Source organism: Luteimonas wenzhouensis, from assembly GCF_007859305.1.
GTDB classification, from domain to species: domain Bacteria; phylum Pseudomonadota; class Gammaproteobacteria; order Xanthomonadales; family Xanthomonadaceae; genus Luteimonas; species Luteimonas wenzhouensis.
Map to the genome: position 1 here is coordinate 1 of NZ_VOHE01000004.1, position 55,386 is coordinate 55,386.

49 protein-coding genes and 3 pseudogenes (1 of these 52 only partly in view) are annotated in these 55,386 nt (G+C 73.4%); 31 read left to right on the forward strand and 21 right to left on the reverse strand.

Features of this window, described 5'->3' with window-relative positions; translation table 11 throughout:
- Nucleotides 1–205: 205 nt before the first annotated feature.
- The 4 genes from flgA to FQY79_RS08780 all read left to right on the forward strand — a co-directional run bounded on the left by flgA (nt 206) and on the right by FQY79_RS08780 (nt 2,920).
- The gene (flgA, locus tag FQY79_RS08765; protein WP_146312554.1) at nt 206–907 is read left to right on the forward strand and encodes a flagellar basal body P-ring formation chaperone FlgA; all 702 of its coding nucleotides are present in this window, start codon (nt 206–208) and stop codon (nt 905–907) included.
- Nucleotides 908–997: 90 nt separating this feature from the next.
- Complete coding sequence (gene flgM / locus FQY79_RS08770; RefSeq protein ID WP_146312555.1) at nt 998–1,303, forward strand: flagellar biosynthesis anti-sigma factor FlgM; 306 nt, start codon at nt 998–1,000, stop codon at nt 1,301–1,303.
- Nucleotide 1,304: 1 nt separating this feature from the next.
- Nucleotides 1,305–1,649, forward strand: coding sequence for a flagellar protein FlgN (locus FQY79_RS08775; RefSeq protein ID WP_146312556.1), 345 nt, complete (start codon nt 1,305–1,307; stop codon nt 1,647–1,649).
- Nucleotides 1,646–2,920: an ATP-binding protein gene (locus FQY79_RS08780; protein WP_146312557.1), complete on the forward strand. Its 1,275-nt coding sequence runs from the start codon at nt 1,646–1,648 to the stop codon at nt 2,918–2,920. Before FQY79_RS08775 ends, FQY79_RS08780 begins: the two co-directional genes overlap by 4 nt.
- Here the strand turns inward: FQY79_RS08780 and FQY79_RS08785 are convergent.
- Nucleotides 2,914–4,653, reverse strand: a complete 1,740-nt coding sequence (locus FQY79_RS08785) for an EAL domain-containing protein (RefSeq protein WP_146312558.1) — start codon at nt 4,651–4,653, stop codon at nt 2,914–2,916. The genes FQY79_RS08780 and FQY79_RS08785 overlap by 7 nt on opposite strands.
- 138 nt (nt 4,654–4,791) lie before the next feature.
- On the opposite strand from FQY79_RS08785, the gene FQY79_RS08790 reads away from it, so the two are divergent.
- The 4 genes from FQY79_RS08790 (at nt 4,792) to FQY79_RS08805 (ending at nt 8,635) form a co-directional block, all read left to right on the forward strand.
- A complete protein-coding gene (locus tag FQY79_RS08790) occupies nt 4,792–5,865 on the forward strand; it encodes a two-component system sensor histidine kinase NtrB (protein WP_146312559.1) in 1,074 nt (357 codons plus the stop codon).
- Nucleotides 5,866–5,874: 9 nt separating this feature from the next.
- The gene (gene ntrC, locus FQY79_RS08795; protein ID WP_146312560.1) at nt 5,875–7,281 is read left to right on the forward strand and encodes a nitrogen regulation protein NR(I); all 1,407 of its coding nucleotides are present in this window, start codon (nt 5,875–5,877) and stop codon (nt 7,279–7,281) included.
- A gap of 146 nt (nt 7,282–7,427) precedes the next feature.
- Entirely contained in the window at nt 7,428–7,994 is a 567-nt protein-coding gene (locus tag FQY79_RS08800; RefSeq protein WP_146312561.1) for a superoxide dismutase family protein, read from the forward strand.
- A gap of 47 nt (nt 7,995–8,041) precedes the next feature.
- Complete coding sequence (locus FQY79_RS08805) at nt 8,042–8,635, forward strand: superoxide dismutase family protein (protein ID WP_146312562.1); 594 nt, start codon at nt 8,042–8,044, stop codon at nt 8,633–8,635.
- A 95-nt stretch (nt 8,636–8,730) separates the two neighbouring features.
- Here the strand turns inward: FQY79_RS08805 and FQY79_RS08810 are convergent, their stop codons facing one another.
- Nucleotides 8,731–9,633, reverse strand: coding sequence for a hypothetical protein (locus FQY79_RS08810; protein ID WP_146312563.1), 903 nt, complete (start codon nt 9,631–9,633; stop codon nt 8,731–8,733).
- Between the two features lie 80 nt (nt 9,634–9,713).
- Between FQY79_RS08810 and FQY79_RS08815 the strand changes: the two genes are divergently transcribed.
- The 5 genes from FQY79_RS08815 to FQY79_RS08835 all read left to right on the forward strand — a co-directional run bounded on the left by FQY79_RS08815 (nt 9,714) and on the right by FQY79_RS08835 (nt 14,845).
- Nucleotides 9,714–10,991: an acetyl-CoA C-acetyltransferase gene (locus tag FQY79_RS08815; protein ID WP_146312564.1), complete on the forward strand. Its 1,278-nt coding sequence runs from the start codon at nt 9,714–9,716 to the stop codon at nt 10,989–10,991.
- 28 nt (nt 10,992–11,019) lie between these two features.
- Nucleotides 11,020–11,805 (forward strand): alpha/beta fold hydrolase, encoded by a 786-nt coding sequence (locus tag FQY79_RS08820; RefSeq protein WP_146312565.1) that lies wholly within the window; start codon nt 11,020–11,022, stop codon nt 11,803–11,805.
- An 89-nt stretch (nt 11,806–11,894) separates the two neighbouring features.
- Nucleotides 11,895–12,146, forward strand: coding sequence for a hypothetical protein (locus FQY79_RS08825; RefSeq protein ID WP_146312566.1), 252 nt, complete (start codon nt 11,895–11,897; stop codon nt 12,144–12,146).
- A gap of 118 nt (nt 12,147–12,264) precedes the next feature.
- A complete protein-coding gene (locus FQY79_RS08830) occupies nt 12,265–12,912 on the forward strand; it encodes a nucleoside triphosphate hydrolase (RefSeq protein WP_222434268.1) in 648 nt (215 codons plus the stop codon).
- Between the two features lie 55 nt (nt 12,913–12,967).
- Nucleotides 12,968–14,845: an ATP-binding cassette domain-containing protein gene (locus tag FQY79_RS08835; RefSeq protein ID WP_146312567.1), complete on the forward strand. Its 1,878-nt coding sequence runs from the start codon at nt 12,968–12,970 to the stop codon at nt 14,843–14,845.
- Nucleotides 14,846–14,854: 9 nt separating this feature from the next.
- Here FQY79_RS08835 and FQY79_RS08840 read toward each other — a convergent pair whose 3' ends face one another.
- The 4 genes from FQY79_RS08840 to FQY79_RS08855 all read right to left on the reverse strand — a co-directional run bounded on the left by FQY79_RS08840 (nt 14,855) and on the right by FQY79_RS08855 (nt 19,286).
- Nucleotides 14,855–16,108 carry an MgtC/SapB family protein gene (locus tag FQY79_RS08840; protein ID WP_027072057.1) on the reverse strand — a complete coding sequence of 418 codons (1,254 nt, stop codon included), beginning with the start codon at nt 16,106–16,108 and terminating at the stop codon, nt 14,855–14,857.
- A 59-nt stretch (nt 16,109–16,167) separates the two neighbouring features.
- Entirely contained in the window at nt 16,168–17,421 is a 1,254-nt protein-coding gene (locus tag FQY79_RS08845; RefSeq protein ID WP_146312568.1) for a heme biosynthesis HemY N-terminal domain-containing protein, read from the reverse strand.
- An 87-nt stretch (nt 17,422–17,508) separates the two neighbouring features.
- A complete protein-coding gene (locus tag FQY79_RS08850) occupies nt 17,509–18,480 on the reverse strand; it encodes a uroporphyrinogen-III C-methyltransferase (RefSeq protein WP_146312569.1) in 972 nt (323 codons plus the stop codon).
- Nucleotides 18,480–19,286: a uroporphyrinogen-III synthase gene (locus FQY79_RS08855; RefSeq protein WP_146312570.1), complete on the reverse strand. Its 807-nt coding sequence runs from the start codon at nt 19,284–19,286 to the stop codon at nt 18,480–18,482. The genes FQY79_RS08850 and FQY79_RS08855 overlap by 1 nt, the downstream gene beginning before the upstream one ends.
- A 61-nt stretch (nt 19,287–19,347) precedes the next feature.
- Here FQY79_RS08855 and FQY79_RS08860 point away from each other — a divergent pair, with 61 nt between their 5' ends.
- The 5 genes from FQY79_RS08860 (at nt 19,348) to FQY79_RS08880 (ending at nt 22,466) form a co-directional block, all read left to right on the forward strand.
- Nucleotides 19,348–19,824 (forward strand): YiiD C-terminal domain-containing protein, encoded by a 477-nt coding sequence (locus FQY79_RS08860; RefSeq protein WP_146312571.1) that lies wholly within the window; start codon nt 19,348–19,350, stop codon nt 19,822–19,824.
- Between the two features lie 77 nt (nt 19,825–19,901).
- Entirely contained in the window at nt 19,902–20,300 is a 399-nt protein-coding gene (locus FQY79_RS08865) for a hypothetical protein (protein WP_146312572.1), read from the forward strand.
- Between the two features lie 83 nt (nt 20,301–20,383).
- Nucleotides 20,384–20,821, forward strand: coding sequence for a rhodanese-like domain-containing protein (locus FQY79_RS08870; protein ID WP_146312573.1), 438 nt, complete (start codon nt 20,384–20,386; stop codon nt 20,819–20,821).
- Nucleotides 20,822–20,876: 55 nt separating this feature from the next.
- A complete protein-coding gene (gene secB / locus FQY79_RS08875) occupies nt 20,877–21,425 on the forward strand; it encodes a protein-export chaperone SecB (protein ID WP_146312574.1) in 549 nt (182 codons plus the stop codon).
- 3 nt (nt 21,426–21,428) lie between these two features.
- Complete coding sequence (locus tag FQY79_RS08880; RefSeq protein ID WP_146312575.1) at nt 21,429–22,466, forward strand: NAD(P)H-dependent glycerol-3-phosphate dehydrogenase; 1,038 nt, start codon at nt 21,429–21,431, stop codon at nt 22,464–22,466.
- A gap of 414 nt (nt 22,467–22,880) precedes the next feature.
- Here FQY79_RS08880 and FQY79_RS08885 read toward each other — a convergent pair whose 3' ends face one another.
- The 3 genes from FQY79_RS08885 to FQY79_RS08895 form a co-directional block, all read right to left on the reverse strand.
- Entirely contained in the window at nt 22,881–23,636 is a 756-nt protein-coding gene (locus FQY79_RS08885) for an AraC family transcriptional regulator (protein WP_146312576.1), read from the reverse strand.
- Nucleotides 23,637–23,804: 168 nt separating this feature from the next.
- Nucleotides 23,805–24,299 carry a tRNA (cytidine(34)-2'-O)-methyltransferase gene (locus tag FQY79_RS08890; protein WP_146312577.1) on the reverse strand — a complete coding sequence of 165 codons (495 nt, stop codon included), beginning with the start codon at nt 24,297–24,299 and terminating at the stop codon, nt 23,805–23,807.
- A 42-nt stretch (nt 24,300–24,341) separates the two neighbouring features.
- Nucleotides 24,342–25,049, reverse strand: coding sequence for an SDR family oxidoreductase (locus FQY79_RS08895; protein WP_146312578.1), 708 nt, complete (start codon nt 25,047–25,049; stop codon nt 24,342–24,344).
- A gap of 114 nt (nt 25,050–25,163) precedes the next feature.
- Between FQY79_RS08895 and FQY79_RS08900 the strand changes: the two genes are divergently transcribed.
- From FQY79_RS08900 to FQY79_RS08920, 6 genes and pseudogenes are all read left to right on the forward strand, one after another.
- On the forward strand, nt 25,164–28,004 hold the full coding sequence (locus tag FQY79_RS08900; protein WP_146312579.1) for a M16 family metallopeptidase: 2,841 nt from the start codon (nt 25,164–25,166) through the stop codon (nt 28,002–28,004).
- Between the two features lie 167 nt (nt 28,005–28,171).
- Entirely contained in the window at nt 28,172–28,480 is a 309-nt protein-coding gene (locus FQY79_RS08905) for a DUF4156 domain-containing protein (protein WP_146312580.1), read from the forward strand.
- 337 nt (nt 28,481–28,817) lie between these two features.
- Nucleotides 28,818–29,834, forward strand: a complete 1,017-nt coding sequence (locus FQY79_RS08910) for a 3-oxoacyl-ACP synthase III (protein ID WP_146312581.1) — start codon at nt 28,818–28,820, stop codon at nt 29,832–29,834.
- Between the two features lie 101 nt (nt 29,835–29,935).
- Nucleotides 29,936–30,226, forward strand: a pseudogene (locus FQY79_RS15885) (Fic/DOC family N-terminal domain-containing protein); the annotation flags it as partial.
- Nucleotides 30,227–30,229: 3 nt separating this feature from the next.
- A complete protein-coding gene (locus FQY79_RS08915; RefSeq protein WP_246123062.1) occupies nt 30,230–31,063 on the forward strand; it encodes a Fic family protein in 834 nt (277 codons plus the stop codon).
- Nucleotides 31,064–31,213: 150 nt separating this feature from the next.
- Nucleotides 31,214–34,564, forward strand: a complete 3,351-nt coding sequence (locus tag FQY79_RS08920; protein WP_222434270.1) for a class I SAM-dependent DNA methyltransferase — start codon at nt 31,214–31,216, stop codon at nt 34,562–34,564.
- Nucleotides 34,565–34,600: 36 nt separating this feature from the next.
- Here the strand turns inward: FQY79_RS08920 and FQY79_RS08925 are convergent, their stop codons facing one another.
- From FQY79_RS08925 to FQY79_RS08950, 6 genes and pseudogenes are all read right to left on the reverse strand, one after another.
- A complete protein-coding gene (locus tag FQY79_RS08925; protein ID WP_146312582.1) occupies nt 34,601–35,332 on the reverse strand; it encodes a UPF0149 family protein in 732 nt (243 codons plus the stop codon).
- A 96-nt stretch (nt 35,333–35,428) separates the two neighbouring features.
- Entirely contained in the window at nt 35,429–36,166 is a 738-nt protein-coding gene (locus FQY79_RS08930; protein WP_146312583.1) for an SDR family NAD(P)-dependent oxidoreductase, read from the reverse strand.
- Nucleotides 36,167–36,272: 106 nt separating this feature from the next.
- Nucleotides 36,273–37,065 (reverse strand): annotated as a pseudogene (gene cobA / locus FQY79_RS08935) (uroporphyrinogen-III C-methyltransferase).
- Nucleotides 37,066–37,090: 25 nt separating this feature from the next.
- Nucleotides 37,091–37,720, reverse strand: a pseudogene (locus FQY79_RS08940) ((2Fe-2S)-binding protein); the annotation flags it as partial.
- Nucleotides 37,721–37,855: 135 nt separating this feature from the next.
- Nucleotides 37,856–39,574, reverse strand: a complete 1,719-nt coding sequence (locus tag FQY79_RS08945) for a GAF domain-containing protein (protein WP_146312585.1) — start codon at nt 39,572–39,574, stop codon at nt 37,856–37,858.
- Nucleotides 39,571–40,047 carry a biliverdin-producing heme oxygenase gene (locus FQY79_RS08950; protein ID WP_146312586.1) on the reverse strand — a complete coding sequence of 159 codons (477 nt, stop codon included), beginning with the start codon at nt 40,045–40,047 and terminating at the stop codon, nt 39,571–39,573. Before FQY79_RS08950 ends, FQY79_RS08945 begins: the two co-directional genes overlap by 4 nt.
- A gap of 286 nt (nt 40,048–40,333) precedes the next feature.
- Here FQY79_RS08950 and FQY79_RS08955 point away from each other — a divergent pair, with 286 nt between their 5' ends.
- Nucleotides 40,334–41,176, forward strand: coding sequence for an alpha/beta fold hydrolase (locus tag FQY79_RS08955; protein WP_186759934.1), 843 nt, complete (start codon nt 40,334–40,336; stop codon nt 41,174–41,176).
- Between the two features lie 2 nt (nt 41,177–41,178).
- On the opposite strand, the gene FQY79_RS08960 is transcribed toward FQY79_RS08955, so the two are convergent.
- Nucleotides 41,179–41,610 carry a YkgJ family cysteine cluster protein gene (locus FQY79_RS08960; protein WP_246123063.1) on the reverse strand — a complete coding sequence of 144 codons (432 nt, stop codon included), beginning with the start codon at nt 41,608–41,610 and terminating at the stop codon, nt 41,179–41,181.
- A 116-nt stretch (nt 41,611–41,726) separates the two neighbouring features.
- Between FQY79_RS08960 and oleC the strand changes: the two genes are divergently transcribed.
- From oleC to ubiB, 5 genes are all read left to right on the forward strand, one after another.
- Nucleotides 41,727–43,403 (forward strand): olefin beta-lactone synthetase, encoded by a 1,677-nt coding sequence (gene oleC / locus FQY79_RS08965; RefSeq protein WP_146312589.1) that lies wholly within the window; start codon nt 41,727–41,729, stop codon nt 43,401–43,403.
- Nucleotides 43,400–44,410, forward strand: a complete 1,011-nt coding sequence (oleD, locus tag FQY79_RS08970; protein WP_146312590.1) for a 2-alkyl-3-oxoalkanoate reductase — start codon at nt 43,400–43,402, stop codon at nt 44,408–44,410. Before oleC ends, oleD begins: the two co-directional genes overlap by 4 nt.
- Before the next feature lie 189 nt (nt 44,411–44,599).
- Nucleotides 44,600–44,758 carry a DUF1328 domain-containing protein gene (locus FQY79_RS08975; protein ID WP_027072086.1) on the forward strand — a complete coding sequence of 53 codons (159 nt, stop codon included), beginning with the start codon at nt 44,600–44,602 and terminating at the stop codon, nt 44,756–44,758.
- Between the two features lie 140 nt (nt 44,759–44,898).
- Entirely contained in the window at nt 44,899–45,531 is a 633-nt protein-coding gene (locus FQY79_RS08980) for a ubiquinone biosynthesis accessory factor UbiJ (protein WP_146312591.1), read from the forward strand.
- Entirely contained in the window at nt 45,528–47,195 is a 1,668-nt protein-coding gene (gene ubiB, locus FQY79_RS08985) for a ubiquinone biosynthesis regulatory protein kinase UbiB (protein ID WP_146312592.1), read from the forward strand. Before FQY79_RS08980 ends, ubiB begins: the two co-directional genes overlap by 4 nt.
- Before the next feature lie 18 nt (nt 47,196–47,213).
- Here the strand turns inward: ubiB and FQY79_RS08990 are convergent, their stop codons facing one another.
- The gene (locus FQY79_RS08990) at nt 47,214–47,588 is read right to left on the reverse strand and encodes a hypothetical protein (RefSeq protein ID WP_146312593.1); all 375 of its coding nucleotides are present in this window, start codon (nt 47,586–47,588) and stop codon (nt 47,214–47,216) included.
- 180 nt (nt 47,589–47,768) lie between these two features.
- Here FQY79_RS08990 and FQY79_RS08995 point away from each other — a divergent pair, with 180 nt between their 5' ends.
- Nucleotides 47,769–48,338, forward strand: coding sequence for a type 1 glutamine amidotransferase domain-containing protein (locus FQY79_RS08995; protein WP_146312594.1), 570 nt, complete (start codon nt 47,769–47,771; stop codon nt 48,336–48,338).
- Nucleotides 48,339–48,551: 213 nt separating this feature from the next.
- Here the strand turns inward: FQY79_RS08995 and FQY79_RS09000 are convergent, their stop codons facing one another.
- From FQY79_RS09000 to FQY79_RS09015, 4 genes are all read right to left on the reverse strand, one after another.
- Nucleotides 48,552–49,427, reverse strand: a complete 876-nt coding sequence (locus FQY79_RS09000) for a cyclic di-GMP-binding domain-containing protein, MshE-related (protein ID WP_146312595.1) — start codon at nt 49,425–49,427, stop codon at nt 48,552–48,554.
- A 31-nt stretch (nt 49,428–49,458) separates the two neighbouring features.
- On the reverse strand, nt 49,459–49,827 hold the full coding sequence (locus tag FQY79_RS09005; RefSeq protein ID WP_146312596.1) for a response regulator: 369 nt from the start codon (nt 49,825–49,827) through the stop codon (nt 49,459–49,461).
- Nucleotides 49,828–49,980: 153 nt separating this feature from the next.
- On the reverse strand, nt 49,981–53,910 hold the full coding sequence (locus FQY79_RS09010) for a translocation/assembly module TamB domain-containing protein (RefSeq protein ID WP_146312597.1): 3,930 nt from the start codon (nt 53,908–53,910) through the stop codon (nt 49,981–49,983).
- Nucleotide 53,911: 1 nt separating this feature from the next.
- On the reverse strand, nt 53,912–55,386 hold the 3' portion of the coding sequence (locus FQY79_RS09015; protein ID WP_146312598.1) for an autotransporter assembly complex protein TamA. Its footprint extends 337 nt past the window's final position; the window shows 1,475 of its 1,812 coding nt (coding positions 338–1,812); its start codon lies beyond the right edge, outside the window; its stop codon occupies nt 53,912–53,914.

The window sequence follows — 55,386 nt, forward strand, 5'->3', positions numbered from 1 at the left end:
CCGTGGCAGCGGTGATGCGCAAGCTGCTCACAGCCGTGTGGGCCTTGGTGCGCAACCCCGCACGCTACGACGGCAGCAAGCTGTTCGCGGTTGTGCAGGGTTGACTGGGAACAGAGTGTCTACAAGGGGACGGTCCGGGTCGGGGCGCGGGCCCCGGCACGCGGATTGCACGGGCCGGGCAGGCCTTCGAACCACGGGAGGGACCATGACCGACGCCAGGCACCGACCATTGCGCCGCACGCGGCGCGGGAGCGTCGCGGCCGTGCTGGCGCTGTCGGCCGCCCTGGCCACGGCCCCGGCGCTGGCCGCCGGCCCGCAGCCGCTGGAGGAGATCGCCGCCGCTGCGGTGTCCGCGGTGGGCGCGGAGGACGCGCAGGCGGCCGAGGCCGTGCTGGCGCCGTCGCTGCGGCTGGCGCGCTGCCGCCAGCCGCTGCAGGCGGTGGCCACCGGCCCCCGCACCGCCCAGGTGCGCTGCGCCGACGACCCCGGCTGGCATCTCTACGTTCCGGTGCGGGTGCGGCGCGAGGCCGAGGTGGTGGTGCTGCGCAGCCCGGCGCCCGCCGGCAGGCCGATCACCGCCGACCAGCTGGTGGTCCAGACCCGCGACATCGGCGCCGCCGCCGGCCCCGCCTTCCGCGACCCCCAGGCCCTGGTCGGCCGCGTGCCGCTGCGCGCCCTCGCGCCGGGCGCGGTGCCCACCGAGCAGGATCTGTCGCTGGGCGCGCCGCTGCGCCGGGGCGACCCGGTGGTGCTGGTCTCGCGGGTCGGCGGGGTGGAGGTCCGGGTGCCCGGCCGCGCCATGGGCCCGGCCCAGGCCGGCGGCCGGATCGGGGTGCAGAACGTGTCCTCGGGGCGGGTCCTGCGCGGCCGTCTGGTCGGGGAAGGCGTGGTCGAGCTGCTGCCATGAACGCCCGCCAGGCCGGATTTGGTGACGGCGCTCAAGTTCCGGGGGGCAGGGCCGTTACAGTGCCCGACCAGCCACCCCCAGGAGCCACCCATGACCCACAAGATCGACGGCAGCGGGCCTGTCCTGCGTCCGCAGGAGGCCGCCGCGCGGACCGTGCCGACGTCCAGCGCCAGCGCCGCGCGCGGCGAACCCGTGGCGCCCGCGGAAAGCATCCGCCTCACCGGCGAGGCCGAGGGCCTGCAGGCGATGGCGCGCGAACTGGCCCAGGGCCCGGCCGGGATCGACATGGCCCGGGTGAACGCGCTGCGCGAGGCGATCGCCGACGGCAGCTACCAGGTCGACGCCCAGGCCGTGGCCTCGCGCATGCTCGAACTCGATCGGCTGCTCGGGGGCTGACATGAGCGCGGCCGTCGCCGAGCACCCGCTCGAAGCGCTCGATCGCGCGCTCGAGGCCGAGCGCCGGGCGCTGCTCGAGAACGACGTCGACGCCCTGCTCGCGTCCACCGCCGACAAGCTGGCGGCGCTGCGCCGGGCCGAGGCCGCGCGCCCCGGCACCATCGCCGCCGACCGGCTCCAGGCGCTGCGCGAGAAGAACCACGCCAACGGCGTGCTGCTGTCGCGCCGGCGGCGCGAGGTCGGCTGGGCCCTGCGCCATCTCGGGCGCGTGGAGTCCACCGGCGTGTACGATGCCCGCGGACAGTCCGGCGCCCGCCCCCAGGCGCGCTGTCTGGGAGTGGGATGAACAGCAGCCAGACGCAGCAACCGCCATCGCGACACGATCCGGACCCGTGCAGCCGCCGGATCCACTGGGCCTTCCGCACCACCGAGAACGCCGTGGTCCTGGTCGACCGCGCGCGCGGCCAGGCCCATGCCAACCCCTCGGCGGAGGCCCTGGCCACCCGGGCGCTGCCCGGCCAGGCGCCGTCGACCCTGCTCGACCTGCTGCCGGGCGAGGCCTGGGAGCAGGCCCGCGCCCAGGGCCGCTGGGCCGGCGAGGTCACCATGTCCTCGGGGGTGGTGCTGGAGATCGTGGTCCGCCACGGCCGGGACGAAGGCGAGGACGGCCTGTTCCTGCTCATCTTCGACGACGTCACCGCGCGCAAGGCGCGCCAGCGCGAACTGCAGCAGCGCCATGACGAGCTCGAGGCCGCGCACCGGCGCCTGGCCGGCGCCCAGGAGCAGCTGCTGCAGTCGGAGAAGATGGCCTCGATCGGCCTGCTCGCCGCCGGCGTGGCGCACGAGATCAACAACCCCATCGGCTACGTGCACTCCAACCTGGGCACGCTGCAGGAGTACGTCGCCGCGCTGTTCAGCCTGATCGAGCAGCAGGACGCCGCGCTCCAGGGCGCCGACCCGGGCGTGCGCGAGGCGATCCGGCTGCAGCGCGAGCGGCTCGACATCGACTTCATCCTCGGCGACCTGCCCAAGCTGCTGGACGAGTCGCGCGAGGGCATCGAGCGGGTCACCAAGATCGTGCAGGACCTCAAGGAGTTCTCCTACGTCGGCCGCGGCGACGCGATGCGGCCGTCGGACCTGCACAAGGGCCTGGAATCGACCCTCAACATCGTCTGGAACGACCTCAAGTACAAGTGCCGGGTGGAGAAGCACTACGGCGAACTGCCGCCGGTCGAGTGCCACCTGTCGGAGATCAACCAGGTGCTGGTGAACCTGCTGATCAACGCCGGCCAGGCGGTCGAGAACCGCGGCACCATCACCATCGCCACCGGCGCCGAGGACGGCGAGGCCTGGATCAGCATCGCCGACAACGGCTGCGGCATCGCTCCCGACGTGCTGCCGCGGATCTTCGACCCGTTCTACACCAGCAAGCCGATCGGCCGCGGCACCGGGCTGGGCCTGGCGATCGCCTACAGCATCGTGTCCAAGCACCACGGCCGGATCGAGGTGCAGAGCGAGCAGGGCGTGGGCACCACCTTCCGCGTGGTCCTGCCCGTCGTGCAACCGCGCCAGGGCGGGGACGGTGACGACGGCTCCCGCGGCGACGAGGCTCAGTAGGCCGCGAACTCGGCGTCGCCCTGGCGTTCGTGGGCGCGGAACGCGGCCTCGATGTGGCCGCGCAGTTCGTCGTCGTTCCAGGGCTTGGTCAGGAAGCGGTAGATCGAGCCGCGGTTGATCGCCTCGGTGATCGTGGCCAGGTCGGTGTAGCCCGACAGCACCATGCGCACCGTGTCCGGGTACAGCTCGCGCACCTTGGCCAGGAACTCGGTGCCGCTCATGTCGGGCATGCGCTGGTCGGAGACGATCACCTGCACCGGGTTGCTGGCCAGCAGGTCGAAGGCCTCGCGCACGGTGCTGGCGGTGAGCACCTTGTAGCCGTCGCGGCGGAACAGGCGCACCAGCGCGCGCAGCACGTTGTCCTCGTCGTCGAGCAGCAGCAGGGTGCGCTCGGGCCGGGTGGCGGCGAACGCCGACGGCAGCAGGAAGCGCTTCTGCACCAGCGGGTCGAGCAGCTCGGCCGGCAGCGGCGGGCTGAACAGGTGGCCGAGGAAGAAGTCGCAGTGGTTGCGGCGCAGGAAGCCCAGCTCGGCTTCGGTCTCCACGCCCTTGGCGGTGAGCTTCATGTTGAGGCGGTGTCCCATGGCGATGATGCCGCGCACGATCGCCGCACTGCGCGGGTCGCTGGCCACGTTGCGGATGAAGCTGCGCCCGATCTGCAGCCGGTCGAGCGGGTACTGGGCCAGCGCGGCGAAGCTCAGCCCGCCGCGGCCGAAGTCCTGCACCGTGAGCGTCGCGCCCAGCGAGCGCAGCCCGGTGAGGGTGTCGTGGATCCGGTGCACGTCCAGCGCCAGCGCGCTCTCGGGCAGCTCGAACTCGAACGAGGAGGCGTTGAGCTGGTAGCGGTGCAGGCGCTCGCCGATCGCGTCCAGGCAGTCGGCGCGCGAGAGCAGCACGCCGTCGATGTGCACCGACAGGGTCAGGTAGTCCAGGCCGCGTTCGCGCCAGGCGGCGAGCTGCTGCATCGCCGCGTCCAGCACCCACAGCCCGAGCTGGCCGGACAGCCCGGCGCGTTCCACCCGGGCCAGGAACCGGTTCGGCCGCAGCAGCCCGTGTTCGGGCGAATCCCAGCGCAGCAGGCCGCTCATGCCCACCAGGCTGCCGTCCTGCGCCGACACCTGCGGCTGGAAGTACATCTTCATCTCGCCGCGATCGAGCGCGCCCACGAAGCGGTCGGCGAAGCCGGCCTCGCTGGTGGTGCGCGCCGGCACCCCGGAGTACAGGCCGACGTTGTTGTGTCCGCCGCGCTTGCTCTCGCGCAGCGCGCGCTCGGCGCTGGCCAGCAGCGCGGCCGCGTCGGTGCCGTGCTCGGGGAACACCGCGATGCCGATCGAGACCGTCACCGGCAGGGTGTAGGGCGGAATCGACAACGGGCCTTCGAGCGCGTCGCGGAACAGCTCGGCCAGGGCCTCGCCGTTGGGCTCGCCCTCGCGGTAGGCGATGCAGGCCACGAACTCGTCGCTGCCCAGCCGCCACAGGATCGCGTCCTCCGGCATCGTGGCGCGCAGCCGCTGGGCCACGGCGGCCAGCACCTGGTCCCCGACCTCCTCGCCCATGTTCACGTTGACCAGCTGCAGCATGTCGATGTCGACGTGCAGCAGGGCCACGTTGCGCCGGCTGGCCTGGGCCGTGGCCAGCACCGCGGTCAGGCTCGGCCCGCCGCCGCCGAGCCGGTACAGCGCGGTCACCGGATCCACCGGGACCCCGCCGGATTGCTGGAAGCCGAATGTCATGGCGGCAGGGTATCCGGTCCCGGCGCCTGCTTCACCGCCGATACGCACCGGCGGCCGGGCCCCGCGCGCGGCGGACCGGTCATCGCCTCCATCCCGCGCATCCCGGCGTCGATGCGGGCACTGCACTATATTGGCGCGATGCCCGCGCCGCCCACTTTCGATCCCGCGTTCGACGCACTGGTCACCCCGGTGCTGCGGGCGGACCGGGACGGGCGGGTGGTGGCCTGCAACCAGGCCTTCGCGCGCTGGCTGGGGGTGAGCCAGAAGCGGCTCCCCGACCAGCCGCTGGTGGCGCTGGAGGTCGAGGGCGACGGCCTGCGCCGGGCGCTGGAGGGGCTGGAGGAGGCCGACGGCCCGCGCCGGCTGCGGCGGGTGGCGCTGGCCTTCCTCGGCGGCGAGCCGCGCTTCGCCGACGTCTGGCTGGCCCGCGAGCCCGGCGGCGCGATCCTGCTCGAGGCGCATCCGGTCGACGAATTTCCCGGCGAGGATCCGGCCCAGGCCCTGCCGCTGGCGCTGTCGGCCGCGCTCAAGGGCCTGGCCCACGAACTGCGCAACCCGTTGGCCGGACTGCGCGGCGCGGCGCAGCTGCTGGCCCGGCGCGCCGGCGACGGCGACTGGCGTGAACTGGTCGAGCTGATCGCCGCCGAGGTCCAGCGCCTGTCGCAGCTGGTCGACCGGCTGCTGTCGCCGGCGCCGCCGCGTCCGCACGAGCCGCTCAACATCCACGGCGTGCTCGAGCAGGTGGTGCGCCTGGCCGAGCAGGAAGCCGGCTGGGCGGTGCGCCTGGTGCGCGATTACGACCCCAGCCTGCCGCCGCTGCGCGGCGATCCCGACCGCCTCACCCAGGCGGTGTGGAACCTGGTGCGCAACGCGATCCAGGCCGGCGCGGCCAACGTCACCCTGCGCACCCGGGCCGAGTTCGGCGCCCGCATCGGCGAGCAGGTGCACGCGCTGGCGCTGCGCATGGAGATCGGCGACGACGGGCGCGGGGTGCCCGAGTCGCTGGCCGAACAGATCTTCCTGCCGCTGGTGTCGGGCCGCGCCGACGGCAGCGGCCTCGGCCTGGCCATGGCCCAGCAGGTCGCGCGCGAGCACGGCGGCTCGCTGGGGTATCGTTCGCGCCCGGGCCACACCGTGTTCACCCTGCTGCTGCCGCTGTCCGACGGTGGCGACGGCGGGCCGGCCGGCCCCGAAGGAGGCTCCGCGCAATGAGGGCAGTCAATGTCCGCTGAAGGCGATACGGTCTGGGTGGTCGACGACGACCGCTCGGTGCGGTTCGTGCTGGCCACCGCGCTGAGCGACGCCGGCTACCAGGTCGCGGGCTTCGATTCGGCCGACGCCGCGCTGTCGGCGCTGGACACGCGGCCGCCGCCGCAGCTGCTGTACACCGACGTGCGCATGCCCGGCGACGACGGCCTGGCCCTGCTGGAGAAGATCAAGCAGGCCCACCCGCAGCTGCCGGTGGTGGTGATGTCGGCCTACACCGACGTGGCCAGCACCGCGGGCGCGTTCCGCGGCGGCGCCTACGAGTTCCTGTCCAAGCCGTTCGACCTCGACGAGGCGGTGGAACTGGCCGCGCGCGTGCTGGGCGAGCGCCACGAGCAGCCGGCCGAGCCGGTGGCCGAGGGTGAACCCGACGACGACGTGCTGGTCGGCGACACCCCGGCCATGCGCCAGCTGTTCCGCGCCATCGGCCGCCTGGCGCAGGCGCCGCTCACGGTCCTGATCACCGGCGAGACCGGCACCGGCAAGGAGCTGGTGGCGCGCGCGCTGCACCGTGAGTCGCCGCGCGCGCGGCAGCCGTTCGTGGCGCTCAACACCGCCGCGATCCCGGCCGAACTGCTGGAAAGCGAGCTGTTCGGCCACGAGGCCGGCGCCTTCACCGGCGCGCAGAAGCGCCACATCGGCCGCTTCGAACAGGCCCACGGCGGCACCCTGTTCCTCGACGAGATCGGCGACATGCCGGCCTCACTGCAGACCCGGCTGCTGCGGGTGCTGGCCGAGGGCGAGTTCTTCCGCGTCGGCGGGCGCGAGCTGATCCGGGTCGACGTGCGGGTGATCGCCGCCACCCACCAGGACCTCGAGGCCCTGGTTCAGGAAGGCCGCTTCCGCGCCGACCTGCTGCACCGCCTGGACGTGGTGCGGCTGCGGCTGCCGCCGCTGCGCGAGCGCCGCGGCGACGTGCCGGCGCTGGCCGAACGCTTCCTGCATGGGGCGGCGGAGAAGTTCTCCGCGCCGCCCAAGCGGTTCTCCAAGGCCGCCACCGAGCGGCTGCTGGCCTACGACTGGCCGGGCAACGTGCGCGAACTGGAGAACCTGTGCTGGCGCCTGGCCGCGCTGGCGCCGGCCGACACCATCACCGCCTCGGACCTGGACGGCATGTTCCAGGCCGGCGAACGCGCCAACGCCGACTGGGACGGCGCGCTTCGCGCCTGGGCCCTGGAACAGCTGGCTGCCGGCACCCCTGACCTGCATGCGCGCGCCCGCGAACGTTTCGACCGCGCCCTGCTCGAGGCGGCGCTGGAACATACCGGCGGGCGCCGCGCCGAAGCGGCCGCGCGCCTGGGCCTTGGCCGCAACACGGTCACCCGCAAGCTCGGCGCCAGCCGCCGCCCGCGGCGCGGCTGATCCGGCGCCGCGGCCAGGCCGTACCTGCACGGCGGCTGGCCGCGGGGCGCGGCGCGCCTTGGCCCGCCGCGCGTGGCCCGCTAGGCTCGAACGCCCGCGGCGGCCATGCCGCGCCGCTGCCTCGCGTGTTCGTGCACCGCCCCCCGATGCCAGACCCCGCCGTCGCCAAGCCTGTCCGCAGCCTCCCCGCGATCGCCCTGCTGCTGCTGGCGGCCTGCGCCTCCGGGCCGCCGCCGGCCGCGCCGCCGCCGCCGGAGCCGGCGCCGCGCGAGACCGCCGTGCGTGGCACCGTGCCGCGCGCGGTCGCCAACCTGTTCTCGGCCTCGGGCAGCCTGGTCAGCGGCCGGGTGGTCCTCACCCCGGTCGAGGGCGGGGTGCGCGTGCGCGGCGAGGTCGGCGGACTGGTGCGCAACGGCGCCCACGGGCTGCAGGTGCACGAGCGCGGCGACTGCAGCGCCGTCGACGCGCGCAGCGCCGGCCGCTATTTCGACCCGCTCGCGGGCGCGCGCCAGGACGGCGCGGTGGCCGGCGATCCCGGCCGCATCTTCGCCGACGCCGAGGGCGTGGCCCGGGTCGACCTGGTCGTGCGCGGAGCGGTGCTGGGCGGCGGCGCCGGCAACGATATCCTTGGCCGCGCGCTGCTGGTGCTCGGCGCCACGCCCGGCGCGATCAGCGCGCGCGTGGCCTGCGGCGTCATCACCGCGGTTGAATGACGCCGCCGCTAGCGTTCCCAGTTCTGTCCGTCCACGGAGGAATCCCGATGCGCCACGTCCCCTTGCTGCTCCTGCCCGCCGCGCTGCTGTTGGCCGCCTGCCAGCCGCAGGCGCCGTCCGGCGACGCCGCCGGGCCCGGCCCCGACCCGACCCCGGCCATGGCCGACACGCCCGAGCCCGCGCCCGCCGCCGCTTCTGCCAGCGCCGCCCTGGCCCCCACCGAGGGCAATGCGGTGGCCGGCAACCTGGAATTCGCCGTGGTGGACGGCGGGATCCGCATCACCGGCGAAGTCACCGGCCTGCCCCCCGGCGGCCAGCATGGCTTCCACGTGCACGAGAACGGCGACTGCAGCGCCCCCGACGCCACCAGCGCCGGCGGCCACTTCAATCCGACCGCCAGCGCGCACGGACGCGTGGGCGAAGGCGAGCACCACGCCGGCGACAGCGACAACATCGCCGCCGACGACCAGGGCGTGGCCACGGTCGACAGCCTGCTGCGCGGCGCCACGCTGGGCGACGGCAGCCCCAGCGACATCGTCGGCAAGGCGGTGATCGTGCACGCCGACCCGGACGACTACACCACCCAGCCCACCGGCAACGCCGGCGCCCGCCTGGCCTGCGGCGTCATCGAAGCCCGGTAAGCCCCGACCGCACCGACCCCGTCGGCCCTGGACCCCTCCCCCCGCTTGCGGGGGGAGGCCGGGAGGGGGCACCCCCACCGCCACACCGGACCCGGCTACACCCCCCGCCCGTCCACGTCCGCCGCCGCCTCCACGTACACCACCTCGATGCCGTGCGCGCCCAGCACCGCGGCCAGCTGCCGCTGCCGGGTCTCGAAGCGGGCGAACATCTGCCGCAGGCGCGCCTGGTCGCCGTCCTCCGGGCGATACCGCGCGCGCCAGGCGGTCGGCGCGAACATCGCCATGCGCACGGTGCCGTCGGCATAGCGCAGCAGCGGCTCGGGCGGCGCGTCGAGCACCGCCTCGCGCGCGGGCGAGAGCAGCGCGGTCTCGAGCAGGGGCCACAGCGGCGCCAGGCCCAGGTGGTCGTACTGCAGCGCCACCATCGCCAGCAGGTCGTGCAGGGTGAGGCTGCGCGCGTGCTCGATCCGGGCGCCGAACGCCTCCTGCAGCAGCAGCGCGGTGTCGGCGGCGGCCATGCCGTGGTCCAGCAGCCGCGCCTCGAACTCGCCCGCCACCGCCGCGGCGGTGGCGGGCGTCCCGTGCAGCAGGAACGGCAGCACGCGCAGACTGCCGCCGCGCAGGTCGGGGTCGGACTGCAGCGGCCGCGGCACCTCGCCGCCGGCATCGGCGCCGAAGGCGACCAGGCGCGGCGGGCCGCCGCGGCCGGGCGCGCGCGCCAGCAACTCGTCCAGGCGCCGATGCAGCGGCCAGCCCGGGCGCAGGGCCTCGGCGGGGTCGAAGTGGGCCGCCGCCAGGCACAGGTCCATCTCGCGCACCCGTGGCTCGATCCCGGCCAGGTCGCGCCCCAGGCAGGCGACCAGGCGCGCCGCCTCGGCCTGGCCCAGGGCGGCGTGCATCGGTTCGCTGGCGTGCGCCAGTTCGATCGCCAGCAGGCCGGCCACGCTGCCCGCGGGCAGCGCCGACGGCTGGCCGGCGACAGTGTGCGCTTCGTTCATCGGGCCATTCGCCACGGTACGTTAGACTCGACATTATGCCCGCCGCCGGTGGCGGGCCCGCACCCCCGAGAGGCTCCACGATGCTGCAAGGTCGTCCCGTCGCCGTGCTGGGCGGCGTCCGCATTCCGTTCTGCCGCCAGAACACCGCCTACGCGGACGTCGGCAACCTCGGCATGTCGGTGCGCACCCTCGGCGCGCTGGTCGAGAAGTTCGGCCTGCACGGCCAGCAGCTGGGCGAAGTGGCGATGGGCGCGGTGATCAAGCACGCCTCGGACTGGAACCTCGGCCGCGAGGCCGCGCTCTCGTCCGGGCTCTCGGCGCTCACGCCGGGCATCACCATGCAGCGCGCCTGCGGCACCTCGCTCGACACCATCAACCTGATCGCGACCAGGATCGCCACCGGCCAGATCGAGTCGGGCATCGGCGGCGGTTCGGACACCACTTCCGACGTGCCGATCGTGTACGGCAAGTCGCTGCGCCGGCGCCTGCTCGCGGCCAACGCGGCGAAGACGGCGAAGGACAAGCTGGCCGCGTTCAAGGGCTTCCGCCTGCGCGAGCTCAAGCCCGACTTCCCCGGCGTGGCCGAGCCGCGCACCGGCAAGTCGATGGGCGAGCACTGCGAGGACATGGCCAAGGAGTGGAACATCTCGCGCGACTCGCAGGACGAGCTGGCCGTGGCCTCGCACCACAAGCTCGCCGCCGCCTACGAACGCGGCTTCTTCGACGACCTGGTGGTGAGCTTCCGCGGCGTGACCCGCGACAACATCCTGCGCCCGGACACCACGATCGAGAAGCTGGCCACGCTCAAGCCGGCGTTCGACCGCGTCTCCGGCCGCGGCACGCTCACCGCGGGCAACTCGACCCCGCTCACCGACGGTGCGGCCGCCTGCCTGCTGGCCAGCGAGGAGTGGGCCGCCGCGCACGGCCACGAAGTGCTGTGCCGGATCCGCGACGTGCACGTGGCCGCGGTCGACTTCGTCCACGGCGAAGGCCTGCTGATGGCGCCGACGGTGGCCGTGGCCGAGATGCTGGCGCGCAACGGGCTCACCCTGCAGGACTTCGACATCTACGAGATCCACGAGGCCTTCGCCGCCCAGGTGCTGTGCACGCTGCGCGCGTGGGAGAGCGAGGAGTACTGCCGCAACCGCCTGGGCCTGCCGGCGCCGCTGGGCCGGATCGACCCGGCCAGGCTCAACCCGGTCGGGTCGTCGCTGGCCACCGGCCATCCGTTCGCCGCCACCGGCGCGCGCATCATCGCCACCGCGGCCAAGCAGCTCAAGGAACGCGGCGGCGGCCGTGCCCTGGTGTCGATCTGCACCGCCGGCGGGATGGGCGTGGTCGCGATCCTGGAGCGCTGAGCCGCGCGGACGCGGGACGGGGAGGGGCGTGGAGTCGAACGAGCGGTTCGTCGCCGTCGAGGGCGGGCGGCTGTTCGTCCGCCACTGGCGTCCGCAGCGCCGCGACGCCTGCGCGCCGCCGCTGCTGCTGCTGCACGATTCGCTCGGCAGCGTCGCCCAGTGGCGCGATTTCCCGGCGCGCCTGGCGACCGCGTCGCGGCGCGACGTCATCGCCTACGACCGGCTCGGCTTCGGACGCTCCACCCCGCGCGCCGCGCGCCATTCGCTCGACTTCATCGACGAGGAGGCGCGCGGCGGCCTGCCCGCGCTGCTCGCCGGGCTGGGACTGGAGCGCTACGCGCTGCTTGGCCACAGCGTCGGCGGCGGCATGGCCCTGACCGCCGCGGCGTTCGACCCGGAGCGCTGCGCGGGCGTGGTGTCGATGTCGGCGCAGGCCTTCGTCGAGCAGCGGACCGTCGAGGGCGTACGCCGCACGCAACAGGAGTTCGCCCGGCCGGGCGGCCTCGGCAAGCTCGCGTTCTGGCACGGCGCACGCGCCGCCTGGGTGCTCGACGCGTGGACCGGGACCTGGCTGGACCCGGCCTTCGCCGGCTGGTCGCTGGATGCGGTGCTGCCGCGCGTCCGCTGCCCGGTGCTGGCGCTGCACGGCGACCGCGACGAGTACGGCTCCGAGGCGTTCCCGCGCCGGATCGCCGAGGGCGTGGGCGGCCCGGCGCGCATGGTGGTCCTGGAGGACTGCGGCCACATGCCGCACCGCGAGCACCCCGAACGGGTGCTGGCCGAGGTGGTGGCCTTCCTCGCGGAGGTCGCCTAGGCGCCCGATGCCGCGGGCCCATCGGGTGCGCCTCCGGCCCCGCCCGCGCTACGCTTGGGAGCGCATGGCCGCATCGCACGGGGTGATCGATGCATCTGTTCCAGGGCGTTTTCTTCCTGATCCTCGGCGTCGGCCTGCTCGTGGTCGACTGGCGCAGCCTGTCGCTCGGCTGGCTGCCGTGCGGACCGAACGGGTTCAAGGGCCGGCTGGTGTTCCGCCGCAACGAACAGCCGCTGCGCTACTGGATCTTGTTCGTCGCGTACGCGGCGGCCGGCGTCGGGCTGGTCGTGTACGCGGTGCGGGTGCTGCTGGGCCAGGTCGAGCCGCTGCCGTTGAACTGATCGGCGCGTTCGACCGCGGAACCGCGCGAGGCGGATTGCCGATCGTGCCATCCGGCGACAGAATGTCGGCGCGGCCGCCGTCGGTCGCATGGCTTGGTCGCGGCCGGGGAACCTTCGCATGAACGACATCACCGGGATCGATCCGCTCGCCTCCGCGATCCTGGCCCGCGCGGGCGATGCGCCGCGGGTGATGATCGCGATCGCCGGTCCGCCCGGCGCGGGCAAGTCGACCACGGCCGCGCGCCTGCACGACGCATTGCCCGCCGGATCGGCGGCGGTGGTGCCGATGGACGGCTTCCATCTCGACGACGCGATCCTGCACCAGCGCGGCCTGCGCCAACGCAAGGGTGCGCCCGAGACCTTCGACTTCCGTGGCTTCGCGGCCCTGCTGCGGCGCTTGCGCGACGCCGAGCCGGACGTCGCCATTCCCGTCTTCGACCGTGCGCTCGAGCTCTCGCGCGCCGGCGCGGCCATCGTCGATCGCGACGTGCGCTTCGTCCTGGTCGAGGGCAACTACCTGCTATTGGACGAGGCGCCCTGGTCGGGCCTGGCGGACCTGTTCGACCTGAGCGTCCGCATCGAAGTGCCGCGCGCCGAGCTCGAACGCAGGCTGATGGAGCGCTGGCGCCACCACGGCAGGAGCGACGACGAGGCGCGGCACTGGATCGCCTCCAACGACATGCCCAACATCGAGCGGGTGCTGGCACGCAGCCGGCCGGCGGACCTGGTGGTGGACCACGCCACGGCCGACGCGCCGGCCGCCTGAGGCCCGGCCACGCCGCGAGGCCCGGAGGCGCGAGCCCGCCCGGTAGAATCGCGCCATGCCCCTGCTCCAACTCCAGCGCGTCGACTTCGGCGTCGGCGGCCCGCTGCTGCTCGAGCGCGTGGACCTGTCGATCGAGGCCGGCGAGCGCGTGTGCATCGTCGGCCGCAACGGCGCCGGCAAGTCCACCCTGATGCGCCTGGTCGCGGGCGAACTCAAGCCCGACGACGGCGAAGTGCGCCTGCAGTCGGGCGCGGTGGTGGCGCGCATGGCCCAGGAAGTGCCGCAGGACGCGACCGGCACGGTGTTCGACGTGGTCGCGGCCGGCCTGGGCGAACTCGGCGCGCTGCTTGCCCGCTACCACCACGCGCTCGAGGCCGGCGACATGGCCGCGATGGGCGAGGCGCAGGCGCGGATCGAGGCCCTGCACGGCTGGGACCTCGACCGCCGCGTGGCCCAGGTGATCGAGCAGCTCGAACTGCCCGCGCAGGCGCGCTTCGAGGCGCTGTCGGGCGGCATGAAGCGGCGCGTGCTGCTGGCCCGCGCGCTGGTGCGCAAACCCGACATCCTGCTGCTGGACGAGCCCACCAACCATCTCGACATCGAGTCGATCGCGTGGCTGGAAGGCTTCCTCAAGTCGTTCGCCGGCAGCCTGCTGTTCATCACCCACGACCGCGGCTTCCTGCGCGCGCTGGCCACGCGCATCGTCGAGATCGACCGTGGCCGCGTCACCAGCTGGCCGGGCGACTACGACAACTACCTGCGCCGGCGCGAGGAGCGCCTGCACGCCGAGGCCCAGGAGCAGGCGCGCTTCGACAGGCTGCTGGCGCAGGAGGAGGCGTGGATCCGCCAGGGCATCAAGGCCCGGCGCACCCGCAACGAGGGCCGGGTGCGCGCGCTCAAGGCGATGCGCGCCGAGCGCGCGCGCCGGCGTGAGGCCAGCGGCAACGTGCGGATGGAGGTCGCCCAGGGCGGTGCGTCCGGGCGCAAGGTGATCGAGATGCGCGGCGTCAGCCACGGCTATGGCGCGCGCCGCCTGCTCGAGGACACGTCCACCACGATCCTGCGCGGCGACCGGATCGGCATCATCGGCCCCAACGGCTCGGGCAAGTCCACGCTGCTGCGGATCCTGCTCGGCGAGCTGCAGCCCGAGCGCGGCGAGGTCGTGCACGGCACCGGCCTGCAGGTGGCCTACTTCGACCAGCACCGCAGCCAGCTCGACGAGTCGCTCAGCGCGCTCGAGAACGTGGCCGAAGGCCGCGAGTACGTGGAGATCAACGGCGCGCGCAAGCACGCCATCGGCTACCTGCAGGACTTCCTGTTCACACCCGAACGCGCGCGTGCGCCGATCACCCGGCTTTCGGGCGGCGAGCGCAACCGCCTGTTGCTGGCCCGGCTCTTCGCCCAGCCGTCCAACCTGCTGGTGATGGACGAGCCGACCAACGACCTCGACATCGAGACCCTGGAACTGCTCGAGGAACTGCTGCTCGAGTACCCCGGCACCTTGCTGCTGGTCAGCCACGACCGCGACTTCCTCGACAACGTGGTCACCAGCACGCTGGTGCTGGAGGGCGAAGGCCGGCTGGGCGAGTACGTGGGCGGCTACAGCGACTGGCTGCGGCAGCGCCGGCCACCACCGGCACGGGCGCAGGCGCCGCCGGCTCCGGCACCGGTGAAACCGGCGCCGCCCACCGCTCCTGCCGCGCCGCCGGCCAGGCGCAAGCTCGGCTACCGCGAGGCGCGCGAGCTCGAGCAGCTGCCGGCACGCATCGAGCAGCTCGAAGCGGAGATCGCGCGGCGCACGGACGCGATGCACGATCCCGGCTTCTACCAGCAGGACGGCGCCGCCATTACCGCCGCGAACCTCGAGCTCGCGCGGCTGCAGGAGGAACTCGACGCGGCCTACAAGCGCTGGGAGGAGCTCGAGTCGCGCTGACGCCGCCGCTCAAGCGCCGAACGCCGCGCCGCGCAGCGCCACCGCCAGCGCGGCCGCGGTCATCGCGCCGAGTCCGACCGCGATCCGGATCCCGAACGCTGCCCCGCCGCTGGCGAAGGCGACCACCGACTTGGCCAGCGCGCTGGCCGCGAACAGTCCGATCACGGCCCAGCGCGCCTGTCCGGCGTCGATGGTGCCGTTGCCGAACAGGGTGGCGACCGTCGCAGCCGCGGCCTGCAGCTCGGCCAGCGCGGTGAGCAGGGCCGCGCCCAGCGCCGCCTTCGGCCCCAGCCACTGGGCCGCGACCTGGGCCAGGAACAGCACGCCCGCGATCAGCGCCGCCAGGCCCAGCGCCTGGCCGATGCGGAACATGCGCGTGTCGGCGGTCGGCGGCGGCGCGTCGGCCTGTTCGCCGCGATGGAATCCCAGCGCCGCGCCGGCCAGCAGCACCGTGCCCGCGGCCACGAGCTCCGGCGCCACCGCGCGCAGCAGCGCCGGCGCCACCGCCAGCATGACCGGCACCAGCAGGCTCAGCGAGGCGAAGTTGGCGAGCAGGGTCGCGCCGACCGCGCTCGAGCGCAGCGCCGGCTGCGCGCGCACGCGCTGGCCGAAGCCGGCGGTGGCCGCGGTGGAGGACACGTAGCCGGCGAAGAAGCCCGACAGCAGCAGGCCCCAGCGGCTGCCGATCAGGCGCAGCGCAATGTGGCCCAGGGCGCCGATCGCCATCACCAGCACCACCAGCTTCCACACCGTGGCCAGGTTGATCGCGCCATAGGGGCCGATCGGCTCGTCGGGCAGCAGCGGCATCACGATCAGGGCGAAGGCGAGCAGCACCAGGCCGTCGGTGATCTCGCGGTCGCTGATGTGCTCGCGGCTGATGTGGTGCAGCATCGGCTTGGCGTAGACCAGGATCGCCACCAGCACCGCCAGCGCCGCCGCCGCCACCGGCAGGCGCATCGCCAGGCCGCCGAGCAGGGTGGTGCACAGCATCGCGACCTCGGAGGTCACGCCTGCGTCGCGATGGCTGGTATGCAGGTAGCTCAGCGCGGCGAGCACGCCGGCCAGCAGCAGCACCGCGATGAACGCGGGCAGGCCCAGCCACATCGCGATCGCGCCGGCGAGGGCGAGCAGGGTGTGTGAACGCAGCCCGGCGGCGATCGCCGGGTCGTCCTGCTTGCGGCGTTCGTAAAGCAGGCCGATCAGCAGGCCGGCGCCCAGCGCCGTGGTCAGGGACAGGACGGGCAGGTCGGACGCGCCGGGCATCGCGCCACTATGCCATGCGCGCCGGCCGCGGCCCGCGCGCGGGCCGCGGTGCGCCGTCTTCAGTCGCGCAGCCGCGGCACCCCGTGCTGGTCGCGCTCCTCGAACACCGCCTCGTCGGCGATCTGCTGGTGCAGTGCCCGCGCCGGCAGCGGCGCCACCGGATCGCCGCGGCCGGCGGCCAGCGCGTTCGCGTAGCACTGGCGCGCACGGGCCTCGTCGCCGGCGGCGGCATACCCGTCGCCCAGCGCCTCCCAGGCCTCGGCCCCGCCGCCCTGGGCGATGGCGCGGTGCAGGCAGTCCTCGGCCCCGGGCCAGTCGCCGCTGGCGTGGGTGAGGCGGGCCAGGGTCAGCAGCAGCGAGGGGCTGGCCGGATGCGCCTTGAGCCACGCGGCAGCGCGACTGCGGCGCTGCTCGATGCGGCCCACCGGCAACTGGCCGTACAGGCTCGCCAGGCCTTCGTCCCAGCGCGTGTCCAGGGCCTGTTCGATGCTGCCGGTGGCGGCCTCGTCCCAGCCGAGCGCGGCGGCGCGGCGGGCGTAGGTGGCGACGACCACCGGTTCGGTGCGCAGCGCGCGCGGCAGGGCATCCCAGCGTTCGGCCAGGGCGTTGCCGTCGGGGGCCTCGCGCAGCGAGGCCTCGGCCCAGGCCAGTTCGCGCTCGGCCAGCACGGTGTCCGGCCAGGCCTGCTGCTGGCGCAGCGGACCGAGCAGGCCCCAGGCCTGGTCGGCCTGGCCGGCACCGCCGAGCGCGTCGGCCCGCAGCGCCAGTCCGCGCGGCGGCAGCGGCTGCGCGGCGGGGGCGTCGAGCGCGACCAGGGCATCGGTCGGGTGCTGCCCGCGCAGCGCCAGTTCGGCCGCCAGCACCGCGCGCAGGGACGGATGGCGCTCGCCCAGCCCGTCGATGTGGACCCGGGCGGCGGTCACGTCGCCGCGTCCCAGCGCGGCCTCGACCGCGCCGGCGCGCGCGGCCGCCTCCACCCGCGGATCCTCGGCCGCCTCCAGCAGCAGCTTCTCCGCACGCGCCCAGTGGCCCAGGTACAGCGCTTCGAAGCCCTCGGAGATCCGGGCCCGGGCGCGCCCGTCGCGGTGCCGGCCCCAGGCGCGGAACGGCAGCGACAGCAGTGTCCACAGCAGCCACGCCGCGAACGCGGCGGCGAACAGCAGCCCGGCCGCGACCAGGACCGTGGTGGTGTAGTCGTAGCCGCGCCAGCGCACCAGCACGTAGCCGGGGTCCTGGGCCAGCAGCAGCTGCGCCACCAGGGCGCCGGCCAGGGCCAGCAGCAGCCACAGCAGCAGGTTGCGGAACAGGGTCATGGCGGGGCTCCTCGGGATGGCCTCGGCGATGTCGGGTCAGCCTCGCCCGGGCGGCGTCGGCGTGGCGTGCACTGCCTGAACATGCGCTCAGCCGGGGCCGCGCTGGCGTCGCAGCTGCTCCAGTGTCGAGCCGAGGGTCGGCAGCTGCGGCGACAGCGGCTGCCCGCGCAGCGCCCGCAGCGCCTCGCGCTGGCGCTCGCGCGCCGGCGAGGCGGGCCACAGCCGCAGCATCCAGCCCTCGACCCGGTCGAGCGCGGCGCGCAGCCCCTCGCGGTCGCCGCGCGCGATCGCGCCCTGGGCCAGGGTCAGTTCCAGCTGCAGTGCAGCCAGGCCGGCGGCGCGATCGGCCGGGTCCAGCGCCAGCGCCTGGCTGCTGGGCCGCACCTCGACCAGGCCGCCCATCATCCGCTCCCACCACGAGGCGGGGGCCGGCTCCGCGGCGGGTTCGCGCGGCAGCGACGGCAGCGCGGCGGCCACGGCGTCCAGGCGGCCGGCGGCCACCGCGCGCGGATCGTCGCCCAGGGCGTCGAGGGCGGCCCGCTCCTGGGCCAGGGCCTGGCGCAGGTCCAGCCAGCCGGGGTCGGGGACGCCCTCGAGCAGCGTGGCCGCCAGCGCGTAGGCGCGGCGGGCGCCGTCGGCGTCGCCCGACAGCAGCAGCCGCTGCTGGCCCTGGGAGAGCAGCAGCTCGATCTCGTCCAGCCGCAGCGCGCGGGCGGCGTCGAGTTCGGGATTCGCCAGCCGCTGCACGCTTTGCTCCAGCAGCGCCGCGCGCTGGCCCAGCCCGATCACTTCCTCGCGCAGCAGGCGCTGGGTGGCCTCGCCCTGCTGCATGCGGGCGGTGTGCGCGCGCACGTCCCGGCGCAGGGCGTCGACCCGTTCCTCCAGCGCCTCCAGCCGTTGGCGGTCGGCGGCGGCCGAGCGGGCCTGGGCCTGGCGGGCGGCGTCGAGCTGGCGCCAGGCGAGCGCGCCCAGGGCGGCGAGCATGGCCGCCAGCGCCAACAGCACGATCAGCCATGCCCCGCGGCGGAGGCCTGGCGTGGGGGAGGACGGGGGCGCCATCAGTGCGGGGAGCGGGATGGGGTCGATGTCGCACTACGTGGAATGCGCCCGCGCGCGGCCGCGGCCAGCAGCGACCGTGGCCGCGCATCGGCGGCCACCACCACGTCGTCGAAGCCGGCCGCGCGCGCGATCGCGGCCAGCCGGTCGCTGGCCGCGAGCACCCGCGCCCGGCGCAGGCGCGGACCCAGGTCGGCGGGCAGGACCTCGAGCAGGCGCTGCAGCGCCTCGCCGCTGCCCAGGGCCAGGAACAGCGGCGCGCGCAGCCCGCGCAGCCGCGCCAGGGCCTGCGGCGCCGGCGCGGCCGGCACCCGCTCGTACACGTCTGCGCGCAGCACCTGCGCCCCCCGCGCGGCCAGGGTCGGCGCGATCAGCCCGCGTCCTCCGGGCGCGGTCACCAGCGCCACCTGCCGTCCGCGCAGCGAGGCCAGCGCCGGGAGCGCCAGCACGCCCTCGCTGTCCATCCGGGTCGGCGCCAGCACCCCGGACACGCCTGCGCGCCGCAGCGCGCGCGCGGTGCCTTCGCCCACCGCGAGCCAGGCCTGGCCCGGGCGCGCGCGCAGGCGCCGCAACCCGGCGGCGGCATGCACCGCCGCCGGGCTGGTGAACAGGACGATGTCGGCCGCGAGCGCGTCGCGCAGCGCTGCGCGGGTGGCGGCGTCGCCTCGCGCCCGGATCCGCCAGGGCGACAGCGCCAGCACGCGCGCGCCGTGGGCGGCGGCGGCCCGGCGCATCGACGCGTGCTGGCCGACCGGGCGCAGCGAGATCACGTAGCATGCGCGCAATTTCTGCGGGGACGGGGGAGCCATGGCACCAGCTTGGTGCCTGGCCCCGCGGCCCGCAAGCGACCCGATCCCCACGCCGGACCCGATGGACGAGATTCCCACGCACGCCCTGGACGCGCTGCGGGCGCAGATCATGGCCATGCCCCCGGCGCGCGCGATGCAGCTGCGCGTCGCCGCCGGCGGCGGCGGGCGCCTGCGCCTGGAAGCGCCGCTGGCCGCCAACGTCAACGACAAGGGCACCGCCTTCGGCGGCAGCCTGGCGTCGCTGATGACGCTCGCGGCCTGGGGCCTGACCGCGCTGCGGGTGGAGCTGGCCGGGCTGCCGGCCGAGGTCTACGTGGCCGATTCCCGGGTGCGCTACCTGGCGCCGCTGCGCGGGGACCTGGTGGCCGAGGCCTGGCTGGAGGAGGGCGGCTGGGACGGGTTCCTCGACACCCTGCGCCGTCGCGGCCGCGCCCGCGCGACCCTGGCCGCGCACGTGCTGCTGCCCGGCGGCGGCGTGGCCGCCGCGTCGCGCTCGCGCTACGCGGCCATCCTCAAGCAGGATCCGCCGGCGGCATGACAACCGGCCGGCGCTTGCCTAGCATGGCCGCGACCACCCCGGGGAGCGGCACGATGCGACATGGGCGGAACGTCCCGATGGCCTGCGCAGGCGTCCTTGCCTGCCTGCTGGCGGCCTGCGCCAGCACCAGCAAGGAGATGTCGGCGCTCGACCGCGCCCAGTACGACTGGTCGGCGGCGATCCGCTGGGGGCAGGTGGAAGGCGCCTGGGAGATGGTCGACCCGGCGGTCCGCGAAGCGCGGCCGATGACCGACCTGGACTTCGAGCGCTACCGCCAGGTCCAGGTCTCGTACTACCGGGACATCGCCTCGCGCCGGGGCGACTCCGAAGCCCTGCGCGAGATCGAGGTCGGCGTGATCAACCGCCACACCATGGCCGAACGCAGCCTGCGCCATACCGAGGCGTGGCGCTACGACCCCGAGGCCAGGACCTGGTGGAACGTGTCCGGCCTGCCCGACTTCTGGGACGGGGAGTAGCGCCGGACCGGCCGCGCGCGGCCCGCCCGGCAACGGGCGGGGTGCTGTGCGACAATCCCGTCCCCCTCCAGACCCGATCCGCCGTGGACTTCCAGGAACTGCTGGCCTTCGCGGGCCGCCACCAGATGCTGTCGCTGATCTTCGTCGGCCTCACCGGCGGCATCATCCTGAACGAGATCTTCGGGCTGCTGCGTCCGTTCAAGGGCGTGCGCCCGTCCGAGGTCAGCGTGCTGGTCAATCGCGAGAACGCGCTGGTGGTGGACCTGCGCCCGATCGCCGACTTCGACAAGGGCCACATCCCGGGCTCGAAGAACGTGCAGATGAGCCAGTTCGACCCGGAGAACAAGAAACTGGCCGCGGCCAGGGCGCTGCCGGTGGTGCTGGTGTGCAAGACCGGGTTCACCGCCGGCGACGCCGCCAAGCGGCTGAAGAAGGCCGGCTTCCAGCGCGTGTACGTGCTCGAGGGCGGCATCGGCAGCTGGCTGCAGGCCGACCTGCCGCTCGCCCGCGGCCGCGGGTGACGCGAAATGCGATAATCGCCCCTTCACCATCTTCCGATACCGGAGCAGTCCCAGGATGACCGAACAAGCCCCCAACGGCGGCGCCGCGCCGGCGCAGCAGCCCACCGGCCCGCAGTTCAGCGTGGAGAAGATCTACGTCAAGGACGTCTCGTTCGAGTCGCCCAAGGCGCCGCACGTCTTCAACGAGCAGGGCCCGCCCCAGATCAACATGAACCTCAACCAGCGGGTCACCCGCCTGGGCGAGAACGCGTTCGAGGTGGTGCTCGGCGTGACCCTGACCTGCACCGCCGGCGAAGGCGAGGGCAACACGGTGTACATGGTCGAGGTGCAGCAGGCGGGCGTGTTCGGCCTGGCCGGCTTCGAACCGCAGGTGGTCGACGCCCTGCTCGGCACCCAGTGCCCGAACGTGCTCTACCCCTACGCGCGCCAGCTGATCAGCGAGCTGATCCAGGCCGGCGGCTTCGCCCCGTTCCTGCTGCAGCCGATCAACTTCGACGCGCTGTACGCCGAAGGCCTGCGCCAGCGCCAGGCCCAGGCGCAGGCCGAGTCGCAGTCCGCCCCGGGCGGCGACCTGGCCAACAGCGAGACCGCCGGCAACGCCTGACCCATGGCGACCCCGGCCGTCGCGGTCGCGGTCCTCGGTGCCGGTTCCTGGGGCACCGCGCTTGCGGCGCTGATCGCCCGTCACGGCTTCCCCACCACGCTGTGGGGGCGTGACGCGGCGGTCGTCGCGGCGATCGACCAGCGCCACGAGAATCCGCGCTACCTGCCCGGCATCCCGCTGCCGGACAGCCTGCGCGCCACCACCGACCTGGCCGCCGCGGTGCGCGGTGCCGACCTGCTGCTGGTGGTGGTGCCCTCGCACGCCTTCACCGAGACCCTGCGCGCGCTCGCGCCGCTGCGCCCGCCGCATGCAGGGGTGGCCTGGGCGGCCAAGGGCTTCGAGCCCGGCTCCGGGCGCTTCCTGCACGAGGTCGCCACCGAACTGCTCGGCGGCGACGTGCCGCTGGCGGTGGTCACCGGCCCCTCGTTCGCCAAGGAGGTGGCCCAAGGGCTGCCGACCGCGCTGACCGTGCAGGGCGAGAACACGGCCTTCGTGCAGCAGGTCGCCTGCGTGCTGCACGGGCCGGAGTTCCGCGCCTACACCGGCAGCGACATGCGCGGTGCCGAACTCGGCGGCGCGATGAAGAACGTGCTGGCGGTGGCCACCGGCGTGGCCGACGGCATGGAGCTTGGCCTCAACGCCCGTACCGGCCTGATCACCCGCGGCCTGAACGAAATGCTGCGGCTCAACGCCGCGATCGGCGGCCGCCCCGAGACCCTGATGGGCCTGGCCGGCCTCGGCGATCTGGTACTCACCTGCACCGGCGACCTGTCGCGCAACCGCCGCCTGGGCCTGGCCCTGGGGCGCGGCAAGACGGTGGAGGACGCCGTGCGCGAGATCGGCCAGGTGGTCGAATCGGTGCAGACCGCCGACGAGGTGATGCGCCTGGCCGACCGCTATGGCCTGGAGCTGCCGATTTCCGAGAGCGTGCGCGACGTGCTCCACGGCGACATCACCCCGGCCGAGGGCCTGGCCCGGCTGATGGCGCGCGAGCGCAAGGCCGAGTATCCCGAGGCCCTGTTCCAGGGCGCGCAGGACTGAGGGGCCTGCCCGCCCGCCCCGGGCGGCCGGACGACCGCGCCGGTGCCATGCCCATCGCCACCGGGCCCGTGTCCACCGGCAGTTCCTGAAGGGGTGGGGGCGGCCGCGGCCCGCGGCGACGCGCGGGCGCAAAAAAGCCCGGCCGTTTCCAGCCGGGCCACGGACCGACGTCGGGAGAGAGAGGGAGCGACGCCGTCGTCGTGGCCAGGGAGGCCGGGGCCTGCCTGGCGGCTTCCCGTCGGTCCAGGCCTGCTGCCGCGGAGGGGCGCTGGCAGGATCACGTGGAAAGCCCTGATATGAAGATCGCCCGGGTGAAGGGGAGGGAGCACACCGTCGGGGAGAACGGGTCACCCGGGCGAGGGCTGTATTGTCGGGCATCGCCGCGCGCATTGCATTAATATTGTACTACTGGGTTCAGGAACTCTCCGTTCTGCTGCCGGAACGCTGGCGGGTCGGTCCCGCGGATTCGGCACGCACCAGCGCACGATAATCGCGTGGCGGCATGCCCACCGTGGCCCGGAACTGGCGCGCGAACGCGCTCTGGTCGGTGAATCCGCAGGCCTGGCCGATCTCGGCGATGCTCCCTTCGCCATGCAGCATGCGCATGGCGGCCTCGATCCGCAGCTTGGTGAGCATCTGCTGCGGGGTGATCTGGAACACCCGGCGGAACAGCCGTTCCAGCTGGGAGACCGAGACCCCGGCGATCGCCGCCAGCGCCGCGGCCCGCAACGGCTCGTCGAAGTGCGCCTGCATGTGGGCCAGCGTCTGCTGCAGCCGGGCGAACGAGGAATGCTGGCTGTCGGGCTGGCCGAGGTCGCGCGAGATCCCGATCAGGCCGCTGATGCGCGCGCCGTCGCGCAGCGGCTGCTTGAAGGTCAGGCACCAGCCGCGCCGGCGGTTGGGGTACAGCTGCAGTTCGAGCACGTTGTCGAAGGTCTCGCCGGCCAGCACCCGGCGGTCCTGGGCGATATAGGTCGCCGCCAGGCCGGGCGGATACAGCTCGAGCACGCTCCTGCCGATGATCTCCTCGCGCCCGCGCAGGCCCAGGCGCTGGACCAGGGTCCGGTTCACGTGCACGTACCGGCACTGGTCGTCCTTGATGAAGAACACCACGTCCGGCAGCGGGTCGAACAGGCCCTGCAGCTGCGCCGGCGGAAGCTGGAAGTCGATGGCGGCGTCTCCGGAAGTCGCGGCGCCGGTGTGGTGGCGCCGTCATCCCATTATGCACGCATCGGCGTTTCCGGACGGGGCTCCGCGGGGGAGGAAGCCATCGCATGCAGGAACGACATGCGGATCACCGGTCAGCGTATGTGCGGATCACCGCATGAGGCCGGCAGCTCACGCGGCGCCGTCGAAGCCCAGCTGGCGCCAGGCCTCGAACGCCACCACCGCCACCGCGTTGGACAGGTTGAGGCTGCGGTTGCCCGGGCGCATGGGCAGGCGCAGGCGCCGGTGGGGGGGCACCGACGCGAGCGCCTCCTCCGGCAGCCCGCGGGTTTCGCAGCCGAACACGAACGTGTCGCCGGCCAGGTAGCGCGGCCGGTCGTAGCGCACGCTGCCGCGGGTGCTCACCGCGAACACGCGTTCGGGCGCGATCCGCGCCAGCGCCTCGGCCAGCGTGTCGTGGACCTGCACCGTCGCGTACTCGTGGTAGTCCAGCCCCGCCCGGCGCAGGTGGCGGTCGTCCAGGTCGAAGCCCAGCGGCCGCACCAGGTGCAGGCGCGCGCCGGTGTTGGCGCACAGCCGGATCACGTTGCCGGTGTTGGGCGGGATCTCCGGCTGGTGGAGGATGATGTCGAACACGATCGCCGCGAACCGAAGGGAGGCGGTGATTGTCGCCCGCGCGGCCGCCGATGGCGCCGCCGGCCCGCGTGCCTACCAGGGGAGCGCGGCGCCCTGCCAGTCGAGGAAGCGGCCGCTGTCGCTGCTGTCCAGCCCCGCGACCACGCGCAGCATGCCGGCCACGGCTTCGGTCGGCGCCACCTCGGCATTGTTGCCGCCCATGTCGGTGCGGACCCAGCCGGGGCTGATCGCGACCACCACGATCCCGCGCCCGGACAGCGCGTGCGCCAGCTGCACCGTGGCCATGTTCAGCGCCGCCTTGCTCATGCAGTAGCTGGGGGTGCCGAAGCGACCGGCGAGGGCGATCGCGCCCAGGCTCGAGGACAGGTTGACCACCCGCGCGCCGTCGGCCAGCAGCGGTTCCAGCGTCTGGGTCAGCAGCAGCGGGCCGATCGCGTTGACCCGGAAGCTGTCCTCGAAGTTCGCGGCCGACAGGCTGCCCAAGCGCTCGCCCGAATGCAGCACGCCGGCGTTGTTGACCAGCAGCCCCAGGCGCGCCCCTTGCCCGAGCACCAGCGGCAGTTCGCGCGCCAGCTCCTGGTGCGAGTGCGGGCGGGCGAGGTCGAGCGGCAGCACGTGCAGTCGCCCGGGGTGGTCCCCGGCGAGCGTATTGAGCGCGTTGGCCCGCCCGGGCTGGCGGCAGGCGGCGATCACGTGGTCGCCCTGCGCGAGCAGCTGGCGGGTGAACTCCAGCCCCAGGCCGCGGTTGGCGCCGGTGACGAGGACGTGGCGTCTGGTCATCTTCCCAGTGTGCGCACGCTGTGTTCAGGCGGCGTCGTCGTCCAGCGGGACCTGCGTCCGGGCCCGGCCCGGCGCCTTCGCTACCATGGCGCGTTTCCGCTGCCTGGACCCGACATGCCGACGTTCCGATCCGCCCTGCGCCCCGCCCTGCTCTCGTTCGCCTTCGTCCTGGCCACCGGACTGGCGGCCCTGGCGGCGATGGCCCGTGCCGCGGACGAGGTCGCCGTCGACATCCCCTACGACACCTTCACCCTGCCCAACGGCCTGCGCGTGGTGGTCCACACCGACCGCAAGGCGCCGATCGTGGCGGTCAACGTCTGGTATCACGTGGGCAGCAAGGACGAACCGGCCGGGCGCAGCGGCTTCGCCCACCTGTTCGAGCACCTGATGTTCCAGCGCAGCGAGCACCACGACGGCGAGTTCTTCGAGCCGTTCACCGCGGTCGGCGCCACCGACCAGAACGGCACCACCAACGCCGACCGCACCAACTACTTCCAGAACGTCCCCACCACCGCGCTGGACATGGCGCTGTGGATGGAGTCCGACCGCATGGGCCACCTGTTGGGCGCGATCGACCAGGCCGCCCTCGACCAGCAGCGCGGCGTGGTCCAGAACGAGAAGCGCCAGCGCGAGAACCAGCCCTACGGCCAGGTCTGGGAGCGGCTCACCCGCGCGCTGTACCCGAAGGACCATCCCTACGGGCACAGCGTGATCGGATCCATGAACGATCTCGATGCGGCTTCGCTCGACGACGTGCGGCAGTGGTTCCACGCCTGGTACGGGCCCAACAACGCGGTGCTGGTGCTGGCCGGCGACATCGACCTGGCGACCGCGAAGGAGAAGGTCGCCCGCTACTTCGGGCACATCCCCGCCGGACCGACCATGGCCCGGCCGCCGGTGGACGTCGCCCGCCGCGCGCACTCCACGCGCGAGGTGATGCACGATACGGTCCCGCAGCCGCGCATCTACCGGGCCTGGAACGTGCCCGAAACCGGCAACCCCGAACTGCAGCACCTGCAGCTGCTGGCCTACCTGCTCGGCGGTGCCCGGTCCTCACGCCTGGACTCGCGCCTGCTGCACGGCGACCGGCTGGTGGACGGGGTCAGCGCTTCGGTCAGCCCCGGCCAGCTGGGCTCCAACTTCTACATCGTGGCCACGGTCAAGGAAGGCGTGGATCCGGCGCAGGTGGAAGCAGTGATCGACGAGGAGCTCGCGCGCCTGGTCGGGGAGGGCCCCACGGCGGAGGAACTCGAACGCGCGCGCACCACGATCCGCGCCGGCTTCATCCGCGGGATCGAGCGTATCGGCGGTTTCGGCGGCAAGGCCGACGTGCTGGCCGAATGCACCGTCTTCCACGGCGACCCGGGCTGCTTCCGCGAACAGCTCGCGACCCTCTCCAGCGCCACCGCCGACGACGTGCGGCGCGCCGGTGCGCGCTGGCTGGGCGAGGGCAGCCACACGATCGTGGTCGAGCCGGGCGAGCGCACGCCGCTGCCCGAAGAGCCGGCGGCCCGGCCCGAGCCGTTCGAGCTGCCGGCGCCGGACCCGAAGTACAGCACCCTGCCGCCGGCGGTCGACCGCAGCCTCGGCGTGCCGCGCACCACCCAGTTCCCGGAACTGAAGTTCCCCGCGCTGCAGCGCGCGCGCCTGTCCAACGGCAGCACCGTGATCCTGGCCGAGCGCCACGAGGTGCCGGTGGTGCAGCTGGCCTACGTGTTCGACGGCGGCCACGCCACCGATCCGGCCGACCGCGCCGGCACCGCCGAGTTCGCCATGGGCCTGCTCGACGAGGGCGCGGCCGGCCTGGGCCCGCTGGAGTTCGCCCGCCGCGCCGAACTGCTGGGCCTGGGCCTGGGCGCCAGCGCCTCGCAGGATGGCGCCAGCGCCTGGGCGTCGGCGCTGCGCGAGAACCTCGACCCGTCGCTGGCCCTGTTCGCCGACATGGTGCGGCGCCCGAACTTCGATCCGGCCGAGATCGAGCGGGTGCGCGCGACCTGGATCGCCGGCATCCGCCAGCAGAAAGCGCGCCCGGCGGGCATGGCCGGGCGTGTCCTGCCGGGGCTGCTGTACGGCCCGGACCATCCCTACGGCCGCCTGGGCAGCGGCACCGAGGCGTCGATCGCCGCGCTCGGCCGCGAGGACCTGCTCGCCTACCACCGGCGCTGGGTGCGCCCGGAAGGGGCGACGGTGATCGTGGTCGGCGACACCACGCTGGCCGAGATCGTGCCGTTGCTCGAGCGCCACTTCGGCGACTGGGCCGGCGAAGACCAGCCGCCGGCGCCGGTGGAGCTGCCGCAGGTGCCGCTGCCGCCGGCGCCGCGGGTGTTCCTGATCGACCAGCCCGGCGCGGTCCAGGCCAACATCTTCGCCGGCCACCTGGTGCCCTCCAGCACCGACCCGGGCGCGGTGCGGCTGGAGCTGGCCAACGGCGTGCTGGGCGGCGACTTCACCGCGCGCCTGAACATGAACCTGCGCGAGGACAAGCACTGGTCCTACGGCGCCCACAGTTCGCTCGGCGGCGCACTGGGCCAGCGCCGCTGGCTGGTGTCGGCGCCGGTGCAGATCGACAGGACCGGCGAGGCGATGGCCGAGATCCAGCGCGAGGTGGCCGACTTCGCCAATGGCAGGCGGCCACCCACCGAAGCCGAGGTGGCGCGCGCCAAGGCGATCCAGACGCGGACCCTGCCCGGCGCCTACGAGACCGCGTGGTCGGTGCTCGGCACCATCAGCGGGATCGTCCGCTACGGGCGCCCGGACGACTACGTGTTCCGGCGCAAGGCCGAGGTGGAGGCGGCGACGCCGGCCGAGGTCGCCGACGCGGCGCGCACGCTCCGGCCAGAGGCGCTGACCTGGGTGGTGGTGGGCGATCTGGCGCTGACCGAGGCCCCGGTGCGCGAACTGGCCCTGGGCGAGGTACAGGTGATCGATGCCGACGGCAAGCCGGTCGCCAGGTGAGGTCCGCCGGCGTTGCGTGCCTGCCGTCGCCGCGCCGGCGCGACCGGTCCTGCCGGTCGCCGATCTCTGAACGTCCCTGCTACGCCTGCCGCCGCAACCTGAACCGCGCAGCCGATCCCGGCACAATGCGCTGTCGCGTTCCCCCATTGCCCGCGAGGTAAGTTCCGATGCGCAAGATCCTGACCGTCTCCCTGGCCCTGGCGCTGTCCGCGTGCACCTGGGTGCACATGGCGCCGGGCGCGGCCGCGGTGAGGGTCGCCTCCAGCCCGCCGGCCGGTTGCGAGAAGCGCGGCGAGGTGGAGGTCTCGGTGAAGCACTCGATCGCCTTCATCGAGCGCAACCCGATCAAGGTCCGCGACGAGCTCGAGACCCTGGCCCGCAACGAGGCCCCGGGCCTGCAGGCCGACACCATCCACCCGCTGACCGACCCGGTCCGCGGCAGCCAGCGCTTCGCGGCCTGGCGTTGCGGGCGCTGAGCCCGGCCGGGTCCCGGGGCCGCACCGATCCTCCGGCGGTGCCAATCGGGATGGCCGGAGTCGGGACCGACGAAGAAGCCGAAGCCTGAGCGACGACTGGTCCGTTGACGTCGCCGCCGTGGGGCCCCGGCGCGGAGGTGTCTGCCGATCCGGCGTGGGGGCTGGCACCGCCTCGCTCCGGCCGCTGGCATCCGCTCCGACCGCTGCGTCCCCCGGGAAAAGGAGCCACTGCCCTGTCGGCGCAGGATCTGGCCGCGCCCCCGTTCAGCCGAATCATGCGCACCGGGGCGGGAAGGGGTACCCTATACGGCTCCGTTTGTTGCATAGCAGCACGCCCATGCTCTTCCAGCACGTCGCCATCGCCGGCCTGGCCCACATCGACGCTCCCCGCCGGCTGTCCTCGGCGGAGATCAATGCGCGGCTCAAGCCGACCCTCGACCGCCTCGGGATCAAGGCCGACGTGCTCGGCGACATCGCGGGCATCCACTCGCGCTACCTGTGGGAGGACAATGTCCAGGCCTCCGATGTCGCCACCCTGGCGGGGGTGAAGGCGCTGGCCGATGCCGGCATCGATCCGGACAAGGTCGGCCTGCTGGTCAACACCTCGGTCAGCCGCGACTACCTCGAGCCGTCCACCGCGAGCATCGTCTCCGGCAACCTCGGCCTGCCCGAGACCTGCCAGAACTTCGACGTCGCCAACGCCTGCCTGGCCTTCATCAACGGCATGGACATCGCCAGCCGCATGATCGAGCGCGGCGAGATCGACTACGCCCTGATCGTCGACGGCGAGACCGCGAACCTGGCCTACGAGAAGACCCTCGAGCGCCTGACCCGCGAGGACGCCACCGAGGAACAGTTCCGTAACGAACTGGCCACCCTCACCCTCGGCTCCGGCGCCGCGGCCATGGTGCTGGCCCGGGCCGAACTGGCGCCGGGCGCGCCGCGCTACAAGGGTGGCGTCACCCGCGCGGCCACCGAGTGGAACAAGCTCTGCCGCGGCAACCTCGACGGCATGATCACCGACACCCGCACCCTGCTGCTGGAAGGCATCAAGCTGGCGCAGAAGACTTTCGCCGCGGCCCGCCAGGCGCTGGGCTGGGCGGTCGAGGAACTCGACCAGTACGTGATCCACCAGGTGAGCAAGGTCCACACCGCGGCCTTCACCAAGGCCATCGGCATCGACCCGAAGAAGGTCATGACCATCTTCGGCGAGCACGGCAACATCGGCCCGGCCTCGGTGCCGATCGTGCTCTCGAAGCTGCGCGAGATGGGCCGCCTGAAGAAGGGCGACCGCGTGGCGCTGCTGGGCATCGGCTCGGGCCTGAACTGCTCGATGGCCGAAGTGGTCTGGTAACGCGCGCCGCCGGGCGGTGAAGCGAGGGCCGGCCCGTCCGGCCCTCGTCGTGTCCGGTGTCCGGGCGCGGGACATGTATCAGGATCCGGGGACGATTGAACATGTCGGCCCGGACATGTACAAGAAATCCAATTCTCTATACATGTAGAGCGTGCAATGTCCCTGCCATCCCTGCACGCGCTGGACCCTGCACGCTTCGAGACCGTTGCCATCCTGAAGCGGCTGGCGGCCGCCAGCCGGGCCCTTGCCGAGCTCAAGGGCGTGGCGGCCACCATTCCCAACCAGGGATCCTGGTCAGCACCCTCACGCTGCAGGAGGCGAGGGACAGTTCCGCGATCGAGAACATCGTCACCACCCAGGACGACCTGTACCGCGACGAGGATCCGGCCGACGCCGTGGGCACCGCGGTCAAGGAGGTCCTGCGCTACCGTCAGGCGCTGCGCGCCGGCTACAGCCGGGTCCGCGAGACCGGCCTGCTGACGCTCAACACGATCCTCGACGTCCAGCAGCAGCTCGAATGCAACCGCGCGGGCTTGCGCAGGTTGCCGGGCACGGCCCTGCGCGACGCGGCAGGCAACCTGGTGTACGAGCCGCCGCCCGACGCCAACGAGGTGCGCCGGCTGATGGGGGACCTGGAACGCTTCATCCACGACGATCCGCCGTTCCCCGCCGACCCGCTGGTGAAGATGGCGCTGGTCCACCACCAGTTCGAGAGCATCCATCCCTTTTACGACGGCAACGGGCGCACCGGCCGCATCGTCAACGTGCTTTACCTGGTGAAGGAAGGGCTGCTCGACATCCCGGTGCTCTACCTCAGCCGCCACATCGTGCGCACCAAGCCGGACTACTACCGCCTGCTGCATGCGGTGCGCGAGGCGGATGCGTGGGAAGACTGGGTGCTGTACATGCTCGACGCCGTGGCCGCCACCGCGTCCGAGACCGTGGCCACCGTCCAGGCCATCCGCCGGCTGCTCCAGGACACCAAGCAGCGCATCCGCGCCAACTACAGGTTCTACAGCCAGGACCTCATCAACAACCTGTTCAACCACCCCTACACCCGGGTCGAGTTCGCGCAGCGCGAACTCGGCGTGTCGCGCATCACCGCCACGCGCTACCTCGATGCGCTGGCGGCCGATGGCGTGCTGGAGAAGATCCGGGTGGGTCGCAACAACTACTACATCAACCGGCCGTTGTTCGCGCTGTTGAGCGCGGGAGCGTCACCACCGTGAGCGAAGCCCACCACCACGACGCCGACGGGTTCATCGCCAAGTGGCAGGGCGTGCCCGCCAGCGAGCTGTCCACGTCGCAGAGCTTCCTGATCGAACTGTGCGAGCTGTTGGGGGGTGCCGCGCCCGCATCCAACGCCCGAGCAGGACTACATGTTCGAGCGTCCGGTCACCTTCGTGCACGGCGACGGCGGCACCAGCGTCGGCCGCATCGACCTGTACCGCCGCGGCGCCTTCGTGCTCGAGTCCAAGAAGCTGCGCCAGGGCACCGGCCACAAGGGCTTCGACGACGCCCTGCTGCGCGCGCGCAGCCAGGCCGAGGCCTACGCCCGTGCGCTGCCCGCCAGCGAGGGGCGCCCACCGTTCCTGGTGGTGGTGGACGTGGGCCGCCGCATCGAGCTGTATTCGGAGTTCAGCCGTTCCGGCGGCACCTACGTCCCGTTCCCGGACCCGAGCAGCCACCGCATCGCGCTGCAGGACCTGCGCAGGGACGAGATCCGCGAGCGCCTGCGCCGGGTCTGGCTCGACCCGATGTCGCTGGACCCCAGCCGCGAGTCCGCGCGCGTCACCCGGGACATCGCCCACCGCCTCGCCCGGCTGGCACGCAGCCTGGAACAGGCCGGCCACGCGCCGGAACAGGTGGCCCAGTTCCTGATGCGCTGCCTGTTCACCATGTTCGCCGAGGACGTCCACCTGCTGCCGGACAACGCCTTCCGCGAACTGCTGCACAGGTACCGCGAACAGCCCGACGTGGCCATGCGCATACTCGCCCAGCTGTGGCGCGACATGGACGCCGGCGGCTTCTCGGCCGTGCTGGCCCACGACGTGCTGCGGTTCAACGGCAAGCTGTTCAAGAGCCCGGACACCCTGCCCCTGGACGGCGACCAGATCGACCTGCTGGTCGAGGCCGCGAAGGCCGACTGGCGCCATGTCGAACCGGCCATCTTCGGCACCCTGCTGGAACGCGCGCTGGACGCGAAGGAGCGCCACAAGCTCGGCGCCCACTACACCCCGCGCGCCTACGTCGAGCGCCTGGTGCTGCCCACGGTGATCGAGCCGCTGCGGCAGGAATGGGGCCTGGCGCAGGCCGCCGCGGGCACGCTGGCGGGCGAGGGCAAGGCCGACGAGGCGGTGCAGGAACTGCTGCGCTTCCACCATCGCCTGTGCAGCGTGCGCGTGCTGGACCCGGCCTGCGGCTCCGGCAACTTCCTGTACGTGACCCTGGAGCACCTCAAGCGCCTGGAGGGCGAGGTGCTCAATGCGCTGGACGAGCTCGGCTACCGCCAGGCCGGGCTGGCGCTGGGCGGGGACCGCGCCGACGCCCTGGGCGGCGAGACGGTGGACCCGCACAACCTGCTGGGCATCGAGCTGAACCCGCGTGCTGCGGCCATCGCCGAGGTGGTGCTGTGGATCGGCTACCTGCAGTGGCACTTCCGCACCCGCGGCGACGTGAACCCGCCGCAGCCTGTGGTGCGCGACTTCCGCAACATCGAGTGCCGCGACGCGGTGCTGGCCTACGACGGGGTCGAGCTGGTCACCGACGAACACGGCCGCCCGGTCACGCGCTGGGACGGCGAGACCATGAAACCCTCGCCCGTCACCGGCGAGCCGGTGCCCGACGAGACCGCGTGCAAGCCGGTGGAGCGTTACGTCAACCCGCGCAAGGCGGCCTGGCCGAAGGCGGACTTCGTGGTGGGCAACCCGCCGTTCATCGGCAACAAGCGCATGCGCCTTGCGCTGGGTGACGGCTACGTGGAAGCCCTGCGCAGCGCATGGCCGGAAGTACCGGAAACCTCGGATTTTGTCATGTACTGGTGGCACTACGCCGCGCAGCTGACCCGGCAGGGTGCGCTGGAACGGTTCGGATTCATCACGACCAACTCGATCCGGCAGACGTTCAATCAGCGGGTTGTTCAGCCTCATCTTTCAGACAAAAAGGGGGCACTATTCTTGGCGTTTGCGATTCCCGATCACCCGTGGGTGGATGGATCGGATGGTGCCGCAGTACGCATTGCCATGACGGTCGCGACGAGGGAGGTGGCTACTGGGATTCTCCAGACCGTGGTCATGGAAGACGCGATGGAACATGGTGAGTTCAGTATCCAGCTTGCGACTCAACGTGGACAGATCCAGTCAAATCTTCGGGTCGGAGCAAACATCAACAGCGCACGCCCGCTCATTGCAAATAGGGGCATCTGCTTCCAGGGTGTGAAGCTCGTCGGCAGTGGCTTCCGTCTGGATGAAGCCACATATATGGCACAGGATAAGGAGGATCGCCCTGTTCTCAGAGAATACTGGACCGGTCGCGATGTCACAGCACGCCGCGTTCCGGAGTGGGTGATCGACTTTTTCGGAATGGAAGAAGACGAGGCGAGAAAACAACACCCACGCCTTTACCAGAAGCTCGTTCACGATGTGAAGCCGTTCCGCGATCAGGTTGCACGCGCCAGTCACCGGGAGCGGTGGTGGGTGTTCGGCGAGCCGCGCCCGGGGCTCCGCAAGGCCCTTAAAGGACTGAACCGCTACCTGGCAACCTCTGAGGTGTCCAAGTTCAGGACATTCGTTTTCCTGCCTTGGCCGGATACGTTGCCTGACGGATCATTGATGGCTATCGCCATCGAAGATGCTTTCTTTGCTGGCGTTCTATCCAGTGTGGTGCACATAACCTGGACGTTAGCAACCAGCGGAACCCTAGAGAATCGCCCTCGATACAACAATACACAGTGCTTTAGTAACTTTCCTTTTCCCGACATTGAGACTGTTGAAGGCGCGGACATCCGGCGTTTGGTCGAGGAACTAGACGCCCACCGCAAGCGCCAGCAGGCCGCGCATCCCGGCCTGACTCTGACCGGGATGTACAACGTGCTGGAGAAGCTGCGCGCGGGCGAGCCGCTGAGCGCGAAGGAGCGCGCCATCCACGAGCAGGGACTGGTGTCGGTGCTGCGCCAGCTGCACGACGACCTCGACGCCGCCGTGCTCGAAGCCTATGGGTGGTCCGACCTGCTGCCGCTGCTGCGCGTGGCGCATGGCAACGAGTCGCCGGCCGAAGGCCAAAGCCGGGAGGATGCGAAGCGCGCGTTCGAGGAGGCGGTGCTGGATCGGCTGGTCGCGCTCAACGCCGAGCGCGCCGCCGAGGAGGCGCGCGGCATCGTGCGCTGGCTGCGCCCGGAGTTCCAGAATCCCGCGGGCGGTGGCCAGGCGCCGGAGCAGCCCGCCCTGGGCGGCGTGGAGCACGACGGGGGCGACGCGGCGGAGGAGGCCATCGTCGCAGCAGTGGCGGTGCAGGCCGGCAACAAGCCGAAGCCCTGGCCCAGGGATGCGGTGGAGCAGGTGCGCGCGGTGGCCGAGGTGCTGGCCGGCAGCGCGCATCCGCTGTCGGTGGACGACGTGGCGGCCCGCTTCACCGCACGCGGCCCATGGAAGCGGCGCCTGCCGCAGTTGCTCGACATGCTCGTGGCACTGGGCCGCGCGCGCGAGCAGGACGGCCGCTACGAACCGGCATGACCGCGCGGCCGCGCCGCGCGGCAGTCCGCTTCCCGGCTACTGCGCCCCGCAGCACTTCTTGTATTTCTTCCCGCTGCCGCAGGGGCACGGGTCGTTGCGGCCCGGGCCGTCGTCGCGGCGCAACGGGGTGCGCGGGGTGAGCGCCTCGACCCGGTGGCGGTTGAGGTCGGCCAGCATGCCGGGGACGCTCATGATGATTTCCAGCCGCTCGCGGTAGGTCACCGGCGCGGCCGGGGCGGTGGGGTCGGCCGGGTCGATGACCTCGCCGCTGGCGAGCCGGTCGAGCAGGTCGAGCGCCTCGCCGATCCAGTCGTGCCCGTCCAGCCAGCGGTCCCAGGCCTCCTCGCGCAGGGCCACGCCCTCGAAGAAGCCCAGCGCCCAGTCGTGGCCGACGTCGAGTTCGTCCTCGTGCAGCGCGTCCTCGCCCTCGAGTTCGGGATCCTCCGGCAGCCACATCAGCGGCGCGAGGTGCTCGGGCAGGTCGTCGCCCTCGAAGCGCGCGCGCGCGGCGCACATCGCCAGGTGCGCGTCGAGCAGGCCGTGGACCTCGCGGCGTTCGGCCTCGCTGTCCCAGCGCGGCTCCTTGCCGCCCCAGACCACCGGCCTCCATTCGTCCGCCGGGATGTCTTCGGGCGAAACCGCCAGGGCGGAGAGGAAGCCGTCGAGCGCTTCGAGGTTGAAGCCGCGGAACGGGACCGCGCGCCGGTCGAGCAGGTCGGACAGGCGTTCGATCTGGCCGTCGTCGAGGCCGGGAGGTGCAGCGGTCATGGGCGAAGGCTCGTGCGTTGAAACGTGCATGGTAGCCGCCCGCGGCGGCCTCCCGCCGGGAGACGCCACCGCAGGCCCCGCGCCCCCGCGGTGCTCCTACAGGATCCAGCCGCCGTCGACGGTCAGTTCGGCGCCGGTGACGAAGCTCGCGTCCGGGCCCGCGAGGTAGGCCACCGCGGCGGCGATGTCCTCCGGCTTGCCGATGCGCTTGAGCGGCGTGGCCTCGACGCCGGCCTTGAGCGCCTCGGGATCGACGCCGCCGAGCATCGGCGTCTCGATGTAACCCGGGTGCACCGAGTTGACGCGGATGTGGTCGGGCGCGAACTCGACCGCGGCGGTCTTGGTCATGCCGCGCACCGCCCACTTGGTGCCGACGTAGGCGCCGGACCCGGCGAGCCCGAGCTGCCCGGCGATGGAGCTGATGTTGACGATGCTGCCGCCGCCGGCCGCGCGCATCGGCGCCAGCGCGTGGCGCATGCCCAGGAACGTGCCGAACTGGTTGACCCGGAACTGGCGCTCGACGCCGGCGAGGTCGGCCTCTTCGATGGTCCCGGCCTCGTAGATGCCGGCGTTGTTGACCAGGACGTCGAGCCGGCCGAAGGCCGCGAGCGTGGCCTCGACCACGGCCCGCCAGGCGCCGTCGTCGGTGACGTCGTGGGCGAAGAAGCGGGCGCGCTCGCCAAGCTGCGCCGCCAGCGCCTGGCCGTCGGCCTCGAGCACGTCGGTAATGGCGACGTGCGCGCCGTCGGCATGCAGCCTGCGCACGATGGCCGCGCCGATGCCGCGCGCGCCGCCGGTGACCAGGGCGGTCCTGCCTGCCAGTGGAGTCCCCATGTGCGGCTCCCGTCGATGTGTCCGGCTGCCATGCTGGCCGGTGGCGGCCGCGGGCGCATTGATCGGGGTCAACGCGGCGGCGGCCGGGACCGCCGCTGGCGTCGCGTCAGGCGGGCGTCGGCACCGCTTGCGCGGGCTGGCCGCTGCGTTCGAAGGCGACTTCACGCAGCGCGCCGCCGACCAGGATCACCCCGGGCAGGCCCGGCGCGACCCCTGCCGCCGCGCCGGCGAGGCGGCCGAGCGTGGTCAGCGTGCGCCGTTCGCCCGCCTGGGTCGCCGCCTGCACGATCGCGGCCGGGGTGCGCGCGGGCAGGTGGCACAGCAGCGCGCGCGAGCGCGTCGATCCTGCGCACGCCCATGTAGATCGCGAGCGTGGTGCCGGTGGCGCAGAGCGCGGCCCAGTCCGGTTCGCCATGGTCGGCGGTGTGGGCGGTGACGAAGGTGACGCCGTGGCAGTGTTCGCGATGGGTGAGCGACACGCCGAGCGACGCGGCGGCGGCGAACGCGGCGCTGACGCCGTTGACGATGCGCACAGGCACGCCGGCGGCGCGCAGGAACGCGATCTCTTCGCCGGCGCGCCCGAACAGCAGCGCGTCGCCGCCCTTCACCCGCACCACGCGCAGCCCCTGCCGCGCGTAGCGGCGCATCAGCCGGCAGATGAAGTCCTGCGGCGTGGAGCGGCAGCCGCCGCGCTTGCCCACGCGCAGCACGCGCGCGCCCGGCGCGAGTTCGACGATCGCCGGGTCGACCAGTTCGTCGAGCAGCAGCACGTCCGCCGCCTGCAGGTCGCGCACCGCGCGCAGGGTCAGCAGCTCCAGGTCGCCGGGGCCGGCGGACAGGAGCACGACTTCGGCCGGGATCGGGCGCGGCAGGTGCGGATCGTTGCTGGCGGGGTCCATGGCGGTCTCCGGTGGCGGGGCGGGGTCATGCGCGGACGGGTTCGGCGACCAGGCGCAGCAGCTGGGGGGTGCAGGAGCCGCAGACCGTGCCGCAGCCAAGGCGCGTGCGCAGCGCGGCGAGGTCGGCGCCGTCGCGCACCGCGGCGCGGATCTGGGACTCGCTGACCTGGCGGCAGACGCAGACCATCGGGTCGCGCACGGCCGCGGCCGCGGACGAGAACGCGGCCAGGCGCGGGCCGGTCCAGGGGCGGTCGGCAAGGGCGGCCTGCAGCAGGGCATCGCCGCCGGGTCGCGCGTCGGCCCACAGCACGCCTTCGATCCGCGAGCCGCCGTCGTCTTCGCGCCAGGCCACGCGCCGCAGCAGGCCGCGGCGCGCGTCGCGGTACTCGAGCGTGTCCGGTCCGGTGTCGAGGTCCAACGCATCCTCCAGCCGCTGCATCCACGCCGCGGGCATCGGCTCCGCGGCCGCCGCGCGCAGCACCATCCAGGCTTGGTCGTCGCCGGTACTCTCGGCGCAGGGATGCAGTGCCAGCCCCGCATAGCCGCAGTCGCGCAGCAGTGGCTGCAGCGCGGCGTGCAGTGCCAGCGCATCGCCGCGGCGCGCGGCCAGCAGGTGCCAGCCGAACGTCGCCTTCTCCACCCGCACCGCCGCGTGTCCTCCCCGGCATCACCACCCGCCCGTAGGAGCGGCTTCAGCCGCGACCGGGCCGCTGCAAACCCCCGTCTTCCCGCGCAATCTCCCTCGTCACGCAGCGCGGTCCACGCACGGATCCCCGCACGCGCGACCCACTCATTCCGCGACCGCGTCCCCTGACGTGATCAGCTGGCGCAGTTCCTCTTCCAGGCGGGCAATGCGCTCGGCCAGCGCGCTCGCGGTGCCCGGATCGACGTGCACCAGGCTGTCGAGCAGTTCCGACAGCCGCAGCAGGCGCTCGCGGTGCCCGCGCACGTCGAGCGGGTTGCGGCGGCCGCGCAGTTCGCGCGCCTCCGCCTGCCCGCCGCCGCGCTGGTGGAACTCGCGCAGCGCCAGGCCCAGGCGCGAGGCGATGCGCAGGTCGGCGTCGCTCCACGGCGCGCTGGTGCCGCGCACGGTCTCGGTCCAGGCCTCGAAGCTGCGGCGCGGCCCGAGGCGCTGGCCGTCGTCGCCGAGCTCCATCGGCTGGTCGGGGCGCCCGGCCCAGCGCACCTCCTCGACCTGTTCGCGGCGGAAGAACAGCAGCCATTCGTCGCGCGCCGGATCGAGCGGCAACGCCAGCACGCCGGCGACGCCGCCGGCGGCCTCGCGGCCAGGGCTCCAGTCGTCGCAGCGGTCGGTGGCCACGGGCGCGCCGGGCGTGGCCGCGCGCCACAGCCAGGCGAGCAGGTCGGGCATGCGCTCCGGCGGCGGGCAACGGCCGGCCGCGTGCCAATGGCCGGACTGCAGCAGCACCACGCCGTCGGCCGGGACTGCGCGCTGCAGCAGTTCCAGCTCGGCCGGCAGCGCCAAGCGCGGATCGCTGGCGGCGGACAGGCGCTGGGCGAGTGTGTCGCGCACACCGCGCGCCTCCTCCTCGAGCCGCGCCGCCTCCTGCTGTTCGCGCGCGGCCACGCGCATCGAGACGAACAGGCCGAACAGGTCGGCCGCGGCGCGGATGCCCGCGGGCACCGGCCGCGGCGTGCGGTGGTGGCAGGCGATCAGGCCCCACAGCCGGCCGCCGGCGACGATCGAGATCGACATCGACGCGGCCACGCCCATGTTCGCCAGGTACTCCAGGTGCACCGGCGAGACGCTGCGCAGCGAGAGCTGACTCAGGTCAAGCGGACCGCCGCCGGGATTGCGGTCGGGCAGGATCGGCACCGGGCGGTAGCGCGCGTCGGGAATCACCCGGATCCGGCTGTGCAGGTACAGCCGGCGCGCCTGCGGCGGGATGTCCGAGGCCGGGTAGCGCAGGCCGAGGTAGGGGGGCATGTCCGGTTCGCGCGATTCGGCCACCACCTCGCCCGAGTCGTCGTGGCGGAAGCGGTACACCATCACCCGGTCGTAGCCGGTGAGCTTGCGCACCTGCTCGGCCACGCGCTCGTGGAAGCCCGCCTCGTCGAGGCCCTGGGCGATGCGCGCGATCATCGCCTGCGCCACCAGCGTGGGCGAACGGTCGCCGGCGCCGTGCACGTGCGGCTCGATCTCGATGTGGACCAGGCCTTCGGCGGCATGCACGCTGACCTCGCACAGCTTCGCCGACGGGCCGATGTTCGCCACCGCCGCGCGCTGGGCCGGCGCGCCGGGATCGCTGAAGCCGATGGTCTCGGCGATTGCCTGGATCACGTCGTCGGTGATGAACTCGCGCAGCGAGCGGCGCAGCATCGCCTCCGGCGCCGCGCCGGTGAGTTCCTCGACGTTGGCCGAGACGTTGGTGATGGTCCAGTCCGGCAGCCGGGAGCTGACCAGGTAGCCATGCGGCTGGATCGCGCCGGACAGGTGGATCGGCTCGCTGGCGCAGGCCTGCAGGGCGCGTTCGAGTTCCGGGGTCATCGGCAGTCCTCTGGCAATGGCATGGGGATGCGGTCGAAGCTGCGCTCGAAGCAGGTGTACACGAGAGTGAAGGCATCGCGCGCGCCGGCCACCGCCCCGGCGCCGCGCGCCTCGTCGTCCGCGCCGTGTCCGCGCAGCTGCGCGAGCACGGCGTTCCAGTCCTCGCCTTCGGCGTGGCGGGCGAGGAAGTCGCCGCCCCGGCCCGGTCCGAAGCCGAGCCGGCGCGCGTCGCGCAGCAGCCTGCGCGCGCCGAGGCTGCTGCCGGCCATCACGTAGTGCCAGCCCAGCCGCGCGGCATGCCCGGCGACGGGGACGCAGCGTCCTTCCGCCGGCAGCGGCGGCAGCGACAGCGCGGCGAGGTCGCCGGCCAGCCACGCCGACCGGCGCGGCAGCGCGCCGGTGGCGCATTCATAGTCGACGGCGAAGCGGTGCATGCCGAGCAGGTAGCGGCGGTAGGCATCGACCGTGTCCAACCCGCGCGGGAACAGCGCATCGACGCGCGCGTGAAGGTCGGCCGTGGCGGCGCGCAGGTGCGCGCGCAGGCACGGCGCTGCGTCACCGTCCCGGGGCGGTTGGCGGATGCTGGAAGCGTTCCCGTCGATGCGCCCTAGGGTACAGGTTCCCCGGCGCGGCAGGCGGCGGCCGGGTTCAGCCTGGTGAGCCGGCTACAATGCGCACCCCGTTCCCGCGTACGCGCCCGTGTCCTTCCCCGACTACGACTTCGCCAGCCACCGTTTCGAAGTGCGGCCGGGGATCCGGATGCACTACCTGGACGAGGGTCCGCGCGACGGCGAGGTGGTGCTGGCGCTGCACGGCAATCCCTCGTGGAGCTATTACTGGCGGCACCTGGTGCGCGGGCTGCGCGACCGCTACCGGGTGGTGGTGCCCGACCACGTCGGCATGGGCCTGTCGGACAAGCCCGACGACGACCGCGACGCGCTGCCGCGCTACGACTACACCCTGCAGTCGCGGGTGGACGACCTGCAGGCGCTGCTCGAGCACCTGGGCATCGACGGCCCGCTGACCCTGGCGGTGCACGACTGGGGCGGGATGATCGGCTTCGGCTGGGCGCTCGAACGCATGCCGCGGGTACGGCGCCTGGTGGTGCTCAACACCGCCGCGTTCCCGATGCCGGCCGGCAAGCCCATGCCCTGGCAGATCGCGCTGGGCCGCGACTACAACATCGGCGAACTGGTGATCCGCGGCTTCAACGCATTCTCGGCGGGCGCCTCGTGGCTGGGCGTGGAGCGGCGCATGCCGCGCGAGGTGCGCCGCGCCTACGTCGCGCCCTACGACAGCTGGGCCAACCGCATCGCCACCGTGCGCTTCATGCAGGACATCCCGCTGCGCCCGGGCGACCGCGCCTGGCCGCTGGTGGAGGCCTCGGGCCAGCGCCTGCGCGAGTACGCCGACCGCCCCGCCTTCATCGGCTGGGGGCTGAAGGACTTCGTGTTCGACCGCGATTTCCTCGCCCGTTTCCGGAGCGACTGGCCGCAGGCCGAGGTGCACGCCTTCGAGGACGCCGGCCACTACGTGCTCGAGGACCGGCACGAGGTGCTGGTGCCGGCAATCCGCGGCTTCCTCGACCGCCACCCGCTCTGAGTTCAGGCCGCGATCGGCGGCAGCCGAGGCGCCGGGGGCGGATCGCCGTTGTCGTCGGGGCGGCCGTCATCGTCGTTGCCGGCGGCGTCGCGCCAGCGCCAGTCGGCGGCGGTGAGCGGCGCCAGGCCATGCGCGATCCGGGCCTGGTCGCACTGGCGGCTGGGCCGGCCGGATTCCCACGACGCCTCCACCTCGCGGCACACCGACGGCCGCCGCGGATGGATCGTGCAGCGCGAGTACTCGCCGATGCGCGCGTCCAGCGCCACGCAGCGCACCGGCTCGCTGCGGGTGCCGCGCATGCACAGCCGGTGTGCGTCCAGGCGCTCGGTCAGTTCCGCGGGCACGCCGCCTTCGGCGACCTCGTCCGATTCGAGCCAGTGGAAGGCGACGCGATAGCGCGTGCAGCACGCGCCACAACTCAGGCAGGGATGCACGGCGGCGGGCAGGATCTGGATCGGGCGCGATTTTTCCCGGCCCGGCGGTGCCCGTGCAAGAGGCCCGCGCCGACAGGGCGGGCGATAATGCCGGTTTTCGCGACCCGGACCCCGCCATGGCCCAGGACCCGAGTGCCGCCCCGGCGCCCGATGCCCCATGCAACATCGCCGCCGCCCTGCCGCGCCTGGCCGCCCAGGCGCCCCACCGCGTGGCGATGCGCTGCCCGGGTCGCGACGGGCGCTACGGCCAGGCGCTCACCTATGGCGAACTCGACGCCCGCAGCGACGCGATCGCCGCGGGCCTGGCCCGGCGCGGGATCGTGCGCGGCACCCGCACGGTGCTGATGGTGCGGCCGACGCCGGAGTTCTTCCTGCTGATGTTCGCCCTGTTCAAGGCCGGCGCGGTGCCGGTGCTGGTGGATCCGGGCATCGACCGGCGCGCGCTGCGGCAGTGCCTGGACGAGGCCAGGCCCGAGGCCTTCATCGGCATCCCGCTGGCGCAGTTGGCGCGGGTGCTGCTGGGCTGGGCGAAGTCGGCGCGGGTGCGGGTGACGACCGGGCGCTGGGCGCTGCTCGCCGATGCCACGCTGGCCCGGGTCGAGCGCGAGGGCACGGGCGCCGCGCCGCCGCCGGCCGACACCGGGGCGGACGACGTCGCCGCGATCCTGTTCACCAGCGGCTCGACCGGCGTGCCCAAGGGCGTGGTCTACCGCCATCGCCACTTCGTCGCCCAGGTCGGGATGCTGCGCGACGCGTTCGGGATCGCACCGGGCGGGGTCGATTTCCCGACCTTCCCGCCGTTCGCGCTGTTCGATCCCGCGCTGGGGCTGACCTCGATCATTCCCGACATGGACCCCACCCGCCCGGCCGCGGCTGACCCGCGCAAGCTGCATGCGGCGATCGCCCGCTTCGGCGCCGACCAGCTGTTCGGTTCGCCGGCGCTGATGCGGGTGCTGGCCGACCATGGCGCGCCGCTGCCCACGCTGCGGCGCGTGACGTCGGCCGGCGCGCCGGTGCCGCCGGAGGTGGTGGCGCGGATGCTGGAACTGCTGCCGGACGATGCGCGGTTCTGGACGCCCTACGGCGCCACCGAATGCCTGCCGGTGGCGGTGATCGAGGGCCGCGAGCTGCTGTCGCTGCGCGAGCGCACCGAGCAGGGCGCCGGCACCTGCGTCGGCCGCCCGGTGCCGCCGAACGAGGTGCGCATCATCCGCATCGGCGACGACCCGGTCGCGGAGTGGTCCGATGACCTGCTTGTCGCACCGGGCGAAGTGGGCGAGATCACCGTGGCCGGTCCCACCGCCACCGACGCCTACTTCAACCGCGAGGCGCAGACCGCGCTGGCGAAGATCCGCGAGCGCCTGGCGGACGGTTCGGAGCGCATCGTGCATCGCATGGGCGACGTGGGCTGGTTCGATGCCGATGGCCGGCTGTGGTTCTGTGGACGCAAGTCGCAGCGGGTCGAGACCGCCGACGGGCCGCTGTACACCGAGCAGGTCGAGCCGGTGTTCAACGTCCATCCGGACGTGCGCCGCACCGCGCTGGTCGGCATCGGCGCGCCGGGCGCGCAGCGCGCGGTGCTGTGCGTCGAGGCCAATGCCGGCGTGCCCGCGGGCGAGCACGCGCGCATCGAGCGCGAGCTGCGCGCGACCGGCGCGCGTTACCCGCACACCGCGCGCATCGACGCCTTCCTGTTCCATCCGCGCTTCCCGGTGGACATCCGCCACAATGCCAAGATCGGCCGCGAGAAGCTGGCCGCGTGGGCAGGCCAACGACTGGGAGGCGCGCAATGAGGATCCTGGTGACCGGCGGCGGCGGTTTCCTCGGCCAGGCCCTGTGCCGCGGCCTGGTCGAACGCGGCCACGAGGTGGTGAGCTTCAACCGCGGACACTACCCCGCGCTCGATGCGCTGGGGGTGCGCCAGGTGCGAGGCGACCTCGCCGACGCGCAGGCGGTGCTCGAGGCCGCGCGCGGCGCCGAAGCCATCTTCCACAACGCCGCCAAGGCCGGCGCCTGGGGCGATTACGACGGCTATTTCCAGGCCAACGTGGTCGGTACCCGGAACGTGCTGGCCGCCTGCCGCGCACTGGGAATCGGACGCCTGGTCTACACCTCCACGCCGAGCGTGACCCACCGGCGCACGCATCCGGTCGAAGGCGGGACCGCCGACACCGTGCCCTATGGCGAGGGTTTCAAGGCGCCCTACGCGGCGACCAAGACCATCGCGGAAAAGGAAGTGCTGGCGGCGAACGGCAGCGAGCTGGCCGACGGCGCGCGCCTGGCGACGGTCGCGCTGCGCCCGCGCCTGATCTGGGGCCCGGGCGACCAGCAGATCCTGCCGCGCCTGGTCGAACGCGCGAAGGCCGGGCGCCTGCGCTTTGTCGGCGACGGCCGCAACCGCATCGACACCACCTACATCGACAACGCCGCGCAGGCGCACTTCGATGCGTTCGAGCACCTCGCGCCGGGCGCGGCCTGCGCGGGCCGCGCCTACTTCATCAGCAACGGCGAGCCCAGGCCCACGCGCGAGATCGTCAACGCGCTGCTCGAGGCTGCCGGCGCGCCGCGGGTCGAGGGCACGATCCCGTTCCCGGTCGCCTACGCGGTCGGCGCCCTGTGCGAAACGCTGTGGCCGCTGCTGCGGCTGCGCGGCGAGCCGCCGATGACGCGCTTCCTCGCCGAGCAACTCAGCACCACCCACTGGTACTCGATGGAGCCGGCGCGGCGCGATTTCGGCTACGTGCCGAAGGTCCCGATCGCCGAAGGCCTGGAGCGGCTGCGCGCGGCCTGGCGCGGCTGAACGGCAGCCTGCCGCGACGCGTCAGGGCGGCGTGAGCGTCGCGCCCTGGTGCCTTGATTTCATGCCCGCCGCGCCGCGCCTTCACGACGGACTCACCCCGCGCTCACCGGCCCACGACCGCGCGGTGCGTAGCGTTCCGCCTGCACACCATCACTGCGGCCGCGGGCCGCTGCACCGGAGACGCTCCCCATGCTCAGATACGCCGTCATCTTCTTCGTCATCGCCCTCATCGCCGCCGTCCTCGGCTTCAGCGGCGTGGCGGGCGCCGCCACCAACATCGCCTGGATCCTGTTCGTCGTGTTCGTGATCCTGGCCATCGTCTCGATGCTGCGCGGCCGCCGCGTCTAGCGCCACCACGGGCAGTCGAGGACCGGAGGGCCCGCCGCGAGGCGGGCCTTCCTGCGTCTGGCCGACGCCGGCCGTCCGCGACCGCCGCATGGACCGCGCCGGCGCCCGGCGCGCGGCTACAATGCGGCATGGCCTCGCCCATGCCTTCCCCCCTCGACGCACTCAAGCCGCTGGCCGGGCGCGCGCTCGAAGCCGCCCTCAACCGCGCGCTGGCACTGGACCCCGAGACGCGCGATGCGCTCGCGCGCCTGGACGGGCGCCATGTCAGCCTCGCGCTGGAAGCGCCCCTGCTGGCCCTGTCGCTGACGGTGTCCGGCGAGCGCCTGGCGGTGGGCCCAGTGGACGAGTCGGTCGAGCCCGATCTCGCGGTGCGCACCACCCTGGGCGGCCTGCTCGCCCAGCTGCCGTTGCTGCGCCGCGAGGAGTCCACGCCTCCGGGCCGCGTGCGCGTATCCGGCGACGCCGAGCTGGCCCGCCACCTCCAGCGCCTGGCCACCCGCTTCGATCCGGACTGGCAGCAGCCGTTCGTCTCGGTGTTCGGCGAGGTCGCCGGGGTGCAGCTGGCCAACGCCTTCGCCGGCGCCCTGCGCCAGCTGCGCGCGCTGGGCTCGGGCCTGGCCCGCAGCGCGGCCGAATTCGTGACCGAGGAATCGCGCGACGTGGTCGCGCGCGCCGAGCTCGACGCCTTCCTCGACGACGTCGACGCGCTGCGCGAGGACGCCGACCGGCTCGCCGCGCGGGTCGCGCGCCTGCGCCAGGGGAGCCCGGCTTGAGCACGCTGCTGCGCGCCGCGCGCATCGGCCGGGTGCTGCTGCGCTACCGCCTCGACGACCTGTTGGACGACACCCCGGCCGAGCGCTGGCTCAAACTGATGCGGCCGTTCGTGCCGCGCGCCGCCGGCGACATCGCCGCGCGCTCGCGCGGCGCGCGCCTGCGCCTGGCGCTGCAGGAGCTGGGGCCGATCTTCGTCAAGTTCGGCCAGATCCTTTCCACCCGCCGCGACCTGCTGCCGCCCGACCTGGTGGACGAGCTGGCCCTGCTCCAGGACCAGGTGGCGCCGTTCGACGGCGACACCGCGCGCTCGATCGTGGAATCCGAGCTGCAGGCGCCGGTGGACGTCCTGTTCGCCTCCTTCGACACCGAGCCGCTGGCCTCGGCCTCGATCGCCCAGGTCCACGCCGCCACCCTGCATCCGGTTGGCGACGCGCCGCCGCGCGAGGTCGTGGTGAAGGTGCTGCGCCCGGGCATCGACCGCCGCATCGCGCAGGACGTGGGCCTGCTGCGCAGCCTCGCCGCGCTGGTCGACCGCACCCATCCCAACGCCGACAAGATCCGCCCGCGCGAGGTCGTGGCCGAGATCGAGAACACGCTGGCGGCCGAGCTCGACCTGCAGCGCGAGGGCGCCAACGCCTCGGTCCTGCGCCGCAACTGGCTGCACTCGCCCGATCTCTACGTGCCCGAGCCGATCTGGAGCCACACCACCCAGCGCGTGCTCACGCTCGAACGCGTGCGCGGCATCAACAGCGACGACATCGCCGCGCTCGACGCCGCCGGCATCGACCGCAAGGCGCTCGCGGCCAAGGGCGTGCGGGTGTTCTACACCCAGGTGTTCCGCGACAACTTCTTCCACGCCGACGCCCACGCCGGCAACATCTGGGTCGATCCCGACCGCCGCGACAACCCGCGCTTCATCGCCCTGGACTTCGGGATCATGGGCCAGCTCTCGAGCGCGGACCAGTACTACCTCGCCGAGAACTTCATGGCGATCTTCAACCGCGACTACCGCCGGGTCGCGGAGCTGCACGTCGAGGCCGGCTGGATGCCGGCGCACATCCGGATCGAGGAACTCGAGGCCGCGGCGCGCGCGGTGTGCGAGCCGTATTTCACCCGGCCGCTGTCGGAGATCTCGCTGGGCGAGGTGCTGGGCAAGCTGTTCCGCACCGCGCGCCGCTACGAGCTGACCCTGCAGCCGCAGCTGATCCTGATGCAGAAGACCCTGCTCACGATCGAGGGCATCGGCCGCCTGCTCGACCCGAAGATCGACATCTGGGCGGTGGCCCGCCCGGTGCTGGAGCGGATCCTGGCCGAGCGCTACAGCCCTCAGCGGCTGGCCGCCGAGCTCCGCCGCCGGGTGCCGGAGATGATGACCCGCGCGCCCGAGGTGCCGCGGCTGCTGCACGCCTGGCTGGAACAGCAGGTCGAGGGCCGGCACGAGCTGCAGATGCGCTCGCCGGACGTGGTGGCGATCAGCCACGCGCTGCGCGGCATGCAGCGCAGCATCGTGGCCGCGATCCTCGGCGTGGGGCTGCTGATCGTGGCCGCGGTGCTGTACGCGCTCGAGGCCGGCGGCCCCGCCTTCCTCGGCGTGCCGCTGTCGTCATGGGTGGCCGGCATCGGCGGCCTGTGGGCGATCCGCGCCGCGCTGCCCCGCCGCTGACCCGTCGCCAACGGCGCCTCACGCGCCGCGTCGTCGAGTCCTTTCCAGCCATGCGCCCGCGCCGGCCTGCAGCGGCAGCCCGGCCAGCACGCCGATCGTGAACCAGGCGGGGAAGTCGCCCCACGCACCCAGCGCCCAGCGGATGGCGACCACGCCGACCGCCGCAAACAGCACGAGGACATGCAGGCCCTTGGCCACGGGCGCGAGCGCGGCGGCCAGCCAGGCGGCCGCGAGTCCGCCCAGCCACAGCCAGGCCAGGTCCGCGGCCAATCGCGCATCGCCGGCGAGCGCGGGGATCGCGTCGGACACGCGCGCGCCGGCCAGGTTGACCAGCACCAGGGCGGCCAGCGCCAGCATGGTCGCGAGCGCGCTGCGGAAGAGGGTGGTCGTCACCTTCGCCAGGACACGTCTGAACGCCGAGGCCGCAGCGTACACGCCAGGACGGCGATGGACAGCGCCGGGACGCCGCGGCGCGTGGCCGGCGCCTTGACCCGCCGTGCACGTTTCCTTCGCGCCGGCTGATCGCCGCGTCGCCTAGGCTGCGGCACTCCAACCCCCACCAGGAGCAGTGCGATGAACCAGCTGGAAGACAAGCGCGTCGCGATCCTCGCCACCGACGGCTTCGAGCAGTCCGAGCTGTTCGAGCCGCTGGAGGCGCTGAAGGCGCAGGGCGCCACGGTCCACGTGGTGTCGCCCGGGAACGGCCCGCTGCAGGGCTTCGAACATTTCGACAAGGCCCGCCAGGTGCAGGTCGACGTCGGCCTCGACGATGCCGATGCCGGCGACTACGACGCGCTGGTCGTGCCGGGCGGCCTGTTCAACCCCGACGCCCTGCGCGCCAACGAACGCGCGCTGGCCTTCGTCCGCGGCTTCTTCGCCACGGGCAAGCCGGTGGGCGCGATCTGCCACGGGCCCTGGGTGCTGGCCGATGCCGACGTGCTCGACGGCCGCACCGTCACCTCGGTGCCGAACATCCGCCGCGACCTCGAGCGCGCCGGCGCGACGTGGGTGGACGAGGAAGTGGTGGTGGACGAGGGCCTGGTCACCAGCCGCACGCCCGAGGACCTGCCCGCGTTCTGCGCCAAGCTGGTCGAGGAGGTTGCCGAGGGCCGGCACCGCGGGCAGTCGCGCTCGGCGGCCTGACACCCACCGCTTCGCCACCCCCTGTAGGAGCGGCTTCAGCCGCGACCGCGCGGATCGCAACGGCCGCGAGCCACCGGCCGCAGGCCCGCCGCTTCGACCGCGGCCGGGCGGATCGGGGCAGATGGCGCCTCGCACCTGCGCGCGGCGAGACAGCGCATGCGCATCCACGCCGGAAGGCGAAGCGGGCTCAGTCGGTCGCGGCTGAAGCCGCTCCTACGGGGCGGTGCAGGGTGGCTGCGGGCGGGCCAGCAGCAGCACGAAGTCGCCCAGCTGCGAGCCCAGCAGCACGGCGATGCTGCGCTTGCGGTCCGCGGCCAGCGCCGAGGCCGGCACCGCGTGGTCGGGCGGCAGCGCGCGGTAGCTGGCGTCGTCGTCGGGCAGCACCTCGCGCACGGCGTAGCCCATCAGCACGTTGACCATCTCGCCCAGCGCGTCGAGTGCCAGCGCGTCGTCGCAGTCCGCCGGGGCGAGGCCGAGCAGTGCGCAGGCCAGCGCCCGCGCGCTGTCGAGGTCGCAGGCCAGGCCGATGTCCAGCGGATGCGCGCCCTCCACCCGCACGTGCGCGGTACATGGCCACATGCCCAGCTGCGGCGGCGAGAGCACCGTGGCGGCCTGGCACTGCGCGCCGAGCATGCGCGGGAACAGCCGCGTGCACAGGGCGATGACGCGCGTGGCCAGGTCGCCCTGCGGATGGCTGGCGACCAGCCGGTCGAGCGTGCTGCGTGCGTGCTCGCGGTCGACCTGGTGCAGGGCCAGTTCCTGTTCCAGGCGCCCCGGGTCGATCGCTCCCTGTTCCACCAGCACCTCGCCGATCCGCTTGCGGCCGGCCCGCTGCGCCTCGAGCAGCGCGTCGAGCTGGGCCTGGTCGAGCAGGCCCAGTTCCAGCGCGATGTCGCCGAACTGCCGGTCTTCCACCCGCTGGCGCTGGTTGATCCGCCGCGCCTGGGCCTCGTCGAGCAGGCCCCGCTGCACGGCCAGCTCGCCCAGCAGGAGGTTGGAGGCGCGCTGCGCCTGGATCGCGGCCAGCAGCTGTGGCGCGGTGATCACGCCGCGTTCGAGCAGGAACTGGCCCAGGAATTTCGCCGCCATCTCGCCTCCGGATGAAAGTCGGCCCGCCCGCTCAGGCCAGCGCCTGGCGCAGCACGCGTTCCATCGCGTCGGGATCGATCGGCTTCTGCAGGTAGGAGCGCGCGCCCATGCGCAGGCATTGCTCGATGTCGCTTTGCGCGCCCAGAGAACTGAGGATCACCACCCGCGCCCGCGGGTCGTGCTCGAGGATGCGCGAGAGGGCCTGACGGCCGTCGCATTCGGGCATCACCAGGTCGAGCAGGACCAGGTCGGGCCGCAGCGCGCGGTACTGCTCCAGCGCCTGCACGCCGTTGCCGGCCTCGCCGACCACCTCGAATCCTGCTTCCTCGAGCTGCCCGGCGGCGAGCATGCGCAGGGCGCGCGAGTCGTCGCACAGCAGCACGGTGGGTCGTGCGGTCATCGGTCTCCTCCCCGGTCCGATCCCGGACCCGCATGGGCCTTTGTTCCATCGGTAACGGAGGCAAGGGCGATTCCTTTAGCACCGCCCGGCTGGCGGGGGGCGCGCGCCGGCTGCGACAGGCCGGTCGACCCGGCGAGCGGGGGAGGGCCCGGCTCAGTCGCTTTCGCGGCGGTAGTTGACCGAGGTGCGGGTCTCGAGCGTGCTCGATTCGATCTCGAGGTCGAAGCCGCGGCGCAGCAGGTACTTGAGCGTGAGCACCTGGCCGGTGCCGAGCAGGGAGACGCCGAAGCCCAGGTACAGGCGCGGCGAGAGCTGCTTGCCGATGCCCAGCACGCTGCCGCCGAGCGCGCGCGATTCGGATACCCCGGCATCGTCCAGGCCGAGCTTCGTGCCCAGCTGCCCGGCGAGCATGCTGCCGCCGGCGGTGAGCGCCGCGGCCGCGGCGTCGAGCTGCTGGCCCTCGGCGCTGCTCAGGTTCGACAGCGGGCGGCCCAGGGCCAGATAGGACAGTGCCTGCGACTCGTCGCTGGACGGATCGGTCCAGACATCGGCCCGTGGCGCCGAGGCGCGCCCGCTGACAGTGATGCCGGCGGTGACGCCATGGGCCTCGATCTTGCGCTCGGCGCGGATGTCGAGCAGCGGATCGGAGACCGGGCCGTTGAACCCGAGGCGGCCGCGGGTGATCCGCAGCCGCTGGCCGTAGGCGCTGTACACCCCGCCCACGTCGAGCGTGCCGTTGCCGACCATCTCGCGCCCGGGCTGGGCGCGCACGCGCAGGCTGCCGCCCAGGGTGCCGTCCAGGCCGAAGCCGCGCAGGCGCACGTCCTCGCCCATGGCCAGGGTGAGGTCGAGCTGCAGCGGCGAGGCCGCGCCGCGCTCGGGATCGACCGGGTCGAGCACCACCACGTCGGGCGAGGCGGACACGCCCTGGTCCAGCCGCTCCAGGTCGATCACCGCGCTGGGCACGGTGACCGTGCCGGTCACGCGCAGCGGCTGGCGCGCGGCGTAGCGCACCTCCACGTCGGGATCGGCGACCACCCGCAGGTCGCGGGTGTTCGCCAGCAGCACGCCGTCGCCGTGCAGCCGCAGCACCAGTGGCGCACTGGCATCGCGCCAGCTCAGGCTGCCGTCGACCGCGAGCCGGCCCTCGCCCGAACCCACCTCGCCGGCGATGAGCGCGCTGCCGTCGGCCTGCGCCTGCAGGCGCACGTCGCCTTCCTCGAGCAGGATGCCCAGCGCCGGCAGCTCGGTGCTGAAGTCCGCGAGCCGCGCCTGGCCGGCGAGCGCGGGCTGGGCGCGCGTGCCCGCCAGCTGCAGGTCGGCGGTGAGCCGGCCGGCGGGTTCGACGATGTCCGGCGAGAACAGTTCCAGCCAGGTCAGCTCGTCGGTGTCGACCTCGATCGTGCCCGACAGCGGCGAGCCCGGATCCCAGCCGGTGGCCACGCGCGCGGTGATCCGGCCGTCGTCGTTGAGGGCCGCGGCGAGCTCGGCCTGCAGCCGCGCCGGATCGAAGCTGGCGTCGAAGCGCAGGTTGCCCAGCTGTAGCAGGTCGCGCCGCGAACGCTGGCTGCTGCGCAGGCCCGCGTCGGCCGAGCGCAGGGCCACGCGGCCCTGCCAGGCACGGCCGGCGGGGCGCACCTCGCCGTCGAGGTCGATGTCGCCGCGCAGGCTCCAGCGGCGGCCGCCCTCGCGATCGGGCAGGTAGGGCTCGACCAGGGCCAGCGGCAGCTGCACCGCTTCGACCTGCAACCCGCTGCGCGGCCACTGCGCCTGCGCGCACAGCGAGCCGCCGCCCTCGGCGACGAAGCAGCTGCGCGACAGCGACCACGCGGCGCCGGCCACCGCGTAGCTTGCCGGCGACTGCAGCCGCCAGGCCGCGCCGCGCACCGGCGCCAGCTGCAGGGTGGAGACCTCGCCGCGCCAGCCGCTGCCGCGGCGCGTGGCGGTGCCGCGCAAGTCGAGCGTGCCGATCGCGCCGCTGCGCGCGGACGCCTCCAGGCGCAGGTCCTCGACCGCGCCCGCAGCGGCGACGTGGATGGATTCGAGCGCGAGGCCCGCGTCCACGCCGGCCGCGTCCAGCACCAGCGCGCCGTCGCCGCGCGACCACGGCAGGCGGCCGCGCAGGGTAAGCGAGGACGCGCCGTAGCCGGCCCAGCGCAGGCCGCTGCCCTGCACGTCGGCCTCGACGTCGGGCGCCTGGCGCGGGCCGCGTGCGCGCAGCGTGCCGCGCAGGCTGCCGGCGGCATCGGGCAGCAGGTCGGCCAGCTGCAGCGGGGCGAAGCGCGCGTCGAGTTCGACCCGCGCGTCGAGCCGGCCTTCGGCCTGCACCCGGCTGTCGCCGAGGCCGAGGTCGGCCGTGCCCTCGAAATCGTTGCGAGGCTTCGATGGCGAGGCGCCCTGCATCGCGAACCGCGCCTGGCCCGACAGGCGCCGGCCGCGCAGCGAGCCGCCCAGGTCGCTGGCCTCGACCTGCAGGTCGATCCCGCCATCGGCGCGCTGCCGGCCGGTGCCGGCGAGGCGTCCGTCGACCGCGCCGTCCCAGCCCGACACGAAATAGCCCGGGTCGAAGCCCGCCATCCGCGCCTGGATGTCCCAGGCCAGCGCCGGCGCCCACGCCACCTCGCCGTTCGCCTCGAGCGCGCCGCCGGGCGCCTGCGCGCGCAGGGTGCGCAGCACCAGCCGGTCGAGGTCGCCGCGGCCGTCGAGCTCGATGCTGGCGCGCAGGTCGTCGCGGCGGATGTCGCCGGTGCCCGAGACGGTCCAGTCGGCGCTGCGCCCGGCGATCTCCAGCGCGGCGTCCACGCCGATCGCCGGCGCGGGATCGGCCGGCTGCGGATCCGGGGCCGCCGGCTGGCCGCCGAAGCGCAGGCCCGTGGCTTCCACGGTGAAGCGGAAATCGTCGTCGTCGGGCCGGCTGAAGTCGCCGCGGCCGGTGGCGGTGATGCGGCCTTCGAACACGTCCACCACCAGCGGGTGCAGCTCCAGCACCCGCTCGCGCAGGCGCAGCCTCGACGGCCGCACGACCGTGTGCAGGTCGCCGCGGCGCAACTCGCCCTGCAGGTTGGCATCGCCGCCCTGGCCGTCGGCCTCGAACGAGAACGCCAGCGGCGTGCCGGGCTCGCCGCTGCCGGCGAGCAGGGACGGATCGAGCGCGTCGGTGCGCGCGCGCAGGGTCCAGCGCTTGCCGCGCAGGCCCACGTGCGCGCGCAGCGGGCCGGGCGCGCGGCCGCCGATGGCCAGGTCCATGTGGTCGAGGTCGCCGCGCGCGATCAGGCCCACGCGCGGCCGCGGCCGCGCGAACGGCGCCGGCAGCACCGCGGTGGCGACGAGGTCGGTGCGGTAGTTGTCGCGCGGCGCGTAGCGGCCGTCGGCGCTGAACAGGCCGCGGTCGCTGTCGACCACCAGCCGGTGCACGCGCAGGTCGTCGCGGCGCGCGTCGAGGCCGCCGCGGATGCTCGCGATGTCGATGAGCGGCGCACCGGCGCGGGTCACGCGCAGGCCATCGACCCGGATCGCGTCCGACTCCAGCGCCAGCGGCAGGTCGATGCGCGGCAGTACCTCCGGCCAGGTCGGCAGCTCGAACTCCGAGTCGGTCACCGGCAGGTCGAGCGTGGCCTGTTCGACGTCCAGCGCGTCCAGGCGCAGGCGTCGCCCGACCAGTGGCGTGATCTGCGGGTCCAGCACCACCCGGCGCGCGGTGAAGGTGAGCACGGCGGGGTCCGTGCAGCCGTCGAACGCGACCGGCTTGCCGTCGACGTCGGGGCAGCTGCGCTGCACGTAGCGCAGGTCGTGGATCACCAGCGGCCCGGAGGCCGGGCCTTCGGCGCCCGACCAGGTCAGTTCGGTGCCGGCCGGCAGCAGGCCGGCGATGCGCGCCAGCAGGAAGTCGCGCCCGCCGAACGTGGCCAGCAGCCAGTACAGCAGCGCCGCGCCGAGCACCAGCAGCGCCGCGGTGCCGATCGCGCTGCGCACCGCGAGCACGCGCATGCGCCGCCGCCGGCGTTCGCGCAGCTCGGCGATGCGGCGCTCGCGCTCCTCGGGCGTGATGTCGTCGGGCAGCCGCGGCTGGCGTCGCAGGGCCATCTCAGAACTCCGTGCCGATGCTCAGGCCGACGGTGAACGCCGAGTCCGGGTCGTCCAGTCCGCGCGCGATGTCGAGCCGCAGCGGCCCCACCGGCGAGCGCCAGCGCAGGCCGACGCCCACGCCGGTGTGCCAGTCCGGCCGGTCGTCGAAGGCGCTGCCGCTGTCGATGAACACGGCCGCGCCCCAGTCCTCGAGGAAGTAGCGCTCGTACTCGATGCTGGCGGTGAGTACGTTGCGCGCGCCGGTGGCCAGATAGCCGGTCTCGTGCAGGTTGCCGGCCTCGTCGCGTTCGTAGCGGGTCAGGCGCGGGCCCACCTCGCGCCATTCGTAGCCGCGGATGCTGCGCTCGCCGCCGGCGTAGAAGCGCAGGCTCGGCGGCATGTCGACCAGGGCGCTGGTCCAGGTGTAGCCGGCCTCGGCGCGCAGGATCAGGCGTGCGTCGTCGCCGAGGCCCTTGAACGTGGTCGCACGCGCGTGCAGCTGCAGGAAGCTGGCGTCCGACCCCGCGCCTTCCACGCCGCTGCGCAGCACCAGGGAACCACCGACGCCGCTGCGCGGGAACACCAGGTTGTCGAGGTTGCGGTAGTCGGCGCGCACCGAGGGGAAGGTGAAGGTCGCATAGCGGTATTCGGGGTCCACCGCGCGGCCGGCGACGCCGTCGTCGGCGTACAGCCAGCGCTCGCGCAGCACGTGCACCGACGCGACCAGGTCGAGGTGGCGGTTGTAGCGCCCGCTGCGGCTGCCGACCAGTTCCACCCGCCGGGTGTCGATGTAGTCGGTCTGCTCGTCGTAGGCCTGGGCGCTGACCGTGTACCAGCCGTCGCGCCAGGCGAACGCGGGGATGCGGTACTGCAGGGTCAGGGTCTTGCGCTTGCGCGCGTGGTCCACCTGCGCCAGCGCCTTGTGGCCGCGGGTGTTGACGTAGCGCCGCTCCACGCCCAGGCGCACGCCGGGGCCGCTGTCGGTGCCGTAGCTCACGCCGGCGGTGTAGATGCTGCGCTTGGCCGGGGTGAGCTTGACCGTCACCGGCACGCGGTTGTCCACCGCCTGGTCCGGATGCGGAGTGATCTCGATGTCGCCGAAGTAGTCCAGGCGCGAGAGCGAGGTGCGCAGGCGGTCGAGGCGCCCCTGGTGGTAGTACTGGCCTTCCTCCCAGTACACCAGCTTCTCGAGCAGGTCCTGGCGGATGATCGGGCGCTCCTGCTCGATCGTGGTCGGGCCCATGTCGTAGCGCGGGCCGCTGGTCCAGACCAGCTCGATGTCGGCCGCGTGTTCGGCGCGGGTGACCTCGACCCGGCGCGAGGAGAAGTCGGCGTCGAAATAGCCCCGCTCGGTCAGGCGGCGGCTGATGCGGATCTTGCTGGCCTCGTAGTCGGCGTGGTTGAAGATCGCGCCGGGGGAGGGGATGAAGGCATCGAGATCGTCCTGCAGGTAGCGGTCGCGCTGGCCCTCGCCGATGATCGCGATGTCCGAAT

What these genes read in the sequence shown, in the direction of transcription:
- FQY79_RS08775 (WP_146312556.1), top strand. Translation starts at nt 1,305, where the DNA reads ATGAGCGCGGCCGTCGCCGAGCACCCGCTCGAAGCGCTCGATCGCGCG.
- FQY79_RS08780 (WP_146312557.1), top strand. Translation starts at nt 1,646, where the DNA reads ATGAACAGCAGCCAGACGCAGCAACCGCCATCGCGACACGATCCGGAC.
- FQY79_RS09000 (WP_146312595.1), bottom strand. Translation starts at nt 49,427, where the DNA reads ATGGCGGCGAAATTCCTGGGCCAGTTCCTGCTCGAACGCGGCGTGATC.
- FQY79_RS08790 (WP_146312559.1), top strand. Translation starts at nt 4,792, where the DNA reads ATGCCCGCGCCGCCCACTTTCGATCCCGCGTTCGACGCACTGGTCACC.
- FQY79_RS08920 (WP_222434270.1), top strand. Translation starts at nt 31,214, where the DNA reads ATGTTCGAGCGTCCGGTCACCTTCGTGCACGGCGACGGCGGCACCAGC.
- FQY79_RS09010 (WP_146312597.1), bottom strand. Translation starts at nt 53,910, where the DNA reads ATGGCCCTGCGACGCCAGCCGCGGCTGCCCGACGACATCACGCCCGAG.
- FQY79_RS08830 (WP_222434268.1), top strand. Translation starts at nt 12,265, where the DNA reads ATGAACGACATCACCGGGATCGATCCGCTCGCCTCCGCGATCCTGGCC.
- secB (WP_146312574.1), top strand. Translation starts at nt 20,877, where the DNA reads ATGACCGAACAAGCCCCCAACGGCGGCGCCGCGCCGGCGCAGCAGCCC.
- FQY79_RS08995 (WP_146312594.1), top strand. Translation starts at nt 47,769, where the DNA reads ATGAACCAGCTGGAAGACAAGCGCGTCGCGATCCTCGCCACCGACGGC.
- FQY79_RS08980 (WP_146312591.1), top strand. Translation starts at nt 44,899, where the DNA reads ATGCCTTCCCCCCTCGACGCACTCAAGCCGCTGGCCGGGCGCGCGCTC.
- FQY79_RS08865 (WP_146312572.1), top strand. Translation starts at nt 19,902, where the DNA reads ATGGCCTGCGCAGGCGTCCTTGCCTGCCTGCTGGCGGCCTGCGCCAGC.
- flgM (WP_146312555.1), top strand. Translation starts at nt 998, where the DNA reads ATGACCCACAAGATCGACGGCAGCGGGCCTGTCCTGCGTCCGCAGGAG.
- FQY79_RS08835 (WP_146312567.1), top strand. Translation starts at nt 12,968, where the DNA reads ATGCCCCTGCTCCAACTCCAGCGCGTCGACTTCGGCGTCGGCGGCCCG.
- FQY79_RS08930 (WP_146312583.1), bottom strand. Translation starts at nt 36,166, where the DNA reads ATGGGGACTCCACTGGCAGGCAGGACCGCCCTGGTCACCGGCGGCGCG.
- FQY79_RS08800 (WP_146312561.1), top strand. Translation starts at nt 7,428, where the DNA reads ATGCCAGACCCCGCCGTCGCCAAGCCTGTCCGCAGCCTCCCCGCGATC.
- FQY79_RS09005 (WP_146312596.1), bottom strand. Translation starts at nt 49,827, where the DNA reads ATGACCGCACGACCCACCGTGCTGCTGTGCGACGACTCGCGCGCCCTG.
- FQY79_RS08850 (WP_146312569.1), bottom strand. Translation starts at nt 18,480, where the DNA reads ATGGCGCCCCCGTCCTCCCCCACGCCAGGCCTCCGCCGCGGGGCATGG.
- FQY79_RS08880 (WP_146312575.1), top strand. Translation starts at nt 21,429, where the DNA reads ATGGCGACCCCGGCCGTCGCGGTCGCGGTCCTCGGTGCCGGTTCCTGG.
- FQY79_RS08825 (WP_146312566.1), top strand. Translation starts at nt 11,895, where the DNA reads ATGCATCTGTTCCAGGGCGTTTTCTTCCTGATCCTCGGCGTCGGCCTG.
- FQY79_RS08905 (WP_146312580.1), top strand. Translation starts at nt 28,172, where the DNA reads ATGCGCAAGATCCTGACCGTCTCCCTGGCCCTGGCGCTGTCCGCGTGC.
- FQY79_RS08845 (WP_146312568.1), bottom strand. Translation starts at nt 17,421, where the DNA reads ATGACCCTGTTCCGCAACCTGCTGCTGTGGCTGCTGCTGGCCCTGGCC.
- FQY79_RS08810 (WP_146312563.1), bottom strand. Translation starts at nt 9,633, where the DNA reads ATGAACGAAGCGCACACTGTCGCCGGCCAGCCGTCGGCGCTGCCCGCG.
- flgA (WP_146312554.1), top strand. Translation starts at nt 206, where the DNA reads ATGACCGACGCCAGGCACCGACCATTGCGCCGCACGCGGCGCGGGAGC.
- FQY79_RS08900 (WP_146312579.1), top strand. Translation starts at nt 25,164, where the DNA reads ATGCCGACGTTCCGATCCGCCCTGCGCCCCGCCCTGCTCTCGTTCGCC.
- FQY79_RS08860 (WP_146312571.1), top strand. Translation starts at nt 19,348, where the DNA reads ATGGACGAGATTCCCACGCACGCCCTGGACGCGCTGCGGGCGCAGATC.
- FQY79_RS08895 (WP_146312578.1), bottom strand. Translation starts at nt 25,049, where the DNA reads ATGACCAGACGCCACGTCCTCGTCACCGGCGCCAACCGCGGCCTGGGG.
- FQY79_RS08815 (WP_146312564.1), top strand. Translation starts at nt 9,714, where the DNA reads ATGCTGCAAGGTCGTCCCGTCGCCGTGCTGGGCGGCGTCCGCATTCCG.
- oleD (WP_146312590.1), top strand. Translation starts at nt 43,400, where the DNA reads ATGAGGATCCTGGTGACCGGCGGCGGCGGTTTCCTCGGCCAGGCCCTG.
- FQY79_RS08840 (WP_027072057.1), bottom strand. Translation starts at nt 16,108, where the DNA reads ATGCCCGGCGCGTCCGACCTGCCCGTCCTGTCCCTGACCACGGCGCTG.
- FQY79_RS08805 (WP_146312562.1), top strand. Translation starts at nt 8,042, where the DNA reads ATGCGCCACGTCCCCTTGCTGCTCCTGCCCGCCGCGCTGCTGTTGGCC.
- FQY79_RS08785 (WP_146312558.1), bottom strand. Translation starts at nt 4,653, where the DNA reads ATGACATTCGGCTTCCAGCAATCCGGCGGGGTCCCGGTGGATCCGGTG.
- FQY79_RS08955 (WP_186759934.1), top strand. Translation starts at nt 40,334, where the DNA reads ATGCACTACCTGGACGAGGGTCCGCGCGACGGCGAGGTGGTGCTGGCG.
- FQY79_RS08925 (WP_146312582.1), bottom strand. Translation starts at nt 35,332, where the DNA reads ATGACCGCTGCACCTCCCGGCCTCGACGACGGCCAGATCGAACGCCTG.
- FQY79_RS08855 (WP_146312570.1), bottom strand. Translation starts at nt 19,286, where the DNA reads ATGGCTCCCCCGTCCCCGCAGAAATTGCGCGCATGCTACGTGATCTCG.
- FQY79_RS08975 (WP_027072086.1), top strand. Translation starts at nt 44,600, where the DNA reads ATGCTCAGATACGCCGTCATCTTCTTCGTCATCGCCCTCATCGCCGCC.
- FQY79_RS08945 (WP_146312585.1), bottom strand. Translation starts at nt 39,574, where the DNA reads ATGACCCCGGAACTCGAACGCGCCCTGCAGGCCTGCGCCAGCGAGCCG.
- oleC (WP_146312589.1), top strand. Translation starts at nt 41,727, where the DNA reads ATGGCCCAGGACCCGAGTGCCGCCCCGGCGCCCGATGCCCCATGCAAC.
- FQY79_RS08910 (WP_146312581.1), top strand. Translation starts at nt 28,818, where the DNA reads ATGCTCTTCCAGCACGTCGCCATCGCCGGCCTGGCCCACATCGACGCT.
- ntrC (WP_146312560.1), top strand. Translation starts at nt 5,875, where the DNA reads ATGTCCGCTGAAGGCGATACGGTCTGGGTGGTCGACGACGACCGCTCG.